60 protein-coding genes, 1 tRNA gene, 1 pseudogene and 1 riboswitch (2 of these 63 only partly in view) are annotated in these 55684 nt (G+C 61.2%); of the genes and pseudogenes, 40 read left to right on the top strand and 22 right to left on the bottom strand.

Features of this window, described 5'->3' with window-relative positions; translation table 11 throughout:
• A protein-coding gene (locus TRIHO_RS18445; RefSeq protein ID WP_068247167.1) for an alpha/beta hydrolase crosses the window boundary here: on the bottom strand, positions 1-97 show its start. Its footprint begins 689 nt before the window's first position; 97 of the gene's 786 nt are visible here — the first part of the coding sequence; the start codon lies at positions 95-97; its stop codon lies beyond the left edge, outside the window.
• A gap of 105 nt (positions 98-202) precedes the next feature.
• Here TRIHO_RS18445 and TRIHO_RS18440 point away from each other — a divergent pair, with 105 nt between their 5' ends.
• The gene (locus TRIHO_RS18440) at positions 203-1675 is read left to right on the top strand and encodes an NAD-dependent succinate-semialdehyde dehydrogenase (RefSeq protein ID WP_068247234.1); all 1473 of its coding nucleotides are present in this window, start codon (positions 203-205) and stop codon (positions 1673-1675) included.
• A gap of 23 nt (positions 1676-1698) precedes the next feature.
• Here TRIHO_RS18440 and TRIHO_RS18435 read toward each other — a convergent pair whose 3' ends face one another.
• Positions 1699-2130, bottom strand: coding sequence for a globin domain-containing protein (locus TRIHO_RS18435; protein WP_068247163.1), 432 nt, complete (start codon positions 2128-2130; stop codon positions 1699-1701).
• Between the two features lie 172 nt (positions 2131-2302).
• Between TRIHO_RS18435 and TRIHO_RS18430 the strand changes: the two genes are divergently transcribed.
• Entirely contained in the window at positions 2303-4474 is a 2172-nt protein-coding gene (locus TRIHO_RS18430) for an esterase-like activity of phytase family protein (protein ID WP_068247160.1), read from the top strand.
• 180 nt (positions 4475-4654) lie between these two features.
• A riboswitch (FMN riboswitch) is annotated at positions 4655-4791 on the top strand.
• Positions 4792-4882: 91 nt separating this feature from the next.
• On the top strand, positions 4883-5776 hold the full coding sequence (locus tag TRIHO_RS18425) for a DMT family transporter (RefSeq protein WP_068247156.1): 894 nt from the start codon (positions 4883-4885) through the stop codon (positions 5774-5776).
• On the opposite strand, the gene TRIHO_RS18420 is transcribed toward TRIHO_RS18425, so the two are convergent.
• From TRIHO_RS18420 to TRIHO_RS18395, 6 genes are all read right to left on the bottom strand, one after another.
• A complete protein-coding gene (locus TRIHO_RS18420) occupies positions 5756-6337 on the bottom strand; it encodes a TetR/AcrR family transcriptional regulator (protein WP_232367830.1) in 582 nt (193 codons plus the stop codon). The genes TRIHO_RS18425 and TRIHO_RS18420 overlap by 21 nt on opposite strands.
• Positions 6338-6537: 200 nt before the next feature.
• Positions 6538-7005, bottom strand: coding sequence for an Hsp20 family protein (locus TRIHO_RS18415; protein ID WP_068247152.1), 468 nt, complete (start codon positions 7003-7005; stop codon positions 6538-6540).
• Positions 7006-7139: 134 nt separating this feature from the next.
• The gene (locus TRIHO_RS18410; protein ID WP_408646199.1) at positions 7140-7967 is read right to left on the bottom strand and encodes a trypsin-like serine peptidase; all 828 of its coding nucleotides are present in this window, start codon (positions 7965-7967) and stop codon (positions 7140-7142) included.
• Positions 7968-8081: 114 nt separating this feature from the next.
• Positions 8082-9401, bottom strand: a complete 1320-nt coding sequence (gene glcF / locus TRIHO_RS18405) for a glycolate oxidase subunit GlcF (protein WP_068247150.1) — start codon at positions 9399-9401, stop codon at positions 8082-8084.
• Between the two features lie 4 nt (positions 9402-9405).
• The gene (locus tag TRIHO_RS18400) at positions 9406-10500 is read right to left on the bottom strand and encodes an FAD-binding protein (protein ID WP_068247149.1); all 1095 of its coding nucleotides are present in this window, start codon (positions 10498-10500) and stop codon (positions 9406-9408) included.
• A gap of 70 nt (positions 10501-10570) precedes the next feature.
• Complete coding sequence (locus TRIHO_RS18395) at positions 10571-12019, bottom strand: FAD-linked oxidase C-terminal domain-containing protein (protein WP_068247148.1); 1449 nt, start codon at positions 12017-12019, stop codon at positions 10571-10573.
• A gap of 81 nt (positions 12020-12100) precedes the next feature.
• On the opposite strand from TRIHO_RS18395, the gene TRIHO_RS18390 reads away from it, so the two are divergent.
• Positions 12101-12835, top strand: a complete 735-nt coding sequence (locus TRIHO_RS18390) for a DUF599 domain-containing protein (RefSeq protein ID WP_068247147.1) — start codon at positions 12101-12103, stop codon at positions 12833-12835.
• A gap of 37 nt (positions 12836-12872) precedes the next feature.
• Here TRIHO_RS18390 and rlmH read toward each other — a convergent pair whose 3' ends face one another.
• The 3 genes from rlmH to TRIHO_RS18375 all read right to left on the bottom strand — a co-directional run bounded on the left by rlmH (position 12873) and on the right by TRIHO_RS18375 (position 15426).
• Positions 12873-13343 (bottom strand): 23S rRNA (pseudouridine(1915)-N(3))-methyltransferase RlmH, encoded by a 471-nt coding sequence (gene rlmH, locus TRIHO_RS18385; protein ID WP_068247232.1) that lies wholly within the window; start codon positions 13341-13343, stop codon positions 12873-12875.
• Positions 13344-13556: 213 nt separating this feature from the next.
• A complete protein-coding gene (rsfS, locus tag TRIHO_RS18380) occupies positions 13557-13916 on the bottom strand; it encodes a ribosome silencing factor (protein WP_068247146.1) in 360 nt (119 codons plus the stop codon).
• Positions 13917-14046: 130 nt separating this feature from the next.
• Positions 14047-15426 (bottom strand): mechanosensitive ion channel family protein, encoded by a 1380-nt coding sequence (locus TRIHO_RS18375; protein ID WP_068247145.1) that lies wholly within the window; start codon positions 15424-15426, stop codon positions 14047-14049.
• Positions 15427-15715: 289 nt separating this feature from the next.
• Between TRIHO_RS18375 and leuC the strand changes: the two genes are divergently transcribed.
• The 9 genes from leuC to TRIHO_RS23960 all read left to right on the top strand — a co-directional run bounded on the left by leuC (position 15716) and on the right by TRIHO_RS23960 (position 22965).
• Positions 15716-17122: a 3-isopropylmalate dehydratase large subunit gene (leuC, locus tag TRIHO_RS18370; RefSeq protein WP_068247144.1), complete on the top strand. Its 1407-nt coding sequence runs from the start codon at positions 15716-15718 to the stop codon at positions 17120-17122.
• A 12-nt stretch (positions 17123-17134) separates the two neighbouring features.
• On the top strand, positions 17135-17740 hold the full coding sequence (leuD, locus tag TRIHO_RS18365; protein ID WP_068247143.1) for a 3-isopropylmalate dehydratase small subunit: 606 nt from the start codon (positions 17135-17137) through the stop codon (positions 17738-17740).
• A 231-nt stretch (positions 17741-17971) separates the two neighbouring features.
• Positions 17972-18163 (top strand): hypothetical protein, encoded by a 192-nt coding sequence (locus TRIHO_RS23755; RefSeq protein ID WP_131811221.1) that lies wholly within the window; start codon positions 17972-17974, stop codon positions 18161-18163.
• A gap of 12 nt (positions 18164-18175) precedes the next feature.
• The gene (locus TRIHO_RS18360) at positions 18176-19006 is read left to right on the top strand and encodes a hypothetical protein (protein WP_068247140.1); all 831 of its coding nucleotides are present in this window, start codon (positions 18176-18178) and stop codon (positions 19004-19006) included.
• Positions 19003-20037 (top strand): endonuclease/exonuclease/phosphatase family protein, encoded by a 1035-nt coding sequence (locus TRIHO_RS18355; RefSeq protein ID WP_068247137.1) that lies wholly within the window; start codon positions 19003-19005, stop codon positions 20035-20037. The genes TRIHO_RS18360 and TRIHO_RS18355 overlap by 4 nt, the downstream gene beginning before the upstream one ends.
• A 93-nt stretch (positions 20038-20130) precedes the next feature.
• On the top strand, positions 20131-21234 hold the full coding sequence (gene leuB, locus TRIHO_RS18350; protein WP_068247135.1) for a 3-isopropylmalate dehydrogenase: 1104 nt from the start codon (positions 20131-20133) through the stop codon (positions 21232-21234).
• Between the two features lie 178 nt (positions 21235-21412).
• Entirely contained in the window at positions 21413-22369 is a 957-nt protein-coding gene (locus TRIHO_RS18345; protein WP_068247132.1) for a DMT family transporter, read from the top strand.
• Positions 22370-22413: 44 nt separating this feature from the next.
• Positions 22414-22490: transfer RNA gene (locus TRIHO_RS18340), tRNA-Pro, on the top strand.
• Between the two features lie 322 nt (positions 22491-22812).
• Complete coding sequence (locus TRIHO_RS23960; RefSeq protein ID WP_165595930.1) at positions 22813-22965, top strand: hypothetical protein; 153 nt, start codon at positions 22813-22815, stop codon at positions 22963-22965.
• Positions 22966-23030: 65 nt separating this feature from the next.
• On the opposite strand, the gene TRIHO_RS24425 is transcribed toward TRIHO_RS23960, so the two are convergent.
• From TRIHO_RS24425 to TRIHO_RS18320, 4 genes are all read right to left on the bottom strand, one after another.
• The gene (locus TRIHO_RS24425; protein WP_082705197.1) at positions 23031-23372 is read right to left on the bottom strand and encodes a DUF2293 domain-containing protein; all 342 of its coding nucleotides are present in this window, start codon (positions 23370-23372) and stop codon (positions 23031-23033) included.
• Between the two features lie 624 nt (positions 23373-23996).
• On the bottom strand, positions 23997-24344 hold the full coding sequence (locus TRIHO_RS18330; protein ID WP_332307241.1) for a helix-turn-helix transcriptional regulator: 348 nt from the start codon (positions 24342-24344) through the stop codon (positions 23997-23999).
• Between the two features lie 179 nt (positions 24345-24523).
• A complete protein-coding gene (locus TRIHO_RS18325; protein WP_068247127.1) occupies positions 24524-24757 on the bottom strand; it encodes an iron chelate uptake ABC transporter family permease subunit in 234 nt (77 codons plus the stop codon).
• Positions 24758-24792: 35 nt separating this feature from the next.
• On the bottom strand, positions 24793-25563 hold the full coding sequence (locus TRIHO_RS18320; RefSeq protein ID WP_207498737.1) for a GntR family transcriptional regulator: 771 nt from the start codon (positions 25561-25563) through the stop codon (positions 24793-24795).
• A gap of 222 nt (positions 25564-25785) precedes the next feature.
• On the opposite strand from TRIHO_RS18320, the gene TRIHO_RS18315 reads away from it, so the two are divergent.
• From TRIHO_RS18315 to TRIHO_RS18280, 9 genes and pseudogenes are all read left to right on the top strand, one after another.
• Positions 25786-26760: a sialic acid TRAP transporter substrate-binding protein SiaP gene (locus TRIHO_RS18315; protein WP_068247124.1), complete on the top strand. Its 975-nt coding sequence runs from the start codon at positions 25786-25788 to the stop codon at positions 26758-26760.
• Positions 26761-26850: 90 nt separating this feature from the next.
• Positions 26851-27360: a TRAP transporter small permease gene (locus TRIHO_RS18310; protein ID WP_165595929.1), complete on the top strand. Its 510-nt coding sequence runs from the start codon at positions 26851-26853 to the stop codon at positions 27358-27360.
• Positions 27361-27375: 15 nt separating this feature from the next.
• Positions 27376-28653, top strand: a complete 1278-nt coding sequence (locus tag TRIHO_RS18305; RefSeq protein ID WP_068247118.1) for a TRAP transporter large permease — start codon at positions 27376-27378, stop codon at positions 28651-28653.
• Between the two features lie 422 nt (positions 28654-29075).
• On the top strand, positions 29076-30386 hold the full coding sequence (locus TRIHO_RS18300) for an HD-GYP domain-containing protein (protein ID WP_068247224.1): 1311 nt from the start codon (positions 29076-29078) through the stop codon (positions 30384-30386).
• A 62-nt stretch (positions 30387-30448) separates the two neighbouring features.
• Positions 30449-30601: pseudogene (locus TRIHO_RS23605) on the top strand (IS481 family transposase); the annotation flags it as partial.
• A 504-nt stretch (positions 30602-31105) separates the two neighbouring features.
• Positions 31106-31813: an ABC transporter permease gene (locus TRIHO_RS18295; RefSeq protein WP_068247114.1), complete on the top strand. Its 708-nt coding sequence runs from the start codon at positions 31106-31108 to the stop codon at positions 31811-31813.
• On the top strand, positions 31806-32567 hold the full coding sequence (locus TRIHO_RS18290) for an ATP-binding cassette domain-containing protein (RefSeq protein ID WP_068247111.1): 762 nt from the start codon (positions 31806-31808) through the stop codon (positions 32565-32567). The genes TRIHO_RS18295 and TRIHO_RS18290 overlap by 8 nt, the downstream gene beginning before the upstream one ends.
• 24 nt (positions 32568-32591) lie before the next feature.
• Positions 32592-33413 carry a substrate-binding domain-containing protein gene (locus TRIHO_RS18285; protein WP_068247108.1) on the top strand — a complete coding sequence of 274 codons (822 nt, stop codon included), beginning with the start codon at positions 32592-32594 and terminating at the stop codon, positions 33411-33413.
• A 48-nt stretch (positions 33414-33461) separates the two neighbouring features.
• Complete coding sequence (locus TRIHO_RS18280) at positions 33462-34352, top strand: helix-turn-helix transcriptional regulator (RefSeq protein ID WP_068247105.1); 891 nt, start codon at positions 33462-33464, stop codon at positions 34350-34352.
• Positions 34353-34373: 21 nt separating this feature from the next.
• On the opposite strand, the gene TRIHO_RS18275 is transcribed toward TRIHO_RS18280, so the two are convergent.
• The 4 genes from TRIHO_RS18275 to TRIHO_RS18260 form a co-directional block, all read right to left on the bottom strand.
• Positions 34374-35183 (bottom strand): ABC transporter permease, encoded by an 810-nt coding sequence (locus TRIHO_RS18275; RefSeq protein ID WP_068247102.1) that lies wholly within the window; start codon positions 35181-35183, stop codon positions 34374-34376.
• On the bottom strand, positions 35176-35943 hold the full coding sequence (locus TRIHO_RS18270) for an ABC transporter ATP-binding protein (protein ID WP_068247099.1): 768 nt from the start codon (positions 35941-35943) through the stop codon (positions 35176-35178). The genes TRIHO_RS18275 and TRIHO_RS18270 overlap by 8 nt, the downstream gene beginning before the upstream one ends.
• Positions 35944-36009: 66 nt before the next feature.
• A complete protein-coding gene (locus TRIHO_RS18265) occupies positions 36010-37029 on the bottom strand; it encodes an ABC transporter substrate-binding protein (RefSeq protein WP_068247097.1) in 1020 nt (339 codons plus the stop codon).
• Positions 37030-37060: 31 nt separating this feature from the next.
• Positions 37061-37726: a GntR family transcriptional regulator gene (locus TRIHO_RS18260; RefSeq protein WP_068247094.1), complete on the bottom strand. Its 666-nt coding sequence runs from the start codon at positions 37724-37726 to the stop codon at positions 37061-37063.
• A 313-nt stretch (positions 37727-38039) separates the two neighbouring features.
• Between TRIHO_RS18260 and TRIHO_RS18255 the strand changes: the two genes are divergently transcribed.
• The 12 genes from TRIHO_RS18255 to TRIHO_RS18205 all read left to right on the top strand — a co-directional run bounded on the left by TRIHO_RS18255 (position 38040) and on the right by TRIHO_RS18205 (position 48742).
• A complete protein-coding gene (locus TRIHO_RS18255) occupies positions 38040-40091 on the top strand; it encodes a TonB-dependent siderophore receptor (protein ID WP_232367828.1) in 2052 nt (683 codons plus the stop codon).
• A gap of 70 nt (positions 40092-40161) precedes the next feature.
• Positions 40162-41166, top strand: coding sequence for an ABC transporter substrate-binding protein (locus tag TRIHO_RS18250; protein WP_068247088.1), 1005 nt, complete (start codon positions 40162-40164; stop codon positions 41164-41166).
• Positions 41156-42211 (top strand): FecCD family ABC transporter permease, encoded by a 1056-nt coding sequence (locus TRIHO_RS18245; RefSeq protein ID WP_232367827.1) that lies wholly within the window; start codon positions 41156-41158, stop codon positions 42209-42211. Before TRIHO_RS18250 ends, TRIHO_RS18245 begins: the two co-directional genes overlap by 11 nt.
• Positions 42208-43242 carry a FecCD family ABC transporter permease gene (locus tag TRIHO_RS18240; RefSeq protein WP_068247082.1) on the top strand — a complete coding sequence of 345 codons (1035 nt, stop codon included), beginning with the start codon at positions 42208-42210 and terminating at the stop codon, positions 43240-43242. Before TRIHO_RS18245 ends, TRIHO_RS18240 begins: the two co-directional genes overlap by 4 nt.
• A 3-nt stretch (positions 43243-43245) precedes the next feature.
• Entirely contained in the window at positions 43246-44028 is a 783-nt protein-coding gene (locus tag TRIHO_RS18235; RefSeq protein WP_068247079.1) for an ABC transporter ATP-binding protein, read from the top strand.
• 12 nt (positions 44029-44040) lie between these two features.
• Positions 44041-45126, top strand: a complete 1086-nt coding sequence (locus TRIHO_RS18230; RefSeq protein ID WP_068247076.1) for a siderophore-interacting protein — start codon at positions 44041-44043, stop codon at positions 45124-45126.
• 175 nt (positions 45127-45301) lie between these two features.
• Entirely contained in the window at positions 45302-46246 is a 945-nt protein-coding gene (locus TRIHO_RS18225; protein WP_068247073.1) for a MotA/TolQ/ExbB proton channel family protein, read from the top strand.
• A gap of 6 nt (positions 46247-46252) precedes the next feature.
• A complete protein-coding gene (locus tag TRIHO_RS18220) occupies positions 46253-46630 on the top strand; it encodes an ExbD/TolR family protein (RefSeq protein ID WP_082705194.1) in 378 nt (125 codons plus the stop codon).
• Positions 46631-46636: 6 nt separating this feature from the next.
• On the top strand, positions 46637-47020 hold the full coding sequence (locus TRIHO_RS18215) for an ExbD/TolR family protein (RefSeq protein WP_068247067.1): 384 nt from the start codon (positions 46637-46639) through the stop codon (positions 47018-47020).
• Positions 47017-47844 carry a TonB family protein gene (locus tag TRIHO_RS18210; RefSeq protein WP_068247064.1) on the top strand — a complete coding sequence of 276 codons (828 nt, stop codon included), beginning with the start codon at positions 47017-47019 and terminating at the stop codon, positions 47842-47844. Before TRIHO_RS18215 ends, TRIHO_RS18210 begins: the two co-directional genes overlap by 4 nt.
• Before the next feature lie 191 nt (positions 47845-48035).
• On the top strand, positions 48036-48197 hold the full coding sequence (locus tag TRIHO_RS23375) for a DUF1328 domain-containing protein (protein ID WP_082705193.1): 162 nt from the start codon (positions 48036-48038) through the stop codon (positions 48195-48197).
• A 47-nt stretch (positions 48198-48244) separates the two neighbouring features.
• Positions 48245-48742, top strand: a complete 498-nt coding sequence (locus tag TRIHO_RS18205) for a Dps family protein (protein WP_068247061.1) — start codon at positions 48245-48247, stop codon at positions 48740-48742.
• A gap of 221 nt (positions 48743-48963) precedes the next feature.
• On the opposite strand, the gene TRIHO_RS18200 is transcribed toward TRIHO_RS18205, so the two are convergent.
• Positions 48964-49785 carry a response regulator gene (locus tag TRIHO_RS18200; RefSeq protein ID WP_068247058.1) on the bottom strand — a complete coding sequence of 274 codons (822 nt, stop codon included), beginning with the start codon at positions 49783-49785 and terminating at the stop codon, positions 48964-48966.
• 114 nt (positions 49786-49899) lie between these two features.
• On the opposite strand from TRIHO_RS18200, the gene TRIHO_RS18195 reads away from it, so the two are divergent.
• The 4 genes from TRIHO_RS18195 (at position 49900) to TRIHO_RS18180 (ending at position 53509) form a co-directional block, all read left to right on the top strand.
• The gene (locus tag TRIHO_RS18195) at positions 49900-50097 is read left to right on the top strand and encodes a NepR family anti-sigma factor (protein WP_068247055.1); all 198 of its coding nucleotides are present in this window, start codon (positions 49900-49902) and stop codon (positions 50095-50097) included.
• Complete coding sequence (locus TRIHO_RS18190) at positions 50094-50651, top strand: RNA polymerase sigma factor (RefSeq protein WP_068247052.1); 558 nt, start codon at positions 50094-50096, stop codon at positions 50649-50651. Before TRIHO_RS18195 ends, TRIHO_RS18190 begins: the two co-directional genes overlap by 4 nt.
• A 41-nt stretch (positions 50652-50692) precedes the next feature.
• Positions 50693-52495, top strand: coding sequence for a sensor histidine kinase (locus TRIHO_RS18185; protein ID WP_232367826.1), 1803 nt, complete (start codon positions 50693-50695; stop codon positions 52493-52495).
• A 150-nt stretch (positions 52496-52645) separates the two neighbouring features.
• Positions 52646-53509, top strand: a complete 864-nt coding sequence (locus TRIHO_RS18180; RefSeq protein ID WP_068247045.1) for a PRC-barrel domain-containing protein — start codon at positions 52646-52648, stop codon at positions 53507-53509.
• Between the two features lie 162 nt (positions 53510-53671).
• On the opposite strand, the gene TRIHO_RS18175 is transcribed toward TRIHO_RS18180, so the two are convergent.
• Positions 53672-54259, bottom strand: coding sequence for an exopolysaccharide biosynthesis protein (locus TRIHO_RS18175; protein WP_068247042.1), 588 nt, complete (start codon positions 54257-54259; stop codon positions 53672-53674).
• 262 nt (positions 54260-54521) lie between these two features.
• On the opposite strand from TRIHO_RS18175, the gene TRIHO_RS18170 reads away from it, so the two are divergent.
• Both TRIHO_RS18170 and TRIHO_RS18165 read left to right on the top strand, forming a co-directional pair.
• Positions 54522-55010, top strand: coding sequence for a hypothetical protein (locus TRIHO_RS18170; protein ID WP_068247038.1), 489 nt, complete (start codon positions 54522-54524; stop codon positions 55008-55010).
• A gap of 11 nt (positions 55011-55021) precedes the next feature.
• A complete protein-coding gene (locus TRIHO_RS18165) occupies positions 55022-55168 on the top strand; it encodes an entericidin A/B family lipoprotein (protein WP_068247035.1) in 147 nt (48 codons plus the stop codon).
• 106 nt (positions 55169-55274) lie between these two features.
• On the opposite strand, the gene TRIHO_RS18160 is transcribed toward TRIHO_RS18165, so the two are convergent.
• Positions 55275-55684 carry the final stretch of an AbrB family transcriptional regulator gene (locus TRIHO_RS18160; protein ID WP_068247032.1) on the bottom strand. 619 nt of this gene lie beyond the right edge of the window, so the window shows 410 of its 1029 coding nt (coding positions 620-1029); its start codon lies beyond the right edge, outside the window; it ends in the stop codon at positions 55275-55277.

Below are 55684 nucleotides of genomic sequence, written 5' to 3'. Positions count from 1 at the left end.
CGTTCCGGAAATCTTCGGCAGAGGCCGCCCAGCGTTCAGGGTAATGGGCCGCGCCTTCGATATAGGCTCCGTTTGCGTAGGCATCGTCGAGTTCCATGCTGCTCCCTTAACATATTAAGTGTTCTGGACTTATAGGTGTCACTGGACAACATTAGGCCTAACTGATTTGGATTTGCGAGACTCGAATTTTGCGGAGGATACCATGCTCGATGCAACAACGGACCTGAAAGCGCTTCTGAAGGACCCGAGCCTTCTGGAAGCCCGCGCCTATGTCGATGGCGCATTTGTGGATGGCGAGGGCACGTTTGAGGTGACCAACCCAGCACGCGGCGATGTCATCGCCCATGTGGCGGATGTCAGCCGTATGCAGGCGCGCACAGCGATTGCTGCTGCCAATACCGCGCAAAAAGACTGGGCCAAATGGACCGGCAAGGAACGCGCGGCCGTCCTGCGCAAGTGGTTTGACCTGATGATGGAAAACCAGGAGGATCTGGCGATCATCCTGACCGCCGAAATGGGCAAGCCGCTGGCCGAAGCCCGTGGCGAGATCGCCTATGGCGCGTCTTTCATCGAGTTTTTTGCGGAAGAAGCCAAGCGGATCTATGGCGAGACCATTCCCGGCCACCAGCGCGACAAACGCATCACGGTGCTGAAGCAGCCCATCGGCGTCGCCGCCTCGATCACCCCGTGGAATTTCCCCAATGCCATGATCACCCGAAAGGCGGGTCCGGCTTTGGCGGCAGGCTGTGCCTTTGTTGCCCGCCCCGCCACGGAAACGCCGCTCTCTGCCACCGCTCTGGCGGTGCTGGCGGACCGGGCCGGCCTGCCCGCCGGCGTCTTCAGCGTGATACCCGCCTCGGACGCATCCGGCATCGGCAAGGAATTCTGCGAAAATCCCATGGTGCGCAAACTGACCTTTACCGGTTCGACCAATGTGGGCCGCATCCTGCTGCGGCAAGCCGCAGATCAGGTGATGAAATGCTCGATGGAGCTGGGCGGCAATGCCCCGTTCATCGTGTTTGACGATGCCGATCTGGACGCCGCTGTCGAAGGCGCGATCATGTGCAAATTCCGCAATAACGGACAGACCTGCGTCTGCGCCAACCGGATCTACGTGCAGGCCGGCGTCTACGATGCCTTTGCCGCGAAGCTGAAGGACGCAGTTGCCAAAATGAAAGTCGGCGACGGCCTGGAAGAGGGCGTCCAGTTCGGCCCCCTGATCAGCTGGGCCGCCGTCGAAAAGGTTGAGGCCCATATCGCCGATGCCAAGGATAAGGGCGCAGATGTCATTCTCGGTGGCACCGCCTCCGATCTGGGCGGCACCTTCTTTCAACCCACCATCGTTACAGGCGCGACCCCGAACATGGCCTTCGCCCAGGAAGAGACATTCGGCCCCCTCGCGCCGCTCTTCAAGTTCGAGACCGAAGAGGAGGTCATCGAAATGGCAAATGACACCATTTTCGGCCTTGCCTCCTATTTCTACGCCAAGGATCTGAGCCGGGTCTACAAAGTGGCCGAAGCGTTGGAATACGGGATTGTCGGCATCAATACCGGCATCATCTCGACCGAACTGGCGCCTTTTGGCGGTGTCAAACAGTCCGGTTTGGGACGCGAAGGCAGCCATCACGGCATCGAAGACTATCTGGAAATGAAATACCTCTGCATGTCGGTCTGACCGACGGGCCGACGGGCCAAAAATCAGGTGGTGGGGCCATTGAGCCCCGCCGCCATGCTTTGACACAGGCGCCGCAGCGCCGCGTTCCAGGCCGACAGCTCGGCCGCGGTCAGATGACCGGTCAGCACGACACGAAACGCCATCAGCAAGGCCCGCTGGGCCATATACATATGCTCTGACGTCAAGCCCAGATGCCGATGCTGGAGCAGCAGGTTCTCGATCAAGGGGGCAAGCGTCGCGTCGCCGCGGTGGCTGCGGACCCCAGTCGCCAGTACCCGCGCGAACATTTCTTTCTGTCGCGAGAAATCATGGGTGAACATGTCCCGCGCGGCCGGCATTTCCTCGAACAGATGCTTGTAGAAGACATCCGTCAGTTCCGCCTTGCGCGCAAATACCGTGCCAAAGCTGCCCTCGACAAGTCGTGCATCTATCTGGTGCAAAACAGCCACGTCCATTGTGACATCCCTCCAAGAACATCGCCCGTTCACCAAGCGCACCGTCAGTCTAGAGGCCCGAACTAAAGACCCCCTTACGGAGTCATCTTTAAATCTACAAAAATTCGTCACAAATGTTTTACGGCACGGCGTCAAGGCCGGGGCATTGGAAATTCACCTTCTGGAGCTGCCGATGTCCCTTCGCCTTGTGTGCCTGACATCTGCCCTCGCGCTGACCGCTGGTCTTGCGCAGGCAGAGAAATCCTTCAACCGCATTGCGTCTTTTCCCGTGGTCAAGAATATGGCCAGCGGCGAAGACACCAGCCGCGAGTCCTCGCCCGAGATCATTGATGTAACCGCCGACGGCATGACGCTGGTCTACACCGACAGCCCGCTTGGCGCGCTTGGGATGATCGACATTTCCGATGCGGCCAATCCAGCCCCGAAAGGCAATATTGCCCTGCCGGGCGAACCGACATCGGTCGCGGTGATCGGCACGATTGCCTATGTTGGCGTCAATACCTCGCAAAGCTACACCCAGCCCTCCGGTCAGCTGATGGCTTTTGACACCACGACCGGCGAAGAAATCGGCGCCTGTGATCTGGGCGGTCAGCCCGATTCACTTGCCAAGTCCAAGGACGGCGCGTTCCTCTCCATTGCGATCGAGAACGAGCGGGACGAAGACCTGAACGATGGTGTGATCCCACAGTTGCCAGCTGGCAATCTGGTGATGGTCAACACCCCCGAAGGCGGTTTGGACTGTGGCTCGATGAAAATGGTGGATCTGACCGGTCTGGCGGAAATCGCCGGGTCTGACCCCGAACCGGAATATGTCTCCATCAACGGTCTGGGCGAAACCGTCATCACCATGCAGGAAAACAACCACATGGTTGTTGTGTCCAGAGACGGCGATGTGATCAATCATTTCTCCGCCGGATCTGTTGATCTTGACGGGATCGACGCCACAGACGAACGCGGCGCGCTGATTTTCACCGAGCGCCAGACGGGTCGGCTGCGCGAACCCGACGCGGTGACCTGGATCGACGATACCCATTTCGCCACCGCCAACGAAGGCGACTACAATGGCGGTTCGCGCGGCTGGACCATCTTCAACAAGGACGGCACCGTGGTGTACGACTCTGGCGTGGAGTTCGAACATGCGATCATCCAGATCGGCCACTACCCGGACAAACGCTCCGATGCCAAGGGCGTGGAACCCGAAAGCGTGACCTTTGCCGAATTTGACGGCACGCCCTATGTCTTTGTCGGGGCCGAGCGCGCTTCGATTGTTGGCGTCTATGACGTGACCGATCCGGCCAACCCGGTGTTGAAACAACTGCTGCCCTCCGGCACCGGTCCCGAAGGCTACGTGACCATTCCGGAACGCGGTTTGCTGGTGTCTGCCAACGAATCTGACCTGATCGAAGACGGCGGTGGCCGCGCCCATGTCATGCTGTTCGAACAGCAGGACGCCCCGGCCGTCTATCCTCATCTGACCTCCGAGGGCATGGAAGAGCTGACAGGCTGGGGGGCCATCTCTGGCATGGTGGCCGATGCCGATGGCATGATCTATGCGGTGAACGACAGCTTTTACGGGTTCCAGCCGTCGATTTTCAAGATCGATCCCTCGCAGATGCCCGCGCGCATCGTGGATGTGATCCGCATCCATCGTGCCAATGGCGACGCGGCCCAGAAGCTCGACCTTGAAGGGATCACCCTGGACGGCGAAGGCGGGTTCTATGTTGCCTCTGAGGGGCGGATGGAACGCGCCATCCCGCATGCGATCTACCATGTCAGCAAGGACGGTCTGATCAAGACCAACGCGGGCGAGATCGTGATCCCGCCGGCCCTGATGACTGTCGAGAAGCGTTTCGGCTTTGAAGGCATCACCAAAGTCGGCGACACCCTGTGGATGGCGGTCCAGCGGGAATGGAAAGACGACCCGAAAAACCATGTCAAACTCGTCTCTTACAACATCGAGACAGAGGAATGGGGCGCGGTTCACTATCCCAAGGCAGAGCCGGCCACCGGCTGGGTCGGCCTGTCCGAGATCGTGGCCCATGGCGACCATGTTTACATCATCGAGCGGGACAACCAGCACGATCACCGCGCGGTCACCAAGAAAATCTACCGCGTTGCCCTCTCTGACATGGTGCCTGGCGAATTGGGCGGCACGCTGCCGGTCGTCAAAAAGGAAGAAGTCCGCGACCTGCTGCCGGACCTGACATCCACCGGGGGCTATGTCCTCGACAAGATCGAAGGGCTGGCGATCCTGGCCGATGGCACCGCCTGGGTGTCCACCGACAATGACGGTGTCGACGACAGCTCTGGTGAAACCATGTTCTGGTCCTTCAAGATCGACTAAACAGCGCCGTACGATCGGTAATTTGAAAAGGGCCCCGCGACAGGGGCCCTTTTTTGCAAGGGGGGATAGGTTTCTTGCAAGGAGGATAGGCTGCGTTTCCCTCAGGGAGGCGGCGCCTTTTCAACCTTTCCTTCGGCGCCGCTCTTGCCTAACCTCGCGCTGTTCCGCCTCTGGGCGGGGCGCTATTCTCAGGGCAGGGTGGAATTCCCTACCGGTGGTTACAGTCCACGAGCGGCCTTTGCCCCGATGCAGAGGTGTCAGCAGACCCGGCGAAATTCCGGGACCGACGGTCAAAGTCCGGATGGAAGAGAATGGAGAGACCCGTATCGCCCCCCCCGTCGAAGGGTGTTTTTGGGTCTGTTCGTCTGCCTTGGGTCACATGCGTGCACAGGAAAGGACGAAACGCAGATGACTCAATCCCTCCCCACTCCGCTTCGCGCGGCTGGCCTGATGGTCATCGCCGGAGCCTGTTTTGCATTGGTCAACACCACGCTTCAGGCGATGACCATGCGGCATGGCGCAGCGGCCCCCACGGTGACCTTCTGGCAATACCTGATCGCGTTGCTGTTTTATATCCCATGGATCTGGCGAAACCGGTCGGCGGTGCTGACGACCCGACAAGTGATGGCGCATGTGATCCGCGTCGGGCTGGCGGTCGCGGGGGTGCAGCTCTGGACGCTCGGGCTGTCTTATGTGCCGATCTGGCAAGCGATTGCGCTGATCCTGCTGTCGCCTTTCTTTGTGACCCTCGGCGCGGGTCTGGTGCTGCGCGAGCAGGTTTCGGCGCATCGCTGGGGGGCCGTGATCCTGGGCATCCTGGGCGGTTTGATCATCCTTGCGCCCTGGTCGGATCGGTTCCAGCTAACGGCCCTGCTGCCCGTCGCGGCCGCCGCGTTCTGGGCCGCGAGTTCTGTTGTCACCAAACGTCTGACAGACCGTGACAGCACCGAAACGGTGACCATCTATCTGTTGCTGCTGCTCAGCCCCGCCAATGCCGCCCTGGCCTTTGGTGCCGGCTTTGCCCTGCCGCTGAGCACCCTGTGGCTGGTGATCGCCGCCGGATTGCTGACAGCCCTGGCGCAACATGCGCTGGTGCGGGCCTATACCCTGGCGGATGCGGCGTTCTTACAGCCCTTTGACCATCTGAAACTGGTGTTCAACGTCGGCCTCGGTGTCGTGGTCTTTGGCTTTGTGCCGGATGGCAACATGTGGCTTGGAACCGCGCTGATCCTGTTCGCAAGCGCCTGGTTGCTGAACCGCGAAGCCCGCAAGCGGCCCCACTCAGTGCCGCAGAGCGCCTGACACCAGCGCCGCGTAAATCTGAACAGACTGGTCCCGCGCGCCCTGAGTGGCGGCGGGGCCAAAGACACCCGTCAGCGTGGCGGAGCCGGTGTAGATCAAGGCGGCAGCCCCCAGAAGCTGCGTCGTGACCGCAAGCGCCCCCTGAACCCCGGCCCCCTGCCATCTTTCGGTCGCTTGAACCGTGGCCACGAGGCTTTCCAGCAGGGTCACAAACGCGCCGCCATCCTGTGGTCGCGTGGCCTCGCCCCCCGTGGTGACAGCGTCGATCAGCTCGCGCCCGAGCAGCCGGGCCGGATCGGCATCAAACTGCATCTGCGCGAGGTACCGGGCGAAGAACGCCTCCAGCTGGTCTTCGGGCGGCCGATCATCCTCCATCGCGTCAAAGAGCAGGTGCAGAACCTCATCAGCGGTCTGTTCGACCGCCAGCGCATATAGCGCCTCCTTGCTGCCGAAATGATGCAGCAACGCCTGTTTGGTGAGGCCAAGCTCCCGTGCGATTGCTGCAATCGACGCCCCGGCAAAGCCATGCGCGGCGAACAATTTGCGCGCGCTGACGATCAACTGGGATCGCGTCGTGCCATGTGTAGGCGATGAGGGGTTCATCCCCGCAGTAGGACAGAGTACGGGCCTGCGCGCAACCTACCGAGTGGTAAGGCCTGCGTTAAATCGCAAGAAAAGCCTGCGCTAGATCGCAAGCAAGACGCCCCCGGCACGCCAGCCGGGGGCGACAGATCATCAGCGAAAACGCGGATGCGGCGGGATCAGTTCACCGTCGGGGCCGAAATTTCTTTCGGCTTGCGCCCGGCGGAGGAGGCGATCTCGATCCGGCGCGGTTTCAGTGCTTCCGGCACCTCGCGGACCAGGTCGATATGGAGCATGCCGTCGGCATGGCTGGCCCCCTCCACGCGCACGTGGTCAGCCAGCGTAAAGCGGCGTTCGAACGCGCGGGTGGCAATGCCGCGATGCAGATAGGCGCGCTCTTCCACGTCGTCGGATTTGCGGGCGGACACGATCAGCGCGTGTTCCTTCACCTCAACATGAAGTTCGTCTTCGGAAAAACCGGCCACCGCGATCGAGATGCGATAGGCGTCATCGGCGGTTTTTTCGATGTTGTAAGGAGGATAGCTGGGTTGCTGGATGTCGGCGCTCATGACGCGGTCCATCAGGTCTGCAATCTGGTCGAAACCAACAGTTGCACGGTGCAGCGGTGTAAAATCAAACGTACGCATGGTTCATCCTCATCTTTGAGCGATTACTACGATCATGCCCTCCCTCTTCGGGACGGGCGTTGGCGACTCAAGGCCCGTTCTTGGCACCTCGGTCAGCCAATGAAATATGAACATCATCGACAGTTTCAAGAGGATCAGCGTGAGCGGCTGATAAATTTTGCTCCCATATCATCGCGGCGGGGTTCGCCCACCTGGACCCGGCTGACCCCTGCCGGGAGACGGCTGCCGACGTGGGTTCCCGTCAGTTCCGCCTCCAGCAAGGTCAGCTCTTCGGCGAGCGCCGCCCCGAGCGAAACCGCCTTGCCCTCCACACGCGCCTTTGCCGACACGACCGACACGATGCGCGGGCGGTCACCCTCGAAAGAGAATACAGGCGCGCCGGACGCCCCGAAATCCACGTCACAGGACATCACCAGAACGCCATCCTGTCGCGCCATCACCGCGCAGACTTCCTGCAGGGAGGGCGCTTCGGACCGGTCATGCGCATAGGACACAACCCCCACGCGGGCACCGCGCCGCGGGCGGGCGTCGGTCTCGAAGGGGGTGACGGTGGTGTTCCGGATCGGGCGCTGCAACTGCAACAAGGCGATGTCATTGCGCACCCGGACGGCCGACAATGTGCCGTCATAGATATAGAGCGGGTGCACGACCGCGCGTTTCACAGCGCGATAGGCAGAGGCCCGGCCATTGCGAAACCCGGCCAGAAATTCGATTGTCGTGGGGTCGATCTGCTGCAGCGTCGTCCGGTCAAACAGACAATGCGCCGCCGTCAGCACAAGATCGGGCGCGATCAGCGCGCCGGTGCAGAACCCTTCGCCCTGGCGGTCAAGCCGCCCGACCGCTTCCCAGTCGCGCCCGGCCTCTGTGGTTTCCAGGCTCTTGAGGCGGCTGTCATCCAGCTCTGCCGCCTGCACGAGCTGTGCCAGCGCAACCAATGCCAAAGATAAAATAAATCGCAACACTGGCACCACCGCTTTGCTCCACGTTCCCCGAGTCGCATGTTTGCAAAAGCGCGGGGCGAAATTTGGGCGCGCAAGTGCGACTCGCGCCCCCAAGGTGATGCCGCCTGTGCAGGCCTAGCGCAAGTTCGGAACCGCAGAGTCCGCCGGATTCTGGCTGAGCGCTGGCGGCTTTGGCCCGCCCGTCGCCCAATCCAGCAGCTCGACTGTATGCACAATCGGCACCTTGGTTGCCGAGCCGATCTGCATCATGCAACCGATGTTGCCTGCCGCGATGATATCCGGCGACCTGGCCTCCAAGGTCCGAACCTTGCGCGCCTTCAATTGTGCGGAGATGTCCGGTTGCAGCAGGTTGTAGGTCCCGGCCGAACCACAACACAGGTGGCTGTCGGCCGGCTCCACCACCGTGAAACCTGCCTGTTTGAGCAGGGTCTTGGGATGGGTCTTGATCTGCTGGCCATGTTGCAGGGAGCAGGCCGCGTGATAGGCGACGGTCACGCCCTTCTCCGCCCCTGTCGGCAGGTCGAGTTGCATCAGCAGCTCCGAAATATCCATCGCCAGGCCAGAGACAACCGCCGCATCCGCCGCCAGGGGGTCATTGCGGAACATATGGCCGTAGTCCTTGACCGTGGTGCCACACCCAGAGGTGTTGATGACGATCGCGTCCAACCCCTTGCCGGTTTTCTCGGCCATCCAGGCGCGGATGTTCCGGGCGGCAGCGGCATGGCTTTCGCCCTCGCGCCCCATGTGGTGGGTCAGGGCGCCGCAGCAGCCCGCGCCCTCGGCCACCACCACCTCGCAGCCGAAACGGCGCAACAGGCGGATGGTGGCATCGTTGATATCGGTGTTCAGCGCCTTTTGCGCGCAGCCTGTCATCAGCGCCACCCGTTTGAGCGGCGTGCCGGAGGCGGCAAAGCTCTGCGGATCGTCGTTGCGGCTGACCGGAGGGATCACCTTGGGCGCCATCTCCAGCATCGCCCGCAGGCGGGCGTCAGGCAGCAGCCCCTTGAAGGGCCGGGCCAGCTTGGCCCCCAGCAAGGCCAGCCGAAACCGGGTCGGATAGGGCAGAACCCGCGCCAGCAGCCAGCGCAAGGCCCGATCCGAAAGCGGGCGTTTGTAATGCTTGTCGATATAGGCGCGGGCGTGATCGACCAGATGCATGTAGTGCACCCCCGACGGGCAGGTGGTCATGCAGGCCAGGCAAGACAGGCAGCGATCAATATGCTTGACGGTTTTCTCATCCGGCACACGCTCGTTTTCCAGCATATCCTTGATCAGGTAGATGCGCCCGCGCGGGCTGTCCAATTCGTCGCCAAGCACCTGATAGGTGGGACATGTCGCGGTACAAAACCCGCAATGCACGCAGCTGCGCAGGATTTCATTGGCACGTTGGGTGCCCGGGTCGCGGAGCTGGTTGTCGGTAAAGGTGGTTTGCATGTGATTACCCCATCAGCCCAGGATTGAGAATGCCGCGTGGATCGAACTGCGCCCGGAGCCCGGCCGCCAGCCTGGCCAGCGGTGCCGGTTCCGGGTGGTGACGCGGCAAAACCGTGCCCTCGGCCGCACGGACCAGGGTGGCATGGCCGGGCACCGTCATCGACGCGCGCAGGTCACGTCCGGCAGGCATCAGCGCCCAGATCAATCCACCACCCCAATCACACAGCACCTGTGTCGCGCCCAGCGCCGGGATCAGGGCCACCGCGTCCGTCGGTTTTACCGAAATGCGCCAGACATCCCCTGGCTGCCCCGCCAGAGATGCGACATCGCGGATGCCGCGCCACAGATCCGCACAGTCGGTCAGGACCTCGACGCTGCCCAACTGTCCCAGTATTTTTGTCAGCGCCTCGGCGCGATACCGTACCGAAGCCTCGAACCCCTGCAGCCGCACGTAAGCCGTCCGCACCTGCGGATCGTAGCTGGCGCCGGTCACATCAAACGGGGACCCCAATGCGGCAGAAAGCGCCGCGATTCCTTTTGCAAGATCCAGGTCGCGCACCGTGACGGTCGCAGTTGTTTCCGGCGTTGGCAGGACCTTCAGCGAGACTTCGGACAGCACCCCCAATGTGCCATGCGCCCCGGCCATCAGCTTGACCAGATCATAGCCGGTGACGTTCTTCATCACCCGCCCGCCATTGCGCAACACCTGCCCCTGCCCATCGACGAACCGCACGCCCAGCAGAAAATCCCGCGCCGCGCCGGCCTGAATGCGCCGGGGGCCAGAGATATTGGCGGCAAAGACCCCGCCCATCGTCGGCTCGCCTTGCGTGTGCATCAGCAGGCGGTGATCCATCGGCTCGAACGCCAGTTGCTGGTTTTCCGATGCCAGCAGGGCCTCCACCTCCGCCACCGGCGTGCCGGCCTGGACCACCAATGTCAGCGCACCGGGTTCATAAAGCGTCACCCCGCTCAACCCGCGCGTGGACACGACGTCCCCGTCCAGGACGACACCACGGGTGTTGCCCCCCTGGATCTGCAGCGGCCCCTTGGCGCCAGCAATGAAATCGGCCAGTTCGGCCTCGCTCTGCGGATGTGTCATGTTCAGCGTCTTCCAAATGTCCTGGGGGAGTGGCCATCACAGGCCAGGGGGCAACGCCCCAAGGGCGTGCCTAGGCGGCCGCGATACCTGCGGTTCGGCGGCTTTCGGTGGTCGACAGCGGGAACACCTTGGCCGGGTTCAGCAGCCATGTCGGGTCGAACACGTCCTTGACCCGCAGCTGTGCCTCGATATCCGCCGCGCCATATTGATGCAGCATCAGGTCACGCTTTTCGATGCCGACGCCGTGCTCTCCGGTCAGGCAGCCGCCGACCTCGACACAAAGCTTCAGGATCTCGGCGCCAAAGGCCTCGCACCGTTCCAGATCGCCGGGCTTGTTGGCATCGAACAGGATCAACGGATGCATATTGCCGTCGCCGGCGTGGAACACGTTTGCCACCTTGAGGCCAAACGCCTCGCTCATTTCGCCAATCCTGCGCAGCACAAGCGGCAGCTCCGTGACCGGGATCGTCCCATCGAGGCACATGTAGTCGTTGATCTGCCCCATGGCGCCAAATGCCGATTTCCTTCCCAGCCAGATCCGTGCCGCTTCTTCGGCGTCTGCCGCCTCTCGCAGCTCCACCGGATCATGCCGCCGGGCGATCTCTGCAATCAGGTGCAACTGGTGGGCAATCTCGGCCTCAGACCCTTCGACCTCGACGATCAGCAAGGCCTCGCACATCGGGTATCCCGCCTTGGCAAAGGCTTCGCAGGCTTCGATGCAGGGGCGGTCCATGAATTCGATCGCCACCGGCAGAACCCCGGCCTTGATGATGTCAGAGACGCAGGCCCCCGCGACCTCGTTGCTGTCAAAGGCAATCATCACCGGGCGCGCGCCTTCGGGTTTGTGCAGGATGCGCAATGTGGCTTCGGTCACCACCCCAAGCTGACCCTCGCTGCCGCAGATGACCCCCAGAAGATCCAGGCCCGCCGCATCAAGATGCGCGCCACCGATCTCGATCACGCTGCCATCCATCATCACCATCGTCACACCAAGCAGGTTGTTGGTGGTCACACCATACTTCAGGCAATGGGCGCCGCCGGAGTTCATCGCGATATTGCCGGCAATCGCACAGGCCAGTTGCGACGAGGGATCGGGCGCATAAAAGAACCCGTCTTCCTCGACCGCCCCCGAAACCGACAGGTTCGTGCGCCCGGTCTGCACCCGGATGACCCGGTTGTCATAGTCGGTATCCAGCACCTCGTTCATCCGTGCCACGCCGAGGATCACGCAATCCGCAGTCGGCAAGGCCCCGCCAGCCAGCGAGGTGCCCGCCCCGCGCGGCACCACCGGCACCCCCATGGCATGACAGATCCGCAGCACCGCGGACACCTCCTGCGTGGTCCGTGGCAACACGGCCAGCATCGGCGGACACCGGTAGGCCGTCAGCGCGTCGCATTCGTAGGCGCGGGTTTCCGCCAGATCAGAAATGATGGCATCCGCAGGCAAGACCCGGCCGAGCTGGCGCAGCAGCTCTGCCTTTTGGGCCAGGATGGCGGCATTGGGGGGTGGCATCTCCATGCGGGCTCTCCTCTTTGGTAAAGTAATATTACCAATTTATCTGCTCTGGCAAGGCACAACTGACTGAGCTAGGGTTCCGGCATGATCTGGATCGAGCGCCTCAATCAGTTTTCCATGTGGGATTTCATTGCCCTGGCCTGTTTTATTCTCGGCTGGCTCTGGATTGGCTGGCGCATCGAGAACCCGCGCGAAACGCGCCCTTCGGTCTCGTACCTGATGGCGAATTTCCGGCGGGACTGGATGCAGGAGATGGTCTGTCGCAATCCGAGGATTTTTGATTCGCAGGTGATTTCCTCGCTCCGCCAGGCGACGGCGTTTTTCGCGTCGGCGACAATGGTTGCCCTTGGGGCCGGGCTTGCCCTGGTGGGCGACACGGACCAATTGGCTGGCGTGGCACAGGATCTTGCGCTTGAGACCTCGCCTGAATTCGTCTGGGAGATCAAGATCCTGGTGGTGCTGGCCTTTCTGACCAACGCGTTCCTCGGGTTTGTCTGGTCGCACCGGCTGTTTGGCTATTGCTCTGTCTTGATGGCCGCGGTCCCCAATGACCCCGAGCATCCGCGCGCCTACCCGCGTGCGCGTCAAGCGGCAGAAATCAATATCACCGCCGCGCGCAGTTTCAACCGGGGGCTGCGATCGACCTATTTCGCACTGGCTGGACTTGCCTGGCTGGTCGGCCCCGAAGCGCTGATCCTCGCCACGGTGATCACCTTGGGGGTACTGTATCGCCGGGAGTTCGTGTCCCGGTCGCGGCGTATTCTGATGCAATCGGACGCCAATACGCCGGTCCCCGCCGCACCGGGCCCACAAGCCTGAGCGCCAGCATCAGCGTCAGCGGCGGGTCTCATCCAGGTCAGGTTCTGTGATAGGGGCTGCCGGCCAGAATGGTCGCGGCGCGGTAGATCTGTTCAGACAGCATCACCCGGACCAGCATATGCGGCCAGACCATCTTGCCAAAGGACAACGAGAAATCCGCCTCGGCCCGCAGCGACGGATCAATGCCATCGGCACCACCGATGATCAGAGCCAGATCCTGACGCCCAGTATCGCGCCAATCCGCCAAACGCTTAGCCCAGGCGGGCGAGGACAGGAGCTTGCCGCGTTCATCAAGCGTACAGATCACCGCGCCTTTGGGCAGAGATTTGCGCAACAGGTCCGCTTCGGCGGCCATGCCGGCATTTTTCTTATCCTCAACCTCAACAAGCCGCGCCGGCCCAAGGCCCAAGGCACGGCCGGTCCGGTCGAACCGCTGGAGATAGTCGTCGATCAGTGATTTTTCAGGTCCCGAACGCAGGCGTCCGACCGCGCAGATATGCACACGCATGAAGGCGTCCTCTGGGAATTTGGCGTTGACCGGCACGGATGGCCGAGAGCCACGATGCCGCTGCGGTTCTCTTTCACACGCTTATCCCCGCCCATCCCCGACCCGGTATCGTGCAAGCGCACAGAGGCGGGAGACTGGAGGGATTGCATCGGCCATTGGGCGCGGTCATTGGGTCAGGCATAGCCCGACCCGCAAAGCCCCGCACAAAGGGTATCAGCTGGCGACAGCGCCGGCCGGCAGCCACATCTTTTCGATCTGGTAAAACTCGCGCACTTCCGGGCGGAAGAGATGAACGATGACATCCCCTGTATCGATCAGAACCCAGTCACCGGTGTCCTTGCCCTCAACCTTGCAGATAACACCGAAATCATGCTTCAGCTTCTCGGTCAGTTTCTCGGACATGGCGGCGACCTGACGAGTGGACCGACCAGTGGCCACGACCATATAGTCACCAATCGACGTCTTGCCGCGCAGGTCGATCTGCATGACATCTTCGGCCTTGTCTTCGTCGAGAGAGGTTAGAATGCGCTTCAACAGATCTTCACTGTTGAACGGCTGTGTGGAGGCGGCCATCACGGCTGCTCCGGAGAGGGCGGCAGGTGCCGCCTGAAGTTGGGGTGCCAGGACATTGTCCTCCTTGCTGCGCGCCGCCGGTCCCCCGGCGCTGGGGTCCTGTCAAATGTAGCAAGCCTTGAGGGTTTTTTCAATCGAGCTTCGGCGCAGAGCCGCCCTGCGCCTGCGTTGGGTCTTCGGCGGCCACCTGCACCGCAATCGGGTCGTTCATCAGTCTGACTTCACGTTGCGGGAAGGGGATCGAAATACCCTCGGCCTTAAACGCATCCCAAAGCGCCAGAAACACGTTGCCCCGGATATTTGTCAGCCCGCCGGTCGGATCGCTGATCCAGAACCGCAGGATGTAGTCGACGCTGCTGTCGCCAAAGCCGACGACATGGCAGACCGGACGCATTCCGTCCTGTTCCAGCACCCGGCTGACCGTCATTGCCGCCGCAATGGCCACCTTGCGAACCTTGTGGGGATCGTCGTCGTAGCTGGTGCCAAAGTTGATATCCAGCCGCACGAAGCGGTTGGAATGGGACCAGTTCACCACCTGCGAGGTGATCAGATCCTCGTTCGGGATCAGGTATTCCTTGCCGTCGCGGGTCACCACGGACACGTAGCGTGCGCCCAACGCGTTGATCCAGCCGAAGGTTTCGCCCAACGAGATCACATCGCCGGGTTTGATCGAGCGATCCATCAGGATGATGATCCCCGACACCAGGTTGGAGACCACCTTTTGCAGACCAAACCCGATGCCGACACCGACCGCGCCGGACAGCACTGCCAGCCCGGTCAGGTCAAAGCCGATGGACCGGATCACCACGGTGAACGCAATCCCGTACAGCAGGACCTGCACGGCTTTGCCCGCAAGCACTTGCATTGACGGCGACAGGTCTTCGTTGCGACGCAACCCCCGCTCGGCCAGACCAGCCCCGGCCCGGGCAATGGTCAGCATCGCCGTGGCCAGCACGACCGCCTTGAACACCACCAGCAGAGACAGATGCAGATTGCCAATGTCAAAGGCCACGGAATCAAGGATCGCCGCCGCATCGTCCACCAGGTTGAAGACCGCCAGGGTGGCATAGCCCCACATCAGCCAGGTGGCGAACTTGCGCAGGCTGGGGTTGGCGATAAAGCGCGACACCAGCGCAATGGCCAGCCAGGCAGCAGCAAGCTTGGCGGCGGCCCCGATCAAGTAGCTGCGCGAGGGCCAGGTCACCTCCCGCATCACCGCGTAGACCGCCCAGGACAACAGCGTGAAATAGATGAGGGTCAGCCGCCGCAACACCTGCACCAATAGGCGCAGCCGCCATTTGGGCCAGCCCTCCCGGCTGCGCGCCCAGGTCTCCCAGCGGGCCTGCGTGGCCGCCCGCATAGAGATCGCGGCGAGGATCAGCCCCAGCACGATCACGACCTGATACTGCCGCCACCCCGGCGTCATCACCAGATCCCAGTAGCGCTCGGCGATCCGCAGTAGCGATTGCGCCGTGCCAATCACGAAGTCTGGCAGAACATCCTGCTCCATTGTCGTCCTCCTGAACGGCCAGCATGTCCTGTCCGTTCAGGAGGATGCAAGGAAAACCCGGTGCCACCAGGACAGGCGCGCTGCCACAGAACGAATCTTGATTGTCGGCGGGCGCGGCTATATGCCAGCGGACATGACTCACGTATTGGCTCAGACGATTGCCCTTCAGGACCGCGCGCGACTGCGTGAGCGGTTCTTTGGTGCTGCCCGCACGGTTCTTGCGCGGCTATAAGCCCCGCAGCCAGACCAGTTACGCCAGCTCAAATATCGAACATACGGGAGAGGACCCATGTCCCCCAAAACACTCTATGACAAGATCTGGGATGCGCATGTTGCGCATGAAGCGGAAGACGGCACCTGCCTGCTTTATATCGACCGCCACCTCGTGCACGAGGTCACCAGCCCTCAGGCCTTTGAAGGTCTGCGTCTGGCCGGCCGCAAGGTGCATGCGCCGGACAAGACCATCGCGGTGCCGGATCACAACGTGCCGACCACCCCGGGGCGTGACAACCCCGACCAGATGCCCGAGGACAGCCGCATCCAGGTGGCCGCACTGGACACCAACGCGCGTGAATTCGGCGTACACTATTACCCGGTGAACGACGTGCGTCAGGGGATCGTGCATATCGTCGGCCCCGAACAGGGCTGGACCCTGCCCGGCATGACCGTGGTCTGTGGCGACAGCCATACCGCGACCCATGGTGCTTTTGGCGCCCTGGCGCATGGCATCGGCACCTCCGAGGTGGAGCACGTCCTGGCGACCCAGACGTTGATCCAGAAGAAATCCAAGAACATGAAGGTCGAGATCACCGGTAAATTGTCACCGGGCGTCACCGCCAAGGACATCGTTCTGACCATCATCGGCGAGACCGGCACCGGCGGCGGCACTGGCTATGTCATCGAATATTGCGGTGAAGCGATCCGCGATCTGTCGATGGAAGGCCGTATGACCATCTGCAACATGGCGATCGAAGGCGGCGCCCGCGCCGGTCTGATCGCCCCGGACGAAACCACCTATGCCTATGTCAACGGCCGTCCCCACGCCCCCAAGGGCGCCCAGTGGGAAGCCGCGCTGGCCTGGTGGAAGACCCTCTACTCCGATGACGATGCGCATTTCGACAAGGTGCTGACCATCCGGGGCGAGGACATCGCTCCGACCGTCACCTGGGGCACCTCGCCCGAGGATGCACTGCCGATCACCGCAACGGTCCCCGCCCCCGAGGATTTCACCGGTGGCAAGGTCGAGGCGGCGAAACGCGCGTTGGACTACATGGGGCTGACCCCCGGCATGAAGCTGACCGACATCGAGATCGACACCGTCTTTATCGGGTCCTGCACCAATGGTCGCATCGAAGATCTCCGCGCCGCGGCCGAAGTGCTCAAGGGCAAGAAGGTCAAGGACGGCATGCGGGCCATGGTGGTGCCTGGCTCCGGTCTGGTCCGCGCCCAGGCTGAAGAAGAAGGCCTTGCCGAGATCTTTACCGAGGCTGGGTTTGAATGGCGTCTGGCGGGCTGTTCCATGTGTCTGGCAATGAACCCCGACCAGCTGAGCGAAGGCGAGCGCTGTGCCTCGACCTCCAACCGCAATTTCGAAGGCCGCCAGGGCTTCAAGGGGCGCACGCACCTTGTGTCGCCAGCCATGGCCGCCGCTGCTGCTGTCACCGGCAAGCTGACCGATATCCGCGAGCTGCAGTAAGGAGCCAGCGTCATGAAAAAATTCGAAACCTTCACCGGGATTGCGGCGCCGATGCCGCTGGTCAATATCGACACCGATATGATCATTCCCAAGCAGTTCCTGAAAACCATCAAACGCTCCGGCCTTGGCGTGCACGCTTTTGACGAGATGCGGTTTGATCGCGATGGCAACGAGAATCCCGACTTCATTCTCAACAAGCCTGCCTACCGCGAAACCTCGATCCTGGTGGCCGGTGACAACTTCGGCTGCGGCTCCTCGCGCGAGCATGCGCCCTGGGCGCTGGAAGATTTCGGTATCAAGGTCGTGGTCTCCACCTCCTTTGCCGATATTTTCTTCAACAACTGCTTCAAGAACGGCATGCTGCCCATCGTGCTGCCACAGGAGCAGGTGGACCTGCTGATGGCGGACTCCGAAAAAGGCGAAAACGCCCGGATGACCGTGGATCTGGAAGCGCAGGAAATCACCACCTCTGATGGCGAAGTGATCAAGTTCGACGTCGATCCCTTCCGCAAGCATTGCCTGCTGAACGGTCTCGACGATATCGGGCTGACACTGGAAAAGGGCGATGCAATCCAGGCTTTCGAAGCCAATGCCGCTCAGGCCCGCCCCTGGGTCTGAGACCTGAGGGCCGCTGACCGCTGTCGGCGACAGGCAACTATCACAGATGGGCCGCTCCGGTTTGGGCGGCCCATCTTACATGCGGGCCCTTGCGGGCGGGTTCCGCGGTGGCTGAAACACACCAAAAGGCACAAATTTGCCATAATTTTTAACTTCTAAAGACAAGCCGCAGCCCGCCCCTGTTGTACAAGGATCGCGCAACGACACGCCGGTAAGTCGATGATTTCCTGATTGAACATTGATGCAGCCGGGCATCACATCCGCAGCGGTGTTTCAAATTTGAGACATTTCCACCCCGTTGCGCTTGAGAAAAGCCGCGACGGCGTGCAGGATTGGGGCAAAAATGAGGCAGAGCAGTCTGGCATGAGTCAGGGTGCTTCATACCGGGTCATTCCACAAAAAAACCGGAAGACCCCTGGGTGAAGGAACACACAAGTGCTTGCACGCATGACGAGCGCGGCCATTCGCGGGCTATTGGTGGCATTGCTGATCGCGTTGCCCTCGTTGCTGTTGCCGGTTGCGGCGACGCAATCTCCGGAAATCGTGACACTTATGGCCCTGCTGGCCGGCGGGCTGGTCTTTGCCGAGTATTACTCGCACTTTCCCAGCTTTCTTGAATTCCGCAACGCCCCGCCCCTCAACCGCAGCCGGTTTTTCTTTATTGCGCTCTGCATGGTCCTGCTGAGCCTGCTTGCCAGCCATCCCTTTCAGCCCACCGGCCTGACCGCATTGGTGCACAAAATGGCCTTGAGCCTAGGCGAAAAGCTGGATTTTGCCTATTCGCCCGTGCAGCTGACCCGGCTGATGATGCCGACCGATGTGCCGCAATACACGGTGGAACTGGTGCGGGCCGCGGCTGGCCTTGCCTATCTTATCTCGTTGATCTCTGTCGCCTATTTCGCCTGCGTGATCCGGCTGCGCAACTGGCCGCTGTCCAACGGCGCTTTTAATGTCTGGGTCAACCTGCCACTGTTTGACCCCACCACCGGCGGCGATGTGGTGACGCGGCTGCAGCGTGATGCCAAACTGCACATCATTGCCGGCGTCCTGATGCCGTTCCTGGTTCCGGCGCTTATCCAGATGTCAGCCAGCCTGTTTGATCCGGCGTTGCTGGGCAATCCACAGCTGCTGATCTGGTGCGTGACCGGCTGGGCAATGGTGCCTGCCAGCATGATCACGCGCGGCATGGCCCGCCTGCGGGTTGCTGATCTGATCGAACAGAAACGCCGCTCCTTCGACCACGACAAGGACCTGCAGACGGTATGAGACGGGCCGCAGCAGCCAGTGCGGCCTTGCTGTTCTGGCTTGTCTCCGGCGCTGTCTTGCCTGCGCAAACCGTGCGTCTGGCGACCTTCAATACCGAACTCAGCCGTAAGGGGCCGGGCCTGCTGCTGCGGGACCTGCTGCGGGATACCGATCCTCAGATCACCGAAGTGCTCGCGACCATCGTTACGGCGGATGCGGACATCCTCGCCCTGCAAAGCATTGACTGGGATCACGACAGCCAGACGCTGGAAGCCTTGCAACAGCGCCTGGCAGAGGCCGGGATGCCCTATCCCTACAGCTTCACGCGGCGACCGAATGCAGGCGTTGCCTCGGGTTTGGACCTGGATGGCGATGACCGGCTGGGCGAGCCGGAGGATGCCTGGGGCTGGGGACGTTTTACCGGCCAAAGCGGCCTTGCGCTGCTGTCCCGACACCCAATCGTCGCAGCAGATGCCATCGACCTGACCGACATCCGGTGGCACACGCTGCCGCATCACCGGATGCCCCGGACACAAGACGGCCAGCCCTACCCCAATGCGGATATTGCGCAAGTGCTGCGCCTGTCCTCTGTCAGCCATTGGGCCGTACCGATCCAGATTGCAACGGGCAGCCGCCTGTGGGTGATGACCTTTCACGCCGCACCGCCGGTGTTTGATGGACCAGAAGACCGCAACGGACGCCGCAACGCGGATGAAATCCTGCTCTGGCAGCATTTCCTGGATGGGGCACTGGGTGAGACCTATGGCCCCGTGCCTCAGCCCCCATTTGTCCTGCTTGGCGATGCCAACAATGACCCGCTTCGCGGCGAGGGGCACAAGGATGCGCTTTTGCAATTGCTGAACGACCCGCGCCTTTCGGCCCCTATTCCCCAAGACGAAACCGGCGCCTCTCACACCGTGGTTTGGGACAGCACCGGCCCGATGCGGGTGGACTATATCCTGCCCTCCTCCGAGCTCACGGTTGTGGGCTCCGGCATCCTGCGCAGTGCGGGCAGCCGGCATGGGTTGGTTTGGATCGATATCCAACGCTGAACCGCCCTCTGGCGCAGGATTATGACCCGCCATTATTGACCCGGCGACAACAGCCCGCTAGGCCCATTGGCAACACGCCAAAGGAGTAATTGCATGTCCAATCCATCGATTCTGATTTTGCCCGGTGACGGTATCGGCCCCGAGGTCATGACAGAAGTCAAAAAGGTCATTTCCTGGTTCGGCGCCAAGCGCGACATTCAGTTCGATGTGAGCGAGGACCTGGTCGGTGGCGCCGCCTATGACGCCCATGGGACACCGCTGCATGATGACACCATGGCCCGCGCGCAGGAGGTTGATGCCGTTCTGCTTGGCGCGGTTGGTGGCCCGAAATATGACGAGCTGGATTTCTCCGTGAAACCAGAGCGCGGCCTCTTGCGCCTGCGCAAGGAAATGGACCTGTTCTCCAACCTGCGCCCGGCACAGTGTTTTGACGCGCTGGCAGATTTCTCCTCGCTGAAAAAGGACGTTGTCGCGGGTCTGGATATCATGATCGTGCGCGAACTGACCTCCGGTATCTATTTCGGCGAACCCCGTGGCATCTTCGAAGAAGGCAACGAGCGCGTCGGCATCAATACCCAGCGCTACACCGAAAGCGAGATCGACCGCGTGGCCCGGTCCGCGTTTGAATTGGCCATGCGTCGCGGCAAAAAACTCTGTTCGATGGAAAAAGCCAACGTGATGGAGTCTGGCATTCTGTGGCGTGAAGTCGTCACCGAAGTCGCCAAGGACTACCCCGAGGTGGCGCTGTCGCACATGTATGCGGACGCCGGTGCGATGCAGCTGTGCCGCTGGCCCAAGCAGTTCGATGTCATCGTCACCGACAACCTGTTCGGCGACCTCCTGTCCGATGCCGCGGCGATGCTGACCGGCAGCCTTGGCATGTTGCCCTCGGCCTCGCTTGGGGCCCCGATGGCCAATGGCCGCCCCAAGGCGCTGTATGAACCCGTTCACGGCTCCGCACCGGATATCGCCGGTCAGGGCAAGGCGAACCCCATCGCCTGTATCCTGTCCTTCGCCATGGCGCTGCGCTACAGCTTTGACCTTGGCAGCGAAGCGGATCGCGTTGAAGCCGCCGTCGAAACCGCGCTGGCCAACGGTGCCCGCACCGCCGACCTGCTGGGCGAAGAAGGGGCGACGCCGATCTCCACCTCGGAAATGGGCGATGTGATCGTGGCGGCGCTGGACGCAAGCCTCTGATCTGATTGAGCCATCACGACAAGACGAGGCCGGGGTGATCCCCGGCCTTTTGTGTTTCACGCCGCCAAAAACCTTGCCCCAAGGTTGCATTCCACCCTTGCAAGCGCCCCCCTGGCGGAGTTAGCGCTATAGGGACCCTGCCGATGCCATGTTTCCCAATAGCCATTCTGGTGACAAAATGAATATCAAAGCTGCCATTTTTGCCCTCATCGCCTATGCGATTTTTTCATCCCATGACGTTGTGGTGAAATTTGTCAGCGCCGAAGTCTCCGCCTTTCAGATTGTCTTCTTTTCCAGCCTTTTGTCCTTCCCCTTGTTAACGATGTTGATGGTGCGCGATGCGACACCCGGCACCCTGCGGCCGAAGCATCCGGTCTGGACCGCCATGCGGTCGCTGTCGATGTCGGTGATCCCCGCCTGTGCCTTTTACGCGTTTTCGGTGCTGCCACTGGCCCAGACCTATGCGCTGCTGTTTGCAACCCCGCTGCTGATCACGCTGCTTTCCATTCCGGTCCTGGGGGAAAAGGTTGGCCTACCCCGGATGGCGGCTGTGCTTGTTGGCTTCATCGGCGTGATGATCGTGCTCCGGCCAGGGGAAACGGAATTGGGCCTTGGCCATGCCGCCGCCCTGCTCGCCGCCTTTGGCAACGCTTTCCAATCGGTGATCCTACGCAAGCTGAGCAATGTCGAGCGCCGGGTCGTATTGATGCTGTTTCCGATGCTGACGACCGTGGTGGTCATGGGGATGGCGCTGCCCTTCGTCTACGTCCCGCTGGCGCCGACTGAAATGGGCGGCCTGGCGGTCATCGCCGTCTGCGGTTTCTGCGCCACCCTCTTGCTGGTGAATGCCTATTCCATCGGCGAGGCCGCCATCGTCGCGCCGATGCAATATTCCCAGATCATCTGGGCGACCATCTTTGGCATTCTGCTGTTTGGCGAGGATGTGGACCTCCTGACCCTGGTCGGTGCCGGGATCATCATTGCGAGCGGGGTCTATATCGTCCTGCGCGAAGCGCGCGGCGGCCGGTCTCACAACACGCCGGTCCTGCAGACCCGCAGCCGGGCTGTCACAAGCAGCGGCATGAATGTGTCCTTCTTCCTGAAACGGAATTCTGCGGAAAATCAATCCGAATAGGGCTTGCCAAAAACCGGCCACAGCGGTAATTCACGCGCCACGGTCGGAGCGTAGCTCAGCCTGGTAGAGCACTGTCTTCGGGAGGCAGGGGCCGGAGGTTCGAATCCTCTCGCTCCGACCAATAAAACAAGGCGCCTTCGGGCGCCTTTGTTGTTTTCACCGCTCTTCCGCAATGATATCCGCAACGTTTCAATTCTGACGTTCCGCAAATTAGGCATCGGCGTGCCCGCTACCGTGTTGAAGCCCTCGTCGACCGGATGGTTTTTCTATTCCGCACCAACTCGCCCACGTCAGGTAAAAACTTGAGCCGAAAGCTGAAGGTGGAACTGGGCGCCGCACCCTACGTTCAGGATCTCAGCAACAGGAGAGCGTGGGAACACTGGGGGGCGCCCTTCCCTCCGACATCTGCGGGGCAGTTACACGGGCAGCATTTTGCCATTCTTATGCAAGACCCCACTCCCAAACGGGTTACTACTGCACTGGATATCATCCATCGCAGCTACGCCATCGTCGGACCGGTGGAGCTGCATCTGCTTGAGATCTCCGTAGACTTTTATCCGAAGGCGCGTTTCAGCGCAGCTTCTGCCTCTGCCTGAAATCCTTCACCATATCCTGTCCGGATTTGCTTTCCTGCGTCGAGGATAGCGGTCACCGCATTTTCCTAGGACTTCGGTTTTCGGCTACGTCTCCGTTTTTTCTTCTTGATGCGAACCGGAGCGCCCTTCCTCCATTGTGCAGTAATTTCATTCACGCGGTCCGACACCCATAACCTTGCCTCGCGTCTAGTGAGACTGTAGCGCTTAAGTAGTGGTTCATAGACCGTCAAATGATGCCGGATGTAATTTGACACCACAATTCCTGTGGCTTTTGGTAGGTTCGCATCCTTCCAATCCCGATCGGCGATCCGGTGGATCAGCTCTGATTTGAATTCTTCTGGACAGGCTGGGTATTCGAGGGACAGATATTCTGCCGCAGTTTCTCTGTCGAATTTTCTAATAATCATCCCGAAACAGCTCGTGACCACTGTTCAGGAGGATAGCTTGGATTTACTCCAGCAACCTTACGACCAAGTCGATGTTTCCATTTGAATGCTCCCGTCGACGCTTCAAACGTTTTCTTGCGGCAACCGCTCATCGAAAACGGAACTGAGAAACCCTCAGTAAAACAAAGGGACAGGTCTTCGTTCTGGAAGATCGACACAACATGAGTGTCATCTAGTATGCTTTCCTGGTGAACAGCTTTTCCTGATGCAACCTTGAGAAAAATCGAAAACCAGGCCGAATTTGTCAACTTTAGGTAAACATTGGGTAAACATTCCGAGGTCAAATCGGGTCTGTTTGGGCCATTTTCATGGAGCGAATGTTTACATGGGGGAGTTTGAGGTAAACATTGGTCAATGCAATGTAAACATCGATGTAAACATCTCGGGACTCGGCGACGGTGCATCATCCATCCATTCCTTTTCCCGGTGCGTTCGCAACAGTGGGTATGTGCAGTTGCCGCTTTTTGATCAGCCGCCGAAGAAGTTGAACACAATTCAGGGTGGGATGCGGATCTTGAGATCTGCTCACATCTCGCAAAAACCGCAACCATGCTCGTTCATTTACTGTCAACTCGCTTTCCTGGGTCATTTTCCGAATATCCCCTTGATGGCAGCTTGACCTCTGCTGGTTAGCCTTGGGTCGGTGTTGCCGGACGCATCTCTGATCGCAACAAGCCAACCTGTCTCGTTTTCGGAAACAGGCGTTCCCAAGATATCGAGGATCGCTTGAGCTGCGGTGTCACCGACTGTCTGTTCCATTGCTAACCGAAGCAAATAGGCAGGATCACACTCCAGTGCTTTTGCCATTGAAGGGACCCGGTCCAACGGCAGCTTGCTGGCGCCGGATTTAATCATGCTGACCACGTTCGGGTTTGTGAACCCTGCGTCCGCCGCAATTTCAGCCTGTGATTTCCGGGGTTTCAGCTCAAGCACACGACGATCTATGTAGTGCGCCAATCGGGTCTCTCAGAAGGGTCTTTTAGCCATGCATTCCTCTTTGATCTGCAATACGCAACTGCGTCTATTCAGTTATAGCGATGGTGCGATGGGGATTTGAGGAGGGTGCATGGGAACGCTCTTTACGCTCGTCTTTCTCTTGGGAAGCGCAAAACCTAGATGCGGCGAAGGCGCCAGCAAAGGCTCCCCAGCGACAGCGAGAGGCTGCCTGCGCCGACGCCGAGAACTATCACGCAGACCGCGCCGGTCGACGCGCCCGCCGAGACGCCGAGGACAAAGGGTTCGGCCAGCGAGTTGCGGAGAAGCGCCTGGAGGATCGCCCCGCACATCGCCAGGCCCGCTCCTGCAAGTGCGGCCACCAGCGCCCGGCTGAGCCGCAGGTTTGACACGACGCTCTGCTCGATCGGTGCGATCTCTGCGCCGGTCAGCCGTCTAGCGGGTAGTCGTGAACAAAGTAGTCGGGCCAAAGTTCTCGAAACACTTTGATGTCAAGTTGCAGCTTGTCGAGGTGGGTTTCCATCGCCTCGGCGGCGGCAACTGTATCGCCGCGCTCAATCGCGTCGACCACGGCAGCATGTTCCTTGATCACCATCCCGACACGCCCTTCCTGGGGCAACGTCAGGTGCCGGTAGCGGTCCACTTGTAGCTTGATCTGACGGACCAGCTCCCAAATCCCATTATACCCCGCCATCTTTGCCAACATGGCGTGAAAATCTTCGTCCACCTGGTGAAAGCGTGGCAGGTCCTCGGGTGTCACAATTTCACGCTGACGTTCGACAAGGGCGCGCAGCTCGAGCACTGCGCTTTGCGTCGCGACTTCGGCGGCGCGTCTAGCCACCACAGATTCAAGAGCGCGACGCGCCACAAGCGCTTCGATCAGGGCCGAGACGGGAATTCGCCCTACGAAAGTGCCCGACTTGGGCACGATCTCAACTAGCCGCTCCTTCGCCAGTCGCAGCAGCGCTTCCCGCACCGGCGTCCGACTCACCCCGTGTTCGGCAGCAAGGTGCGTCTCAGAGATCGCGGTGCCTGGGCGCAAGACCATAGTGGCAATGGCCGTATGGAGATTCTCATGGATGATGTCCGCCGCCGTGGTGTGGACGGAATGACCGAATCGCGCGGGACCATGCGGCGGTTGACTGGGCGCACGGCGGGAACGTCCCTCGATCTGCTGCGAAGATTTTTTCGTCGGCAACGACCTGCCCCCCTAGCGCTAACCTCTGTAAAAACCTGAAGGTTCTTCTACAAAGCTCCCGCTCTGAAACCAAGGCAATCCAACTGCACGGATACGCCTTTTTGCGACAGGTGGATCAAATTCTTGTATGCTTGGTATACGAAGTATACAAGTTATTTGCGGCTGGCTCGGAGGAGAGCCGGTTTAAGACGCCAGCACTCGGCGTCCCAACGGGAGGAAAACATGTTTATCAAGAAACTTACCGGCCTTGCCTTGGCCGCTGCCATGGTCGTGGGCGCAAACAGCGCCGCGCTGGCCCAGCAAGCGCTCAAATGGGCACATGTCTACGAAGAAGGCTCTGACTACCACCAAGTCGCCCTCTGGGCCGCGGAAGAAGCCCGCAAGCGCACCGAAGGCCGGATCGACATCCAGGTTTTTCCTGCGTCATCGCTTGGTAAGGAAGTGGAGATCAACGAAGGTCTCGGCATCGGCGCGGTGGATATCATCTATACCGGTCCGAGCTTCGTCGAACGCTACTATGGCCCGATCGCGATTTCCGACTACCCGTTCATCATGCGAGGTTACGACCACTGGAAGGCCTATCGCGAAAGCGATCTTTTTGCTGAGTTGTCCGATGGCTACAAGGATGCCACCGGCCATACCGTGATGGGGCTGGTCTACTACGGTCAGCGTCATGTAACCTCGAATTTTCCGATCGAAAAACCGTCTGACATGGAAGGTCTAAAGATCCGGGTGCCCAATAGCCCTGTAATGCTGATGTTCCCCAACGCGGTTGGTGCGAACCCGACCCCGATGGCCTTTTCCGAGGTCTATCTGGCTCTGCAACAAGGCGTGGTCGACGCGCAGGAAAATCCCCTGCCGACGATACAATTCAAGAAGTTCTACGAGGTCCAGTCCAACATCAACCTGACGGGTCATATCCTGAACTCGCTGCTCATCATTGCGTCTGACAGCGCTATCGGCCGTCTTGGCGACGATGCCGAGATCGTGGAAACAGTGCTCAAGGAAGCCGCCGCCAAGGCTTCGCAGGGCATCTACGACTCCGAGCAGAGCCTCGTGCAGTGGTTCCGTGACGAAGGCATCAATGTCAACGAGATCGACAAGCAGCCCTTTCAGGACGCAGTCAAACCAATGCTGACCGACCCGGATCAGGTGCCCTACGAGATGGAGCACTTCGAGCGGCTTCAGGCACTGTGAGGCGTATGGACCTCCATGAGCTCAACCCAACATCCAAACGGCGAGGGGGGCGGTCGCGATGCGGCCGACCCCTTTGTCACCAATGAAACCGTGCCTGAACCCCTGGACTTCAAGCTTGTAGATTTGCCCGGTTTGCTGACCCTCTGGGGTCTGGCGGTGATCGTCTTTCTGCAATTCTTCACCCGCTATGTGCTCAACGACAGCCTCGCCTGGACCGAGGAAATCGCCCGCTACGTGTTGATCCTCGTGGCGTTTTTTGGCGCGGTCAGCGTGTCGCGCAAGGGCACACATATTTTCCTGGATTTTTTCTATCGCTACTTGCCCCCGCGCGTTGGTAAGTGGCTGACGGTCTCAATGGAGGCCCTCACCTGCTTTTTTTGGGGCTATATGGCATGGGTTGGAATTGAATTAGCCCAAAAAACCAAAACCAAAATGGCCTCTGCCGAAATTCCAAAAAGCCTTGTTTACTGGTGCGTCGTGATCGGCCTTGTCGGCATGGCGCTGTATTCGGCGATTTGGCTGATCCGCAAGATCCGCACCCCTCCCGAGCAGGTGATCGCCGACCTCGAGGATCACGCCCTTTCCGACATCAAGAACTGACGAAAGCCCCCACATATGACACTCGCCCTTATGTTCGTGATCTTGTTTCTGCTCCTGATTATCGGCGCGCCGGTTGCCGTGGCGCTTGGCACCGCATCGCTGTTTTTCATTGCGACCAGCGGGATGCCCGATGTTGTAGTGCTGCATAACATGGTCAACGGGATCAATTCCTTCCCGCTGATCGCGGTGCCATTTTTCATCCTTGCCGGACATCTGATGAATTCATCAGGTATCACCACTAAGATTTTCGCCTTTGCTCGAGCCACTGTCGGCTGGATGTATGGGGGGCTCGGTCACGTCAATGTCGGCGCCAGCGTTATCTTTGCCGGCATGTCAGGGGCCGCGGTCGCGGATGCAGGCGGTCTTGGCAATATCGAGATAAAGGCAATGCGCGAGGCGGGCTACGATTCCGATTTTTCAGTCGGGATCACCGCAGCGTCATCGACCATCGGTCCCATCATCCCGCCATCGTTGCCACTGGTTGTCTATGGTGTGATCGCGAACGCCTCCATTGGCCAGCTGTTCGCCGCCGGTCTTGTTCCAGGGCTGATCATGGCGATGTCGCTGATGATCATGGTGGCGGTTTACTCGCGGATACGGAACTACCCGCGCGATGACCGATTTCGGGGCAGCGTGTTCTTGCGCACGTTGGTCGATGCTTTGCTGCCGCTTTTCACGCCAATTATCATCGTCGGCGGGATCCTGACCGGGGCATTCACACCCACCGAGGCCGCAATCGCCGCCGTGGCCTATGCCATGATACTGGGCCTTTTCGTTTACCGGACGCTGACGCCACGCCGCATCCTGAATGTGTCGATGGAAACAGTAGAGACAACCGCATCAATCATGGTGATCGTCGCGGCCTCGGCCATTTTTGGCTGGATCTTGACCGCCAACCAAGTGGCCCAGAAATTCGCTGGGGTGTTGCTGACGATGACTGACAGCCCGACGATGATCATCCTCGTCATCATGTTGATCGTGTTGGTCGTCGGGTGTTTCATGGAAACCATCGCCGCGATCACCATCCTGACGCCTGTGCTCCTGCCGGTCGCAGTGCAGATGGGGATTGACCCGGTTCATTTCGGCATCATTCTGATCCTCAACCTGATGATTGGCCTCCTGACCCCCCCCGTCGGGATGGTGCTCTACGTTCTGTCAAAGGTCTCAGGCGTGCCCTTCGAGCGATGCGTGATGGCCACCCTGCCGTTCCTCGCGCCGCTATTGTTCGTATTGCTCCTGCTCACCTTCGTGCCGGCCCTGTCAATGTGGTTGCCGACGATGATCTATCGCTGAACGGCTGACCTGCCCCCCAATATGCGCGGATCCCGGCGAGGCCTATCAGACCTATTGGAGCCGAGAGATCGTAGTGACAGCAACCCAACGACCGCTGTAAAAGTGGCGCACCTCCGGCTTTACCACCGCCGGACGCTGTTCGTGCGAGCTTAGGCCACGACTGGCACTGAATTGAAACAACAACGCCGGTCTGGATGTGCCCGTTTACATCAGCTCTTGTCCGGCGATCGGGGATTAGCTCAAGGGATCAAGAAAATCTCACTATGCGCGCGGGCGTTAGAGTGGTGTTCATTTCGTGCCCCTATCTCTTGTTCATGCTTGTGCCCCCCGCTCTCTCTTTCCCGAACGTGAAAAGCCTCTACAACGCAGTCCGTTCGCCTCCATCTGCGCAAGCGCTTCGGCTTGGATCTTTGCTGGGCGCAATGAGCTACGCACTTGACATGACAGAAGGGCAGCCACCCGGACATTGCATCCGCTGTTGTTGGATCGGGACGCGCATCGGGCACGCCTTGGGCATGACCGGAAAAGAATACGAAGATCTTTATTTTACCCTCTTGTTGAAAGACCTTGGATGCAGCAGCAACGCTGCGCGGATCTGCGATCTCTATATTGCCGATGACATAGCTTTCAAACGCGATTTCAAGATGATCGACGGAAGCCTTTCGGCGGCGTTGCGCTTTGTCTTTAACAATACCGGCCTCGGCGTCGGGCTGAGTGAGCGGTTGCGGGCAACCGTCAATATATTGCGCAACGGCGGAGAAATCAGTCGCGAGTTGATTGAGACCCGCTGCAATCGTGGCGCGGAAATAGCTGCGAAGATGCGCTTCTCCAAGCAAGTCCAAGAGGGAATAAGGTCGCTCGACGAGCATTGGGATGGCGGAGGCAAGCCCGAGGGCAGGAGGGGCCATGATGTGCCCAGCATTTCGAACATCGCCCTGATGTCACAGGTCGTGGACATCTTTCATTCAGCTCAGGGTCCAGACGCGGCACTAGCCGAAATCTTGGGGCGCTCGGGCGGCTGGTTTGATCCAACCCTTGTCGCCGCCCTTGAGACGGCGAGTGCGGCTCCCGACTTTTGGACCCGCCTGAAAGATCCATGCCTGGAGGAGCATGTCTTCGCGCTTGACCCGAGCGAAACGACCGAAACTGTGGACGACGAATACCTTGACGAAATCGCATCCGCCTTTTCTGACGTCGTCGACGCGAAATCCCCTTTTACAGCCGACCATTCCAATAGGGTGACGCTCTATACCGATATGATTGCAGAGGAGCTTGGACTTCGGGCTGATCATCGTCGCTGGCTCCGACGGGCAGCGCTCCTACACGATCTTGGAAAATTGGCGGTGAGCAATCAAATTCTGGACAAGCCCGGGCGCCCGGATGAGGCCGAATGGGCCGCAATCAGGAAGCATCCGGAATACAGTCAGAAAATTTTGGAAAGGGTCTCGGCCTTCAGAGACATTGCACCTGTCGCCGGGGCACACCATGAACGAATGGATGGCAAGGGATATCCTGCCGGGTTGGGAGCAGAAGACCTGTGCCTCGAAGCCCGCATACTGACCGTCGCAGATGTATTCGACGCTCTGACCGCTGAAAGGCCCTACCGTGCTGCAATGCCAATAGAAGAGGCGCTAAACATCATGGCTGAAGATGTTGGCAAGGCTTTTGACCCTGATTGCTTCGTGGCATTGCAACGAGGACTGGCACAGCTGGCAACTGCGAACGAAGGTTGAGCAATTGTCGAAACCAGTCTCTGAAAGCTGCAGCGCAACCGTAGCGCGGCGGACGAACGGACCTTGCCGACTTCATGGACGCATACAACTTCGCACGCAGGCTAAAGACCCTGAACGGCCTCACACCCTACGAATACATCTGCAAAATCTGGACTTCAGAGCCAGATCGATTCATCATCAATCCAATCCATCAGACGCTGGGACTGAACACCTAGGCTCAATTTCGTGCACGCATATCGCGTTCTTCTAGTATATTGAGTGCACCCGATTTTTCCCAAAAGAAGCAAGACCGTGTTGCGCCGCAACGAAACCGCAACGATTGAGATACTTTCAGCGGCACTCAGCGACCGACACAAGGCTTCAAGCACGTTGTTTTTATGGAGTTCATGATAGAGGCACGCCTTCGGGAGGCAGGGGCCGGAGGTTCGAATCCTCTCGCTCCGACCAATAAAACAAGGCGCCTTCGGGCGCCTTTGTTGTTTTTACACAGTGCTCTGCGGTTCATTCCCCCTGATGTCGGTCAAACCTCAAAAGAGCTGAGACGATCCTCGGAAACGCTGCTCGGTCAGCCTGTCCCTTTGCGGGAAATTATGCAGTCAATTGCAGTCCAATTTGTCCAGATCGTCGGGTTTTGACAGCAGAACACCGCCGACAGGCTTGTGAGACCTCTCAGACTCGCCCAAAACTGACCTAGGGAAGATTCGTGAGGGCCGGAAATCTTGCAGAGTATCGGAGAGGCCTTTTCAGTCGCGCTGCATCTGGTTGCCACCGGGGATGCGGATCTTTTCGAGATCGTCCTGCTCTCCCTCCACGTCAGCCTCAGTGCGACCCTTCTGGCGGGGCTTCTGGGATTGCCGGTGGGGGCTCTGGTTGCAGTGGCGCGGTTTCCGGGGCGTGGGGCTTTGCTTGTGGTGATGAACGCCCTGATGGGACTGCCGCCGGTTGTCGTCGGCCTGCTGGTCTACCTTTACCTGTCGCGGTCGGGACCGCTTGGCTTTCTTGGCCTGCTTTACACGCCCACCGCGATGATCATCGCGCAGACCATCCTGATTGCGCCGATCATTGCAGCCTTGTCCCGGCAGGTGCTGGAGGACCTCCATGCTGAATATGCCGAACAGTTTCGCTCCCTGTGCCTTAGCCGCAGGCAGACCGTTCTGGCCCTGCTGTGGGACGGGCGATATTCGCTGTTGACCGTTGGACTGGCCGGATTTGGGCGCGCTGTGGCAGAGGTCGGGGCGGTCATTATTGTTGGCGGCAATATCGACCACCTGACGCGGGTGATGACCACGGCGATTGCGCTTGAAACCTCGAAGGGGAACCTCGCGCTGGCGCTGGCGCTGGGATTGCTGCTGCTGGTGATAGCGCTTGGCGTCAATGCAGCGGTGCAAACCCTGCGCATGAGCGCGCGGAGGCAGGCCTATGTCTAGTTTCGACACCGTTTCCTTCAGGCCAAACGCAATCCCCACCGATCAGGCCGACCACCTTCTGCCGCTGCGCCTGCGCGGGCTTGGTCTGAGATTTGATCAGGGGACACCGATCCTGAAAGATCTCGACCTTGATCTCTCCCCGCATGGCTGCACCGTGATCATGGGGCCGAACGGGGCGGGCAAAAGTCTGCTGCTGAAGCTGCTGCACGGGCTGATCGCCCCGACGTCGGGGCGGATCGACTGGGGCGGCTTGTCGATGGACGATGCAAGGATGCGTCAGGCGCTGGTATTTCAGAAACCGGTTTTGCTCCGCCGCTCGGTTGCCGCGAATATCGACTTTGTTCTGCGCGCCCGTGGACGGCCGCGCGACCTGTGCGACGCGTTGCTGCAGCATGTCGGCCTGGCTCATAAGGCGCGCCTGCCAGCGCGTCGTTTGTCCGGTGGCGAGGCACAGCGCCTGGCCCTGGCCCGCGCCCTGGCCTGCGCCCCGGATGTCCTGCTTCTGGATGAAGCGACAGCCAGCCTCGACCCTGCCTCGGTGCAATCCATCGAAGCCATTGTGCGCAACGCCTGCAGCCAGGGGACGCGGGTGATCAGTGTCACCCATGACATCGGGCAGGCGCAGCGTATGGCGGATGATGTGGTGTTCCTGCACGGTGGCCGCGTTGTTGAACATGGCCCCGCGCGGGAGTTCTTCCCGCGCCCGCAAAGCCAGGTCGCCCGAGATTACCTGTCGGGAAAATTGGTATTCTAACTGATATTGAGAAAGGCCCCTTTGATGAACCTGCAATCCATATTCGGTGCATCCGCCATCGCATTGACCTTTGCCACCGGCGCACTGGCGGCGGATCAGACGATCCTTGTCCAATCAACCACGTCGACCGCGAATTCCGGACTCTACGATCACCTTCTGCCGTTGTTTCACGACACCACCGGCATCCAGGTGAACGTGGTTGCGGTCGGCACCGGACAGGCGATCAAGAACGCGCAGAACTGCGATGGCGACGTGCTGCTGGTCCACGCCAAAACCGCCGAGGAGGCCTTTGTCGATGCCGGCTATGGCACCCTGCGCACCGATCTAATGTACAATGATTTTGTCATCGTCGGCCCCGCGACAGACCCGGCGGACATTGGCGGGATGGCGGATGTTCAGGCCGCCCTGTCCAAAATCGCCGCGACCGGCGGGGGCTTTGCCTCCCGCGGGGACGACTCCGGCACCCACAAGAAAGAACTGGCGCTTTGGGCCGAGGCAGGCATTGATCCCACGTCGGCCTCGGGGGACTGGTACCGCGAAACCGGCTCTGGCATGGGCGCCACTTTGAACGCGGGCATCGGCATGGGCGCCTATGTCATGACCGACCGCGCGACCTGGATCAGTTTCGGCAACAAGCAGGACTACGTGATCCAGGTTGAAGGCGACGACGCCCTGTTCAATCAATACGGCGTCATTCCCGTGAACTCCGCAAAATGCCCCTCGGCCAATATCGACGCGGCCAGGATCTTTGCCGATTGGCTGACATCACCGGCAGGGCAGGAGGCAATCGCCAGCTATCGGATCGACGGGCAGCAACTGTTCTTTCCCAACGCACCGAAGTCCTGATACAGTCGGGGCGGTGCCCCTCCTGCGCCGCCCCCAACAGACTGCGACATGACGGACCTCGATTTTCCAGACCACGAGTACCTGACCGTTCACGAACTCGCCGCGCTTTTGCGATTGAAGGAACGCAAGATCTACGACCTCGCTGCCACGGGCGAGGTCCCCTGTTCGCGTGCCACGGGCAAACTGCTGTTTCCAGCCGGGGAAATTCGCGACTGGCTCGACCGGGCCAAATCAGGCGGACGCGCGACGGCGACCGCTGTCCGCCCGCAGGTGCTGCTTGGCAGTCACGACCCATTGCTCGACTGGGCGATCCGGCAGTCTCGATCAGGGCTGGCGAGCTATTTTGACGGGTCGCTGGACGGGCTGGACCGGTTTGTCCGGGGCGAGGGGATCGCCACCGGGCTGCATCTGCGCGACAGTCTCTCGGGCACCTGGAACATGGCCGCCGCCCAGCGACTGGCCAAGGAACAAAACGCCGTTCTGATCCAGTTTGCCAATCGCCAGCGCGGGCTTGTGCACCGCGACACCGGCGCGCCATTGGAGACCCTCAGGGACATCAGCGGGCTGCGGCTGGCCCCCCGGCAACCTGAATCCGGGACCGACCGGTTGTTCCGGGATCTGGCGGCACAGGCCAAGCTGGACCTGAACACGGTGACCTTGACGGATGTGGCCAGATCCGAGGATGACGCCGTCGAAAGCGTCCGACGCGGCGAGGCCGATGTCACCTTTGGCCTGGAAGCGGTCGCGCTGAGCTACGGCCTGCGGTTCACTCCGTTGATCCAGGAAGAATTTGCGCTTCTGGTGGATCGAAAGGCCTGGTTCCAGCCAGGGTTTCAGACCTTTATCCAGTTTTGCCGGACCGATGCCTTTGTCCAACGGGCCGCGGCGATGGGCGGCTATGACCTCGCCGGATTCGGCAGGGTGCTCTGGAACGCGTGACCTCGCCCAGACCAGCGCCGATCAACTGCGCCAGTCCAGCACCCGCCGTTCGATGATGCCAATCGCCCCCGAAGTCAGAACCCCCAGCAGCGACAGGATCACCACACCGGCAAACAACCGTTCGAGATCATAGAGCGAGCCGGCTTCCAGAATATAGGCACCGATGCCATATTGCGCGCCCAGCATCTCGGCCGCCACCAACAGGATGATGGCAATGGCGAGGCTGATCCGCAAACCGGAGAGGATGCCGGGCATGGCCCCCGGCAGGACAATCTTGCGCACGATGGAAAACCACGACAGTCCGAAACTCTGGCCCATGCGGATCAGCGACCGGTCCACATTGTCCACCGCGCCATAGGTGGCGACCACCGTGGGCGTGAAGGTACCAAAGGCGATCAGCGCGTATTTCGAACCCTCGTCAATGCCGAACCAGATCACGAACAGCGGCAAAAGCGCGATCTTCGGGATCGGAAACAGCGCCGCCGTCAACGGCACCAGCCCGGCGCGGACATAGGAAAACAACCCGATCAGCACCCCCACGCAGATCCCGACACTCGCACCGCACACAGCCCCGACAGCAAGCCGACTGAGAGAGGGCACCATATGTTTCAGGAACAGACCCGATTGCCACAGCTCGACCAGGGTCGCCAGAACGTCCGAGGGTTTGGGCAGGGTCAAGGAGGTGATGAACCCGCTGCGCGTGGCCCATTCGACAAACCCGATCAACACGACAAAAACAGCCAACCCGACCCAGCGATGCGCGCGAGGGGCGAAACCGCCGCCGCGAAACCGCACTTCGATGGGCTGGCGGGAAAGTGAGGTATCAGACATTCAAAAGCTCCTCATCCGCCGCGCGGGCCTCGTCGCGCATCAGGGTCCAGAGGTGTTTCTGGACTTTTTCCAGCTCCGGGTCGGCATATCCCCGTTCCGCGAGCGGCTTAGCGATTTCGACGACCTCGCAAACCTGTCCGGGACGGCGTGAGAGAACCACGATCCGATGGCCAAGCCGCACCGCTTCGGCCAGGTTATGGGTGACATAGACGGCCGTGAACGGCTGGCGATCCCAAAGCGCCACCAGATCATCCATCAGCAATTCCCGCGTTTGGCTGTCCAGCGCAGAGAGCGGCTCGTCCATCAGCATCACGGCCGGTTTGACCGCCAGGGCCCGCGCAATCGCGACCCGCTGTTTCATCCCGCCGGACAGCTGTTTCGGCAGGGCCTGTGCAAAATCGGTAAGTTTGGTGCGGGCCAGAACATCGGCAATGATCGCCTCTGCACGCGCGCCCCGGATACCGTGATCTTCCAGCACCAGTGAGATATTGCCGCGCACACTGCGCCAGGGCAGCAGGGCAAAGTCCTGAAACACATAGGTCAGCGGGTTGAGGCAGCCTTCGGGCGGGGCCCCCAGTTGCAGCACGCGCCCTGCCGTGGGGCGCTCCAGCCCGCCCAGAAACCGAAGCAAGGTCGATTTGCCACAGCCCGACGGGCCGACAAGGCAGACCATCTGCCCGGATTTCACATCCAGCGAAATGTCTCGCAACACCTCGGTCTCGCCATAGGAATGGCTGATCCCGTCCAGTCGAATATCCATGAATTTCAGTCCTGTAATGGGAGCGGCGCCACCGCCGCCCCCGGTCCGTTCCCGACCCTGTGCAGGTCAGGCGCCGATGGTGTCAACATAGCTGGTGTCGAGAAAGGTCTCGAGCGTGATGTCAGCATCCACCAGCCCTTCGGCCTGCATCCAGGCCAGCTGATCCGCGACCGAGGCGACATTGATCGCCGCGTCCTTGTTGATCCGCATGGAGCCGTTGATGATCGATGGCGCGGCCTTGTCGCGCGGCCGATCCGCATAGACATACTTGTGGATCAGATCGACCATTTCGGCCATTGCCGCCTCGCCGTTTTCCTTGTCGACCATGGTGGCATTGTAATCCGCAACGCCCATGCCGAACCCTTTGAGGAAACTCTCGGTCAGGCCGCGTTCGTCATTGGCATTCGTTGCCGAGGTAAAGACGGTGGTCACCTGATAGTTGGGCAGATAATCCGCGACATCGCCGATGATATGCACCGCGCCAGACCCGGCAAGCGGTTTGGCGATATGAGGCACGATCGACCAGGCGTCAATCTGGCCCGACTTCAGCGCGCCAATGACAGCGCCTACTTTTTGCAGTGGGATGAACTCTGGCGTCCCGCCTGCGGCTCCGGCTATCTTTGCCCCCATGTAGTGAAAGGACGACCCCGCCGTGGTCATCCCGAAGCGTTTTCCATCCAGTGCCGCGGGCGAGGTCAGCCCGGCCTGAAACGCCGCATCAGAGGCGAGGATTTTCTGACCGTCGATGCCCGGCTCTTCGGACAGCGCGCCGCCAATCACCTTCACCGCGCCTTTTTGTGCGAGGCTCAGCAACCCGCCAGAGATGGCCGTGACGCCAAAATCCACATCGCCAGAGGCAATGGCGACCGCCATCGGCTGCGCCGCCTGAAAGAACTTCAGCTCGACATCAAGGCCCGCCTCTTTGAAATAGCCGCGCTCCAACGCGATGAAGCTGCCGGAATGGCTGGTCAGGCTCAATGCGCCCACCACAGGTTTCTTGCCCGAGGCAATCGCCGGGGCGGCAAGGCCGGATGCGGCAGCCGCCCCCATAAGCGCAAGCGTCTGTCTTCTGTTGAAAGTCACCATGGTCTCCTCCCAGTGGTCTTGATGTTGTCGTTCAGCCGCGCAGGTCGGCGCGGATGTCCTCCTCCAGATGCAACAGTGCATCCTGTGTGTTTCGCTCCAGAACCGCCGCTTTCAAGGCCTCATGACGCAATTGTCGGCTGTGCAGGTCAATCCGCCCTTCACGCAGACGGGCCAGGCGAAACCGGCGGGACTGATTGTAAAACCGCCCCGTCATCTCGATCAGCCGGGGCGAGCCACAGGCCGACACCAAGGTCAGCGTATAGCCGCGACAGGCTTCGTCCCAGGTCAGTACCGACGCATCGTCAGGCGCGTTTTGCAGGGCGGTCTCGGCACGCATCATCTGATGGTGGGCTGCGATCACCGCAGCCTCCCACGCCACGCCACCATGGGCCATGGCCCGGGCGAGCCCCAGTTTTTCGACCTCAAGCCGCATCAACAAGATATCGGCGAGATCGTCTTCGGTCGCGGAGGTCACCCGAAACCCGCGCTGATTGATCGCCTCGACCATGCCCTCGGACACCAGCATCCGCAACGTTTCCCGCATCGAATGGCTGGAGCCGCCATAGCGCTGCCGCAGCCCGTCGATCTTCAGCTTTTCATCGGGACGCAGCGCACCAAAGGAAATGTCGCGCCGAATGGCAGAGGCCAGCATGGCAACCACGGGTTCATCTGTCTCGGTGCGACGTGCGAAGAGCATTTCATGCCTGATTTCAAAAAATGTTGGATATTTAGGCCTCTGCCCCTCAAAACTGTCAACCCCAAAAGCCAAGACCGGTGGGGACACGACCGCCTGACCACATCGCAATTCGACCGACCACGGCCTCTTTGCCCCCAACCGCGGATGCCGCAGAGGAAGCCTGAATATATACTTGACTCTTTTGCAAAGACTTTATAGCGGCTGCCTGACCGAGCAAGACCGCCAGGCAGTAATCAAAAACGACGACTGCAAGCGAGAATGTAAAATGGGACTCCGGGCCACGGCTGTATCTCTTTGTGCTTTGATGGCGGCAATGCCAGCCTCCGCACAGGTGATCGAACTCCAACCAATTGTTGTGACGTACGACGAAACGCAGGGCTTCTTTGGCCAGAGCCAGGCGCTGGACACGGGCACGCTGGCCAAGACCGGCGATAGCATTCTCGAAACGCCGCGCGCGGTGCACATCGTCACGGCCCAGCAAATCGCCGAGCGCGGTGCGACCAATGTCGAACAGGCGCTGCAATACGCTGCCGGGATCGTCGCCGGCCAGTGGGGCCTGGACAACCGGTCTGACTGGTCGCTGGTGCGGGGGTTTGCCCCCTCGACCCTGCATGACGGTCTGACGGCCCGCTACGGCTATTACAACGACACGAAACCTGAACCCTTTTTGCTCAACAGCGTCCAGGTGCTGAAAGGCCCGACCTCCGGGATTTATGGCAGTGGCTCTGTCGGTGGGGTCGTCAACACCACATCAAAGACCGCAGCACAGGACAGCGACAACCTCTGGCAGCTGTCGGTCGGCTCCAACCAACGCGCACAGATCGCGGCAGATGTCAGCGGCGACCTGAACGAGGCGGGCACGCTGCGCTACCGGCTGGTGGGGCTGCTGCGGGGCGCGGAAACGCCTGTCGACTTCTCTCAGGACGATGCCTTTGCCTTTGCCCCCTCCATCACCTGGCGGCCAACCGCAGACACCGAACTGACCCTGCTGGCCAATTTTCAAAAGAACGACGGCAGCCCGCTGATCCAGTTTGCGTCGCTTTACGGCACGCTGGAACCGGCAACCGGGTTTGGCAATGGGACCCATTTCGACGACAGCCTGTTTGTCGGGGAACCCGGCTTTGACAAATTCAACAGCGAACAACGTAGCCTGACGGCGATGATCAGCCATCGGTTCAACGAGGTTTGGAGCGTCAACGCCAGTGCGCGCCTGCAGGAAGGCGAAGCCGTATACCAGCACGCCTGGTGGGCCTTCGACAACTTTGACAATGGCCGCTACAATGCGGATGGCACCATCAACCGGACCTTCTACCGGGCCGAGAACGAGATGAAATCTCAGGCCATCGACGCCTATGCGACGGCAAACTATGCTCTGGGCGGCATTGAGATGCGCAGCATCATCGGCGCCAACTATGCCCGCGGCTATTACGACAGCGACACCGGCTATGGCGCGCAGATCGGCCCCATCGACCCGTTCAATCCGACCTATACCGGATATAACGAAATCACCGTCACCGACAGCGATGGCACCTCGATCACCGAATGGGGGGTCTACCTTCAGAACCGCGCCACGGTGGCTGACCGGCTGTTTGTCGACTTTGGCCTGCGCTATGGCGACATTGAGACCGGCGCCAGCACCGGCAGTTTTGGCGCGACCACCATCGCCGCCGAGGACAGCGCCTGGACCGGCAACGCCGCCATCATGTATCGCTTTGACAATGGCATGGCGCCCTACATCAGCTACGCGGAAAGCTTCCGTCAGGACGTGGTCGGCGCCGATGTCAATGGCAAGCCGTTTGAACCGACCAAGGGCACGCAATACGAAATCGGGCTGAAGTATCAACCGACCGGCACCAACACGCTCTTTGCGGCGGCGCTGTTCGATCTGACCAAATCCAACATGACCGTCTCCGACCCGGCGAACCCCGGGTTCTCGATCCAGACCGGCGAGGCCAAATCCAAGGGTCTGGAGCTGGAGGTCTTCCACCGGGTTGGCGATCTCAGCTTTGACGCCGCCTATACCTATCTGGACACCGAAAATTCCAGCGGCGCACAGATCGCCCAGGCGCCCGAAAATGCCGCCTCTCTCTGGATCAACTACGAACCGGCCGGCGGCGCCCTGCAGGGGTGGAAATTCGGCGGCGGCGTTCGCTACACAGGGGCAAGCTGGGACGGCAGCGACACGCTGCAAACCCCGTCCTACACGCTCTATGACGCGGCGGTGACCTATTCGCGCGACAATTGGCAGGTCGCCCTGAACGTGCAGAACCTGCTGGATGAATATTACGCCGGCACCTGTCAATCCGGGGCCTGCTACATCGGCGAAGGCCGCAATGTCGCCCTGACCCTCACGTCGAAATTCTGACAAAACACCCTGCCCCGGACCCCAGCGGTCCGGGGCAGGGTTTTGCTTGCTTGCGACCAGAAAGCCCCCGATGCGCCACGTTCTGATCCTGCTCGGCCTCTGTCTGCCCCTGATCCTGCCTCACAAAAGCGTGGCGCAGGCTTTTCCGGTCGAGATGGAACATCTCTTCGGGTCCACAACCATCAATGCAGAGCCGGAGCGGGTCGTCTCACTCAGTTTTATCGGACATGATTTTCTGTTGTCGCTTGGCGTGGTGCCCTATGCGCTGCGCAAATGGTACGGGTCGTTTCCCTATGGTGTCTGGCCCTGGGCGCAAGAGGCGCTCGGAGATGCCACGCCCATCGTCATGCAGGGCGAGATCGACATCGAAGCCATCGCCGCCATGGAACCCGACCTGATTGTCGGCCAGTGGTCCGGCATGACCGAACGTGAATATACCTTGCTGTCGCAGATCGCGCCGACGCTGCCCCCCGCGCCCGGAGCCGGGGATTATGGCATGTCCTGGCAGGATATGCTGCTGCGGCTCGGCCAGGCGACCGGTCGGGCAGACCACGCCCAAAACATCATCGCCGACAGCGAACAGCGTCTCGCCGCCCTGCGCGCCGCCCATCCAAGCTGGCAAGGGGCAACGGCGGTCATGGTCTGGGCGGGCACCACTGGCGCCTATACCGACCGGGATATTCGGGGCAAGTTCCTGCTCGACCTCGGTTTTGTCATGCCGGAGGCGATCCGCAGCTACAGCGGGCTCAACCAGTCCTATTTCAAGGTCTCGGATGAAGCGCTGGAGGCGATTGATGCCGATGCGCTGATCTGGCTCGACAGCAGCGCGGCGGTCCAGCGCCTCAACCGCCTGCCCCTGCGCCGTTTCATGCGGGCCTATTCCGAGGGACGGGAGATCTACTCCGATATGATGCTCTCCTCCGCGCTGTCGCATTCCAGCCCGCTGAGCATCAACTATGCACTGGACACGCTGGTGCCGCTTTTGGAACAGGCCATGGACGGCGATCCCGACACCGAGGTCTCCTCATCGCGCGCGGCCGGCATCCTGCACCAAGGGGGATCCGATGACGGCTGACACACGCCCCCAGTCCCGCCCCCGGCCTTATCGGCTGTCCGACCGGCGGGCCCGCAGGTTGAACACCATGATCTGCTTCGCAATCGGCCTGCTGGGGCTGTTCGCCATGGCCGTCGTTGCGCTGCGGGTGGGGCACCGACCGGTGACATGGGGCGAGCTGTGGCAAGCCTTTGTTGCCTATGACCGCGACGTGGCGGGCCATGTCATCATCCAACAGATCCGTTTGCCGCGTCTGGCTGCGGCGATGTTGTGCGGTGGCTGTCTTGGCATCGCCGGAGCCTTGATGCAGGCGCTGACGCGCAACCCGCTTGCCGATCCGGGGCTGCTGGGGGTCAACGCCGGCGCCGCCCTTGGCGTTGTTTTGTGCACTGTTCTGCTGCGGATCACCGATCCGGCGCAATTCTTCTGGGCCGCGCTCCTCGGCGCCACGCTGGCGGCGGTTCTGGTGTTTTTTCTCGGCGGCAACACCCCCTCGCGCACGGGTCGGCTGATCCTGGCCGGAGCCGCAGTCAGCGCGCTTTTCTTTGCCCTGATCCGGGGGCTTCTGCTGGCCAGTCGCGCCTCGCTGGAAGTCTACCGCGTCTGGGTGCTGGGTGGGTTTGACAATGTCACCCAGGATATGGTGGCAGCCCTGCTCCCCTTTATCCTGGTTGGCGTGATCCTCGCATGTATCGCGGGTTTCTCGCTCAATGCGCTGCAACTGGGCGAAGAGGCCGCGCTGGGTCTTGGGATCCGCGTCGGGCTGATGCAACTGGTGACCGGCTGCGCCATTGTGATCCTCTGTGCCGCCACTGTCGCAATGGCGGGTCCCATCGCCTTTATCGGGCTGATCGTGCCGCATCTTGCCCGCGCCACCGCACCGCAGGACATCCGCTGGCTGGCGCTCTTTAGCGCGCTTTATGGCGCGATGCTCCTCGGTCTTGCCGATGTCGTCGCCCGGACCGCCTTTGCCCAGACCACAATGCAAGCGGGCGTCATGTCCGCAATCCTCGGGGGGCCGGTTCTGATCTGGCTTGTCCGCAGCGGAGGCGTGCGACGACTATGATGTTCACCATTCGGATGGGTTCGTTGTCCTTTCAGGCCTCGCGCCGCAATCTGGCCTGCGGATCTGGCCTGTGCCTGCTGATCGCCGCCATGGCGCTTCTGGCGCTGACCCTGGGCAGCTACCCGGTCGGCGTCTCCGAGTTATGGGCGGCCCTGACCACCAAGGCCGGCGCGATCGAAGGCATGATCTTGCTGGATCATCGGCTACCGCGCATTCTGGTTGCCATCGGTGCCGGGGCCGCCCTGGGCCTGTCCGGCGCGCTGTTCCAGTCGATGCTGCGCAACCCGATGGCCTCGCCAGATGTGATCGGGTTCAACGCGGGGGCAAGCTGTGGCGCGGTGCTGGCGATCCTGCTGTTCGGCTCGGCGCGCATGGTGCTGCCCTGGGCCTTGCTGGGCGGACTTGTATCAGCAGCGCTTGTCATCGCATTGGCCTGGGACCGGCGCCCTGGCGGCGGGCTCGACCCTTATCGTTTGATCCTGGTCGGCATCGGCGCCAGCCTCACCCTCGGCGCGACCAGCGATCTGCTGCTGAGCATGACGGATGAACAGCGCGCCGCCGATATGGCGCAATGGCTGACCGGTTCGCTCAAGGCGCGTCAACTGTCGGATGCGGCGCTGATCTGGGGCGGCCTGCTGGCCCTGATCCCTGTCGTCGCCTGGCTGCAATTCCCGCTCAACCGGCTGACCCTGCCGGACGATATGGCGCTGGGGTTTGGATTGCCGTTGCCGCTGCTGCGGTTGGGGATCACCTGTACCGGGGTCCTGCTGGCGGCATTGGCTGTCAGCGTCGCCGGGCCGCTGCCCTTTGTGGCCTTTGTGGCGGGCCCGATTGCCCGCCGGGTGCTGGGCACTGCCGCGCCGGCGCTCTTTGCGGCTGCACTGGTCGGTGCGCTGGTCACCCTTGGCGCGGACACGGCGGCGCGTTTTGTCCCGCTCGTGCAATTGCCCGCCGGGGTTTTCACCGCCGTGATCGGCGCCCCGGTCCTGATGTGGCTGCTGTTCACCCAATTTCGCAAGGGAGCGCTCTGACCCATGCCACCCCACACCCGCCTCAGCGCGCAGGAACTCAGCGTCAATTTTGCCGACACACAGGTACTGGACCAGCTTTCGGTTTCGGTGCCGGACGGCGCCGTCACTGCCATTGTCGGGCCGAATGCCTGCGGCAAATCCACCCTTCTGCGCAGTCTGGCGCGGTTGCAGCAGGCCAGCGCGGGCCAAGTGATCCTGGACGGCAAAGCCATCGCCGCACAAAACAGCAAATCGGTGGCGCGCAGGCTGGCGATCCTGCCGCAGTCGCCGCTCGCCCCCGAAGGGCTGAGTGTCCGGGATCTGGTCCTGCGCGGGCGCACACCGCATCAATCGGCATGGCGGCAATATTCGGCCAAAGACGCAACAGCCGTCGCAACGGCCATCGCAGCGACGGGGTTGGAGGGACTCGAAGATCGCAGCCTTCACACCCTGTCCGGCGGCCAGCGCCAACGGGCCTGGATCGCCATGGCTCTGGCCCAGGAAACCCAGTTGGTGCTGCTGGACGAGCCGACGACCTATCTCGACCTGCCGCATCAGATCGAGCTGCTGGACCTGGTGCGCCGTCTCAATCGCGACACCGGGCGCACCGTCGCCATGGTGCTGCACGATATCAATCTCGCCGCCCGCTACTGCGACCATGTGATCGCGCTGCGCGGCGGCACGGTCCACAGCGAAGGCCCCCCCAGCTCCGTCATCACCGAAACCATGATGGGCGAGGTGTTCAACCTGCCCTGCACGATCATCGCCGACCCCAATCACGGCACTCCGCACGTCATCCCAAGCTGAGAAGGCCCGCTCATGTCCTTGCAAGACCAGTTCACATTCGAGGCGCAAACCCCGCTCCCGGGGCTACCCTTTGCCACGGTCCAGGCCGAGATCCTCGCTCGCGCGGCGCAGTTTGACCTGCCTGTCGTCACCAATACGGATCAGGAAACCCAGATCGCGACCGACTATGGCAACTATAGTTTTCTGCTACGCGACGGCGTTGCCCATGTGCAGGTCGGATCCAGCCGGGCTGACTGGCTCTATGTTCTCAAGGAAAGCCTGAGCGATACCATCGCCGAGCTGGCGCCAGAGGTCGGGGCTGCGATGGCGTGGTCGGACGCGCAAGAGCAGGCCGGGCGTCGGCCGCCGAACTTTCAGTTCATCACGATCCGCGAGGTCACCCAGATCGCCGGCGGCTTCCTGCGGGTGGTCGCCGATGCCGAGGACCTGTCCCAATTCACCCCCGATGCGATCCATTTCCGGCTGGCCATGCCGGATGCAGACCTGAGCACGCCGCAATGGCCCTATTTGTCCGACACCGGCCTGACCGTCTGGCCGAAAGGCGAGGCGCTGCTGCACCGCCCGGTCTATACGGTGCGCGACATGGACGCGGCAACCGGGCGGTTGGTCTTTGACATCTTTGAACATGACGGAGGCCGCACAACAGAATGGGCGCGGCGGGCGCAACCTGGCAGCCAGATCGGCCTGACCGGGCCCGGCGGCGGCGGCATTCCCCAGACCACGGCCATACGGATCTATGCCGATGAAACCGGATTTCCTGCCGTTGCGCGCATTCTGGCCGACCTGCCCGCACAGGCGCGCGGCCAGGTCGTGCTTGAACACACGCATCCGTCCTCAACCGGCTACCCGCTGCCAGAGCATCCCGGCTTCTCGGTCACGCATCGCACGGCGGACCCTGACCAGAACCTCGGCGCGTTGGCGATCACGGACCTTGACGACACCCCCGGCCCTGACCTCGATCAGATGATCTGGCTTGCCGCAGAAAAGGCCGCGGCCCAGACGCTGCGCGCCCATCTCAAGGCCGCAGGCGTGGACAGCAAGAAGCATTATGTGGCGGCCTATTGGACCCGACCAGCGGCGGGCGGGCTAGAGTCTTAACTTGACAAAAAAGCTATGTTAAAATATCCGCCAGACTCGACGGGTGCAATCGCGCCCACCCTTAGCCAATCGCGATGGATCTCCGTCACCGGAGCCCTCGTGTAGCCAACCGAACTGCGGATCCTGCCCCCTCGCGGGCAGAGACCGAGCCAAGTGCCGCTACACGGAGCCTGCCATGAAGACGCCCATCGCCCTGACATTCTTTGTCCTGTTGCCCGTTCTGGCCGGCGCGCAAGCCACCGAACCGACCCTCGGCCAAAGCCCGGTGCCCAGCGTTGCGACAGAATTGCCGGTGCCAACGGCACCGCAGACGCCGTCAGACGTGCCCTTGGCAGCGCCAACCGCGCCAGAGTCCGCTGAGACGGCGCCGACGCGCCCGGCGCTGCCGCAGGAACTCGCCGATGCGCAACAGACCACAGAGAGTGCGAATACGCCACCCGCCACCGCACCGGAAACCATCGAGGACATCGCACAAGGCGCCTATGACGCCGCCGAAGAATTCCTGCGCAACGGCGGGCCGTCCATCTGGGCGATTGCTGCCCTTTCGGTGATTACGCTGACTCTGATCCTGTGGAAAATCTGGCGTCTGGCGCTGATCGGGGCCTGGTCCCGGGGCAAGGCCCGCAAGGCGGTCGCCGCCTACGAGGCCGGGGATGCCGAGCGCGCCATCGCCATTGTCGCAGGCCGGCGGGGCGTGCGCTCCAAAGTGGTCAATGCTGCCCTCACCGCCCTGCGCAACCTGCCAGACGCCCATGCGCGCGAGGAAACCGCGCGGATTGCAAAACGGGAACTGGCATCGGCGCGCAGCGGGCTTGGCGCGCTGGAACTGATATCGACGATTGCACCGCTGCTGGGTCTGCTTGGCACCGTGCTGGGCATGATCGCAGCCTTTCAGGCGCTGCAAACTGCCGGATCCAAAGCGGATCCGTCGATGCTGGCGGGCGGTATCTGGGAGGCGCTCCTGACCACCGCAGCGGGCATGGCCGTCGCCATTCCAGCCTCGGCCGCCCTGACCTGGTTCGAAGCGGTGGTGGACCGCATCCGCCGTGACGTCGAAGACAGCGCCACACGCCTGTTTGTCAGCGACACCCCCCGTGCGCTCCGTCTGGCGGCGGAGTAACCCGCTTTGCTTCTGGACCCGCCACAGCGTCCCCGACGCAAGCCCAGCCTGACGCCGATGATCGATGTGGTGTTCCTGCTTTTGGTTTTTTTCATGCTGGCCTCGCGGTTTGGCGTCGATGCCGCGCTGTCGCTGCCGCTGGCTGCGGGGGGCGGCGATTACAGCGGGCCGCCCCGCCTGATTGATGTGGCTCCCACGCAGCTGTTTCTGAACGGTCGCCCCGTCGCGGAAACCGGCCTCACCGCGGCGTTGCTGCCGCTGGTCGAGACCAAATCCGATGTGCTCATTCTACGCGGCAAAGAGGGCGCGGATCTGCAACGGATCGTCACGCTGACCGAAATGTTGCGATCCGAAGGCTTCACTTCGGTCGTCCTGGTGGAGTGAGCCGCGATGGACCTGACCGAGCCCCCCCGACGCCCGCGTGCGGAATCAATCGTGCCGATGATCAACGTCGTCTTCTTGTTGTTGATCTTCTTCCTCATGACCTCGCGCCTGGCACAGCCAGACCCGTTTGAGGTGACCCCGCCGACGGCGGATCTCGACGCGCCACTCGACGCCGAAACAACGCTTTATGTGGACAAGACAGGCCGCCTGTCCTTTGACGGGCAGGAGGGCGAGGCCGCCCTGGCCCATCTTGCCCAGACCTCGGCCACGGAGGCCGTCTTGCAGCTGCGGGCTGATAGCGCGCTGGAGGCCACAACGGCAGCCGGGCTGCTGCGCGATCTGGCCGCCGCCGGATTTTCCCGCGTTGAACTGGTGGTGAGCCCGAAATGAAACGTTGGATCGAAGCGGGGCTGTTCACGGCATTTGCGCTGCTGGTACACATCGCCCTTTTTGCCCGCTTTCCCCAAGACGGCAGCGATGCCGGCGGCATGGGCGGCGAATACGTGGTGTCCATCGCCGGGGCCGCCCCCACGGTGCGCCAGATGGTGGCGCGCTGGGAGCGTCCACCTGAAACCCCGCCCCTGCTACAAAAGACCCTCGACACGCCGGAACCGCCCGAAACGCGCTCGCCCGAGCTGCCGACCGTCGATACCCCACCTGCGCCCCGCGCCGAGGTCCGCCTGTCGATGACACCGCCGCAGGACACCGCCGCACCGCAGATCGACACCAGCACCGCGCCACCCCCGCCAGAGCCAGAGCCAGAACCAGAACCAGAACCAGAACCAGAACCAGAAAATGTGCCGGAGGCCGCTGCAAAAGCCAAGGTCACAACTGCGGGTCGGGCCGAACAACGCGCGGCGGGGTCCGGTGGCAGCACCCAGGCGGGTACCTCGTCAACGGCCCGCACCGCGACCGTGTCCAAAGGACAGCAAGCCAAACTGCAAGCCGTTTGGGGCGCCAAGGTGCGGTCGCGCATCCTGCGGCGCCAACGCCACCCCTCCGGGGTCCGTGGCGACTGGGCGGTTGTGATCGGCCTGACGCTCAGCCGGACCGGCCAGCTGTTGCGCGCCTCGGTGGTCCGCTCCTCCGGCGAGGTGCGCATCGACCAGGCAGCACTTCAGGCGGTGACCGGTGTCAGCCGGTTTCCCGCCGCCCCGGACCAACTGCCGGGCGGGCAATTCCCCTTCAACATCGAACTTCAGTTCGTACGGTAAACGCCCCGCGCGCCGGCGTCTCTGCGGGCCTTGGCGCCAACGTGCGGCAGGGCGCAACCGGGTGCAGGGCGCGCGCCCCGCCCGTCAGCGCGATAAAACCCGCAGCCCGAGTGGAACAAAACACCGCCTCCACAGTTCCCTTATCGAAGCCTGCAGCGGGCAGGCACTATGACACGGTAAGGAGACAAGCCATGCTGAGTTGGGCACTTACATTCCTGGTGATCGCCCTGATCGCCGCCGTCTTCGGGTTTGGTGGCATCGCCAGCGCCTCGGCCGGGATCGCGCAAATCCTGTTTTTCATCTTCCTGGTGATGTTCATCGCCGCTCTGGTGTTCCGCGCCGTCCGCCGCTGACCGCGGCCTGAAGACGACCGACACCCTCAAACCGACAAGGAGACACAATGACCACCGCACTCGACGTAAAACCGCAAATCGCTCCTGTGAAAACCGGCGTTCGGGACACGTCTCCCATTGCCGAAGGTCTGAGCGACGTTTTGGCCGACACCTATCGCCTGACGCTCAAGACCCATATCTATCACTGGAACGTCGAAGGGCCCTTGTTCTTCTCACTGCACAACCTGACGGAAGAGCAGTACAAGAACATGTTCACCGCCGCCGACGATCTTGCGGAACGCATCCGCGCCCTGGGCCATCTCACGCCGGCCAAAATCGGCGGTGTTCTGTCCGACAGCATTGTTGACGATCTCGGACAGATGCCCAGCGCCGGGGAAATGTGCCAGGACCTGGAGCGCGACCATATGCGGCTCGCCCATCGCCTGCACGCCCTGATCGAACTGGCTGAAAAGCGCAAGGATATGGTGACCGGCGATCTGGCCACCGAGCGCGCGGCCTTCCACGAAAAAGCGGCTTGGATGCTGCGGTCCTTATCTGCCTCGTAGGATTGCACGCATTCATTTAAAAGCCCTGCAGACGTCCAAAGTGTGCAGGGCTTTTTCTTTTTCAACGCCGAAATCGGCAGGACGCCGGCGATATGCCATGCGGCAACAGCACAGGCGCGGCACCTGTCACGTCGCTGCCGACCCGTTGCCTCAGACCAACGACATCGGGCCCCCGGTCTTGTCACCAAGACAGAAGGCCCGACGCCTGCGATAGTCACAGATCAGCTGGTCAGCGTATCCGTCGACGCAAAGAACATCGCCTGGCTGATTGCCGAAATCACCTGATCCGGCACATAGGGCTTGGCGATCATGAACGCCGGTTCATGACGCTCGCCGGTCAGCAAGCGTTCGGGAAAGGCGGTGATAAAGATGACAGGCACGTCGCCCATGGTTTCCAGCAAATCGGCCACCGCGTCGATGCCGCTGGAGTTGTCCGCCAGCTGGATGTCGGCCAGAATCAGATCCGGTTTGATCTTGTTTCCCAGGGCAACTGCGCTGGTCCGGGTGCGGGCGATGCCGGTCACCTCGTGGCCCATCATGGTGCAGATGCCTTCAAGATCCATGGCGATGATCGCCTCATCCTCGATGATCATGATCTTGCCGGTCACCGATTGCTGCATCTCGTCCCGCGCCAGCTGGAACAGCTGCCCGGCTTCTTCGGGTTCGATCCGCATCACCTCGGCGATTTCGCCGAAAGAGAGGCTTTCGACGGTATGCAGCAAAAGCGCCTCGCGGGTATTGGGGGTCAAGGCAGCCAGATGCTGCAGCGCCCGGGACCGCGGGCCTTCTTCGACCTCGGGGACCGGCTGGCCGGAACTGCCCCACAGCGTATGGAACACCTTGAAAAGAGCCACTTTCCCACCAAGGGTCTGCGCCTCAAAGCAGCTGGGATCCGCAAGAATCGCCTCTAGGGTGGAGGCCGCATAGGTATCCCCGGATTGCTGCGCCCCTGTCAGCGCCCGCGCATAGCGACGCAGGTAGGGCAAATGAGGTGTGATTAGGTCCGACAGAGTAAGGGCATGTCCGGTTGTTGTAGTCGACAATGTTTTTCTCCTGTCACCAACATTTATCGGAACAAACGCTCAGCAGTTGCGTTTGTTCCATGATATGCAAAATTTAACTGAGGTGGACAGTACAAGGTGTTGCAGGAGAAACGAATGGCACAAATGCCAAAATCACAGCCATGGGACAGTCTGATCGACGAAAATCTGAAAAAGGTTTTCGAAGAGGACGCGAATGCGGATTTGCCGCCGCAGTTGATGGATCTTCTAGACCGTCTCGACAAAATTCACGTCGCCACGCAGGAGGCCAGCGGACCCGACACCCCGACCGACGATGGGGAGGTCGAAGAATGAACAGGCAAGATGCCAAGGCTGAACTGGTCAGCCACATGAAGGTGCTGCGCGCCTTCGCCATGAGCCTGACACGAAACGATGCGGCCGCCGACGATCTGGTGCAGGATACGATCCTGAAGGCCTGGACCAATCTGGACAAGTTCCAGGAAGGCACCAACATGCGCGCCTGGCTCTTCACGATCCTGCGCAACACCTTTTATTCGAGCCGCCGCAAAGCCGCGCGCGAGGTCGGGGATTCCACCGGTGCCATCACGGACAGTATTTCGGTCAAGCCCGACCACGACGGACATCTGCAACTGGCAGAGTTCCGGGCGGCGCTTGAACAGCTGCCCGCCGAACAGCGCGAAGTCCTGACCTTGATCGGGGTTCTGCAGTACTCCTACGAAGAAGCGGCCGAAGTCTGTGGCGTCAAGATCGGCACCATTAAAAGCCGCCTCAATCGCGGTCGCGAAGCTCTGGCAATCAAAATGCAGCTAAACGTGCATGAAACGATGGAACTGACCGATGCTGCAACCCACGCTGTCGTCGCTGCGAGTGGTGGAACGGCTGCGTGAACCGAATGGACTTTCCGTCGCTGGCCATTATGCGGGGGCGCATGTCAGAAGATAGCTCAGAGCTGGACCCATTGGACAGCGAAGCCGAACGCCCGATCAGCTGGACACGCAACCTGTCGGTGCGGCTTGCCCTGCTGCTCTCGGGGGCGCTGATCCCGCTTGGCCTTATTGCAGTCGGACAGACCGTTCGCTTGCAGAACGAGCTTTTGGCGTCGAACAACCTCAGCCTGCAGGCCCTGACGGCAGAATTCGCACAGGAAGAGCGCGAGATCATCAAATCGGCCTTTGCCGCCGCTGAAACCCTGGCGCTGACCGTCCCGGAACTGACCGACGACCTTGCCAGCTGCCGATCGCTGATGTCGCGATTTGTGGATTCCGTTTCAGAGGCCTACAGCTTTGCGGGCTTCCTGCCTATTGATGGCGTCATGGATTGCGCCTCGGCGGATCTGGTGATCGACTATTCGGTGAACCCGGATTTCCCCGAATGGATGCGTCGGCCAAAACGTGAAGTCCGGGTCAACTCCTACGGTCCCGTTTCGGGCACGGCGGTTCTCGTGGTGTCCGAACCGGTTTTTGATCGCAACGAAACCTTCATCGGCAACCAGATCATCCATGTCCCGCACGACAAGATCGACCAGAACTTTCAGGTCAAGCTTGGCGACCGCCCCATCGACCTGGTGACGATCAGTGCAGAAGGCGATATTCTCAGTGCCTCCGGCGACCGCAACACCGCGCTGGAGCGCCTGCCCGCCAAATTGAGCGTCAAGGAGCTGACCCAGCTCAACCCACGTCGCATCGAGACCAAGAATGCCGCGGGTCAACAGCGGCTTTTCTCTATCGTTCCGGTGCTGTCCAACGGATTTTACGTGATTGGCAGCTGGGACCCCGAGGGCAAGCACGCCCCGGCCGGGACCGGGGCTATCAGCCAGCTGCTGCTCACGCCGGCCCTGTTCCCGATCCTGATGTGGCTGGTCAGCCTGGTGCTGATCTATGTTGCACTGGATCGACAGGTGGTGCGTTTCCTGCGCCTGATCAGCCTGCAGATGCGCCAGTTTGCACAATCGCGAACGCTGCCGTCGCCCACCGCCAGCCGCTTCATGCCGTCTGAACTGCAGGTGATCGAAGATCAGTTCCTGCATATGTCGGAAAAGCTGCTCCGGGACGAGGCAACCCTGTTTGACGCCATGCACGACAAGGATGTGTTGCTGAAAGAATTGCACCATCGGGTCAAAAACAACCTGCAACTCATTTCCTCTATCATCAGCATGCAGATCCGCCGCACGCGCAATGGGGTTACCGCAGCGGCGCTGAAAACCGTCAATCGGCGGGTCACCAGCATGGCCACGGTCCATCAGACGCTCTACCAGGCGTCTGATCTCGGCCGGGTGCAGGCCAACGACCTGCTGCGAGACGTCATCCGGCCGATGATTGACCTGGCGCCAACCACCGCGCCGGTTCCCGTCATCAAGATGTCGTTGGATCCTGTTGTTCTCTACCCCGATCAGGCGGTGCCGCTGGCGCTGCTGGCGGTCGAAGCGGTGACAAATGCGCTCAAGTATCTGGGCACGGATACGGCCGGAAAACGCTGGGTCACCGTCTCGCTCGAGACGCTTGAGAATGAGCAAGTCCGCTTCACAATCGCCAACTCCACCTCAGACAGTCATGAACCCGAGGATGAGGGCACGGGGCTTGGCAGCCAGCTGATCCGCGGCTTCAGCAGACAGCTGGAAACCTCTCCCACCATAGACCAGGACGAGGAGAGCTATCGCCTGAGCCTGACCTTCGATGTGGTGGCCTTCGAACCAGAAGATCAGCCCCTGACCGACATTGTTGGCACCTCCTGACGCTGCCTCCCCCGGCGGCGTCAGGCGGGGTCTACGGGTCGACCCAAAGTTGGAAATAATTCTCTGAGTTTGGAACTTGTCGTCGCTGAACGCGTTGTCTCCCCGAAGCTTGAGCATGCACTTGAGCGCACATGAAGAGGAGTTAACGTCATGAAAAAGCTTTTGATTTCGACGTCTGTTGCCATCGCCATGGGGCTGCCCGTGCTCGCCGCAGATACCGGCAGCATGTTCCGCAGCGAAGCAGGCCCAGCAGAGTTCCGCGCCTCGACTTTCGTCGGCAAACGCATCTACCAGACCGAGAGCGACAGCCTCAAAGACGTCATGGATGGCGTTCAGGATGGCTGGAGCGACATTGGGGAAGTGAACGACGTCATCCTCAGCCGCGACGGCACCGCCGAAGCCGTGCTTGTCGATATCGGCGGGTTCCTCGGAATTGGCGAGAACCAGATTGCGGTCGATATGGACGCGTTGAAATTCATCAAGGATGGCAATGCCGAAGCCGGCGCAGATGGCTACTTCCTCGTCCTGAACGCACCGGAAGCAGCGCTTGAGACCGCGCCTGCCTACGAGATGTCCAGCAATGTCGAGGCAGAGGTCAACACAGAGGTCAAGACAGACATCGCCGCAGAGACGGACACTGAAACCTCCCTGGCAACAGAGCTGGAAGCCGCGACCGATCAGGCCGTCGACAAGATTGCCGGCGTTCTGACACCGGAGCACTCCGCCTCTGCCGACTTGGCCGCGGGGAAACTCACCGCTGATGAACTGACCGGCGCCAATGCGTTTGACGCCAATGACGAGATGATCGGCAAAGTGTCCGACATCGTGATGGATGGCAAAGGCGACGTGGATGCAGTCATCGTTGATGTGGGCGGCTTCCTTGGTCTTGGCGCCAAACCCGTCAAACTGGGTCTGGGCGATCTGACCATCGAGGATCACGACGGCAGCCTCCGCGTCTATACGATGATGACCAAATCGCAGATGGAAGCGCTGCCAGAGTATAAAGACCTCTGATCCAGCCGACCCCAAGCACCGAAAAATCAGGCCGGTCCCTTCGGGGGTCGGCCTTTTTGCGCGCCACAAATCTCGCGCTGGGACGCGCCGACTGTGCCCCGTATCAGGATCGACACAGCCCCGCGCCCCGATGTGGGGGCGGCCTTCATTTGCGATGGAAGCTTACAGGAACTGGACCGCCAGTCCGCCGACGCCCAGCGTCAGACAGACCACCGTCACCAGCGCGATCAACCCGTCGCCGGTCAACATGGAAACCGCCAGCAGGCTGACAATCCCGCCGAGGATCGAGGAGGTGAACGGCAGCAGCTCCAGAAAGGGCATCATCAGACCGCACAGCATGCACACCGCCTGGATGACCCGCAGAAACGGCGGCGTCAGCAAGGCGCGAAGCCGTTTCTTGAACCTCCGGTCCATCCAGCAGGCCAAACGACGCAATCCGCGGGTCGCCCGATGGGTAAGCTCGGCCGATACGGCGCGGCGAGACAGAAATCCGGGCAGCCAAAGGTGGTCGCGCCCCATCAGCATCTGGCCTGAAACCAGCGCGATCATGATCCCGCAGGCAGAGGAAAACAGCGGCACCCCACTCAGCGGCGACACCACGGCCAGGGCCGGCACGACCAGCACCGCCGCAATTGATTTGACGCCCAATTCGTCCGTCAGGTCAGAGACACGAAGATAGTCCTTGTTTTCCGCGAGCAACTGCTCGGTCTGATCCAGAACGTCCTCAACAGGATGGGATGAATGTTTCATGGGGTCCGATTTCTTGGAAGGGAACAGGGTGCTAGCAGAACGTATGTCAGCTTGGATTGTTCCCTTTCGCCCCCGCGCCGGGACGCGATCCGCCGATGCCCGCCAGCCCCCTACCGGCCCCCACAAAGGGCCGGCGGTTGCGGCGACGATTGGGGCACCCGTTTTTTGCCGATCTTGCTATTTTCGGGAACATTTCGCACAGCGCTGCGTTGTCCTGCCAGATCCCAAATGGATTTCGGTAAGAACAACAAGGAGCCGAAGAATGACACATTTGATCCGTACCACCGCGCTCGTCGCGTCTCTGGCCACCGCGGCAGGCGCGGCAACATTGGTTCAGGACATTGAGGTCAAGGCCGACGTAAGCGCCCTGCAGAACAGCCAGGCCGTCGCCGTCTGGAGCACATTGGAAAGCGATCTCGAAACCGCGTTGGCGGCCGAATTGGTGAACCAGCTTGCCGATGACGACACCGAAGGCGCCGCCGAGATCGACGTGGAGATCGACACCGTTGCACTGGCGTCCGGCTTCGAAGCCCAGATGGGCATCGCCGATTCCGTGCTCGAAGGCGATGTTTCCGTTGATCTGCCCGGCAGCAAGGATGACCAACGCTATACGCTGACCGTCACCGCCCAGCAGGCCAATGTCTACTACCCCGAAGGCACCGACGTGACCGATCTGCATGTCGGAAGCGAGGTTTTCTACACCGCGATGGTCGATGCCTTTGCCATCCATGTTGCTGAAAAACTGAAATAAAGGAGACCTCAATGCGTCTGTTCTGTCTTGCACTCACCGTTCTTGTTGGCCTTTTTGGGCTGACCGCCTGTGAAACCACCGAGGGCTTCGGCCGCGACGTGTCGAACCTCGGCTCGGATATTGAACAGGAATCCCAAGAGGCCCAGGCCGGGCTCTGAGCGACCCTTCCGGTCTGCCGCCCCATCCGAACTGAGGTCCGACATCCGCCCCGGTGCCATGCTGCATCGGGGCGTTTTTCATGGTCAGGACTGCCGGGGGCGGCGGTCAGGCGCCACCGCTGCGGCGCAATAGCAGCGGGATCAGCAGCGTCAGGATCAGCAAGCGCATGACGTGATGGGCCGCGACAAAGGCCGGATCAAGTCCGAGCGTCACCGCAATCGCCGCCATCGCCTCCACACCGCCGGGGGCAAAGGCCACGATCAGCAAGGCCGGGGGCAGCCCCAGAAGGCTCATGCTCAGTATGATGGCCAGCAGGGTGATCACCACATTGGTGCCCGTGACCCAGAGCCCGGCCAGCAGGTCAAGCCGCAGCCCAGCCAGGCTTTGGCCCACGAACCGTGATCCGATCAGGATGCCCATCACCAGAAACGCCACAAACGTCGCGGATTCAGGTGGCGGCCCCGGTGTCAGGTCGAAAACATGCCCGGTGCCGCTGCACAGGATCCCCGCCAGCA

The sequence above is a fragment of the Tritonibacter horizontis genome, assembly GCF_001518015.1.
GTDB lineage: Bacteria > Pseudomonadota > Alphaproteobacteria > Rhodobacterales > Rhodobacteraceae > Epibacterium > Epibacterium horizontis.
The sequence above is the reverse complement of the archived record's forward strand: the minus strand, read 5'-3'. Positions and strand labels throughout refer to the sequence as shown.

Coding starts and splice junctions, on each gene's coding strand:
- TRIHO_RS18440 (WP_068247234.1), top strand. CDS start 203: ATGCTCGATGCAACAACGGACCTGAAAGCGCTTCTGAAGGACCCGAGC.
- TRIHO_RS18435 (WP_068247163.1), bottom strand. CDS start 2,130: ATGGACGTGGCTGTTTTGCACCAGATAGATGCACGACTTGTCGAGGGC.
- TRIHO_RS18430 (WP_068247160.1), top strand. CDS start 2,303: ATGTCCCTTCGCCTTGTGTGCCTGACATCTGCCCTCGCGCTGACCGCT.
- TRIHO_RS18425 (WP_068247156.1), top strand. CDS start 4,883: ATGACTCAATCCCTCCCCACTCCGCTTCGCGCGGCTGGCCTGATGGTC.
- TRIHO_RS18415 (WP_068247152.1), bottom strand. CDS start 7,005: ATGCGTACGTTTGATTTTACACCGCTGCACCGTGCAACTGTTGGTTTC.
- glcF (WP_068247150.1), bottom strand. CDS start 9,401: ATGCAAACCACCTTTACCGACAACCAGCTCCGCGACCCGGGCACCCAA.
- TRIHO_RS18400 (WP_068247149.1), bottom strand. CDS start 10,500: ATGACACATCCGCAGAGCGAGGCCGAACTGGCCGATTTCATTGCTGGC.
- TRIHO_RS18395 (WP_068247148.1), bottom strand. CDS start 12,019: ATGGAGATGCCACCCCCCAATGCCGCCATCCTGGCCCAAAAGGCAGAG.
- TRIHO_RS18390 (WP_068247147.1), top strand. CDS start 12,101: ATGATCTGGATCGAGCGCCTCAATCAGTTTTCCATGTGGGATTTCATT.
- rlmH (WP_068247232.1), bottom strand. CDS start 13,343: ATGCGTGTGCATATCTGCGCGGTCGGACGCCTGCGTTCGGGACCTGAA.
- rsfS (WP_068247146.1), bottom strand. CDS start 13,916: ATGGCCGCCTCCACACAGCCGTTCAACAGTGAAGATCTGTTGAAGCGC.
- TRIHO_RS18375 (WP_068247145.1), bottom strand. CDS start 15,426: ATGGAGCAGGATGTTCTGCCAGACTTCGTGATTGGCACGGCGCAATCG.
- leuC (WP_068247144.1), top strand. CDS start 15,716: ATGTCCCCCAAAACACTCTATGACAAGATCTGGGATGCGCATGTTGCG.
- leuD (WP_068247143.1), top strand. CDS start 17,135: ATGAAAAAATTCGAAACCTTCACCGGGATTGCGGCGCCGATGCCGCTG.
- TRIHO_RS18355 (WP_068247137.1), top strand. CDS start 19,003: ATGAGACGGGCCGCAGCAGCCAGTGCGGCCTTGCTGTTCTGGCTTGTC.
- leuB (WP_068247135.1), top strand. CDS start 20,131: ATGTCCAATCCATCGATTCTGATTTTGCCCGGTGACGGTATCGGCCCC.
- TRIHO_RS18345 (WP_068247132.1), top strand. CDS start 21,413: ATGAATATCAAAGCTGCCATTTTTGCCCTCATCGCCTATGCGATTTTT.
- TRIHO_RS23960 (WP_165595930.1), top strand. CDS start 22,813: ATGCAAGACCCCACTCCCAAACGGGTTACTACTGCACTGGATATCATC.
- TRIHO_RS24425 (WP_082705197.1), bottom strand. CDS start 23,372: ATGATTATTAGAAAATTCGACAGAGAAACTGCGGCAGAATATCTGTCC.
- TRIHO_RS18315 (WP_068247124.1), top strand. CDS start 25,786: ATGTTTATCAAGAAACTTACCGGCCTTGCCTTGGCCGCTGCCATGGTC.
- TRIHO_RS18305 (WP_068247118.1), top strand. CDS start 27,376: ATGACACTCGCCCTTATGTTCGTGATCTTGTTTCTGCTCCTGATTATC.
- TRIHO_RS18300 (WP_068247224.1), top strand. CDS start 29,076: ATGAGCTACGCACTTGACATGACAGAAGGGCAGCCACCCGGACATTGC.
- TRIHO_RS18290 (WP_068247111.1), top strand. CDS start 31,806: ATGTCTAGTTTCGACACCGTTTCCTTCAGGCCAAACGCAATCCCCACC.
- TRIHO_RS18285 (WP_068247108.1), top strand. CDS start 32,592: ATGAACCTGCAATCCATATTCGGTGCATCCGCCATCGCATTGACCTTT.
- TRIHO_RS18280 (WP_068247105.1), top strand. CDS start 33,462: ATGACGGACCTCGATTTTCCAGACCACGAGTACCTGACCGTTCACGAA.
- TRIHO_RS18275 (WP_068247102.1), bottom strand. CDS start 35,183: ATGTCTGATACCTCACTTTCCCGCCAGCCCATCGAAGTGCGGTTTCGC.
- TRIHO_RS18270 (WP_068247099.1), bottom strand. CDS start 35,943: ATGGATATTCGACTGGACGGGATCAGCCATTCCTATGGCGAGACCGAG.
- TRIHO_RS18265 (WP_068247097.1), bottom strand. CDS start 37,029: ATGGTGACTTTCAACAGAAGACAGACGCTTGCGCTTATGGGGGCGGCT.
- TRIHO_RS18260 (WP_068247094.1), bottom strand. CDS start 37,726: ATGCTCTTCGCACGTCGCACCGAGACAGATGAACCCGTGGTTGCCATG.
- TRIHO_RS18255 (WP_232367828.1), top strand. CDS start 38,040: ATGCCAGCCTCCGCACAGGTGATCGAACTCCAACCAATTGTTGTGACG.
- TRIHO_RS18250 (WP_068247088.1), top strand. CDS start 40,162: ATGCGCCACGTTCTGATCCTGCTCGGCCTCTGTCTGCCCCTGATCCTG.
- TRIHO_RS18245 (WP_232367827.1), top strand. CDS start 41,156: ATGACGGCTGACACACGCCCCCAGTCCCGCCCCCGGCCTTATCGGCTG.
- TRIHO_RS18240 (WP_068247082.1), top strand. CDS start 42,208: ATGATGTTCACCATTCGGATGGGTTCGTTGTCCTTTCAGGCCTCGCGC.
- TRIHO_RS18235 (WP_068247079.1), top strand. CDS start 43,246: ATGCCACCCCACACCCGCCTCAGCGCGCAGGAACTCAGCGTCAATTTT.
- TRIHO_RS18230 (WP_068247076.1), top strand. CDS start 44,041: ATGTCCTTGCAAGACCAGTTCACATTCGAGGCGCAAACCCCGCTCCCG.
- TRIHO_RS18225 (WP_068247073.1), top strand. CDS start 45,302: ATGAAGACGCCCATCGCCCTGACATTCTTTGTCCTGTTGCCCGTTCTG.
- TRIHO_RS18215 (WP_068247067.1), top strand. CDS start 46,637: ATGGACCTGACCGAGCCCCCCCGACGCCCGCGTGCGGAATCAATCGTG.
- TRIHO_RS18210 (WP_068247064.1), top strand. CDS start 47,017: ATGAAACGTTGGATCGAAGCGGGGCTGTTCACGGCATTTGCGCTGCTG.
- TRIHO_RS23375 (WP_082705193.1), top strand. CDS start 48,036: ATGCTGAGTTGGGCACTTACATTCCTGGTGATCGCCCTGATCGCCGCC.
- TRIHO_RS18205 (WP_068247061.1), top strand. CDS start 48,245: ATGACCACCGCACTCGACGTAAAACCGCAAATCGCTCCTGTGAAAACC.
- TRIHO_RS18195 (WP_068247055.1), top strand. CDS start 49,900: ATGGCACAAATGCCAAAATCACAGCCATGGGACAGTCTGATCGACGAA.
- TRIHO_RS18190 (WP_068247052.1), top strand. CDS start 50,094: ATGAACAGGCAAGATGCCAAGGCTGAACTGGTCAGCCACATGAAGGTG.
- TRIHO_RS18185 (WP_232367826.1), top strand. CDS start 50,693: ATGTCAGAAGATAGCTCAGAGCTGGACCCATTGGACAGCGAAGCCGAA.
- TRIHO_RS18180 (WP_068247045.1), top strand. CDS start 52,646: ATGAAAAAGCTTTTGATTTCGACGTCTGTTGCCATCGCCATGGGGCTG.
- TRIHO_RS18175 (WP_068247042.1), bottom strand. CDS start 54,259: ATGAAACATTCATCCCATCCTGTTGAGGACGTTCTGGATCAGACCGAG.
- TRIHO_RS18170 (WP_068247038.1), top strand. CDS start 54,522: ATGACACATTTGATCCGTACCACCGCGCTCGTCGCGTCTCTGGCCACC.
- TRIHO_RS18165 (WP_068247035.1), top strand. CDS start 55,022: ATGCGTCTGTTCTGTCTTGCACTCACCGTTCTTGTTGGCCTTTTTGGG.